The sequence below is a fragment of the Blautia sp. AM29-29 genome (assembly GCF_003480555.1).
Taxonomy (GTDB): domain Bacteria; phylum Bacillota; class Clostridia; order Lachnospirales; family Lachnospiraceae; genus Fusicatenibacter; species Fusicatenibacter saccharivorans.
The window spans coordinates 58292-115962 of sequence record NZ_QUJD01000008.1 but is presented as its reverse complement, the minus strand read 5'-3'; the positions used below and the strand labels follow the sequence as shown (position 1 = coordinate 115962).

41 protein-coding genes and 1 pseudogene (2 of these 42 running past the window's edge) are annotated in these 57671 nt (G+C 46.1%); 11 read left to right on the top strand and 31 right to left on the bottom strand.

Annotation, left to right across the window (positions count from 1 at the left end; all coding sequences use genetic code 11):
* A protein-coding gene (locus tag DW769_RS07630; protein WP_055226200.1) for a UbiD family decarboxylase crosses the window boundary here: on the bottom strand, positions 1-566 show its beginning. It extends 904 nt beyond the left edge of the window; 566 of the gene's 1470 nt are visible here — the first part of the coding sequence; it begins with the start codon at positions 564-566; its stop codon lies off the left edge, out of view.
* Positions 567-795: 229 nt separating this feature from the next.
* Here DW769_RS07630 and DW769_RS07625 point away from each other — a divergent pair, with 229 nt between their 5' ends.
* Together DW769_RS07625 and DW769_RS17275 are read left to right on the top strand one after the other, a co-directional pair.
* Positions 796-1695, top strand: a complete 900-nt coding sequence (locus tag DW769_RS07625; protein ID WP_055226198.1) for a LysR family transcriptional regulator — start codon at positions 796-798, stop codon at positions 1693-1695.
* Between the two features lie 101 nt (positions 1696-1796).
* Positions 1797-2051: pseudogene (locus tag DW769_RS17275) on the top strand (beta-galactosidase); the annotation flags it as partial.
* A 118-nt stretch (positions 2052-2169) separates the two neighbouring features.
* Here DW769_RS17275 and DW769_RS07615 read toward each other — a convergent pair.
* Positions 2170-3477, bottom strand: a complete 1308-nt coding sequence (locus DW769_RS07615) for an O-acetylhomoserine aminocarboxypropyltransferase/cysteine synthase family protein (protein WP_118640853.1) — start codon at positions 3475-3477, stop codon at positions 2170-2172.
* A 358-nt stretch (positions 3478-3835) separates the two neighbouring features.
* Between DW769_RS07615 and DW769_RS17415 the strand changes: the two genes are divergently transcribed.
* Entirely contained in the window at positions 3836-3979 is a 144-nt protein-coding gene (locus tag DW769_RS17415) for a DUF6783 domain-containing protein (protein WP_416388132.1), read from the top strand.
* 141 nt (positions 3980-4120) lie between these two features.
* Here DW769_RS17415 and DW769_RS07610 read toward each other — a convergent pair whose 3' ends face one another.
* From DW769_RS07610 to DW769_RS07590, 5 genes are all read right to left on the bottom strand, one after another.
* Positions 4121-5029 (bottom strand): LysR family transcriptional regulator, encoded by a 909-nt coding sequence (locus tag DW769_RS07610; protein WP_117804465.1) that lies wholly within the window; start codon positions 5027-5029, stop codon positions 4121-4123.
* A gap of 122 nt (positions 5030-5151) precedes the next feature.
* Positions 5152-6084 carry a cysteine synthase A gene (gene cysK / locus DW769_RS07605; RefSeq protein WP_117804466.1) on the bottom strand — a complete coding sequence of 311 codons (933 nt, stop codon included), beginning with the start codon at positions 6082-6084 and terminating at the stop codon, positions 5152-5154.
* A 140-nt stretch (positions 6085-6224) separates the two neighbouring features.
* Positions 6225-6749: a spore maturation protein gene (locus tag DW769_RS07600; RefSeq protein ID WP_117801829.1), complete on the bottom strand. Its 525-nt coding sequence runs from the start codon at positions 6747-6749 to the stop codon at positions 6225-6227.
* A gap of 76 nt (positions 6750-6825) precedes the next feature.
* Positions 6826-9036: a glycoside hydrolase family 36 protein gene (locus DW769_RS07595; protein WP_118750195.1), complete on the bottom strand. Its 2211-nt coding sequence runs from the start codon at positions 9034-9036 to the stop codon at positions 6826-6828.
* Positions 9037-9214: 178 nt separating this feature from the next.
* A complete protein-coding gene (locus tag DW769_RS07590; RefSeq protein WP_118666636.1) occupies positions 9215-11965 on the bottom strand; it encodes an alpha-mannosidase in 2751 nt (916 codons plus the stop codon).
* Positions 11966-12256: 291 nt separating this feature from the next.
* Here DW769_RS07590 and DW769_RS07585 point away from each other — a divergent pair, with 291 nt between their 5' ends.
* The gene (locus tag DW769_RS07585; RefSeq protein WP_055226181.1) at positions 12257-13402 is read left to right on the top strand and encodes a substrate-binding domain-containing protein; all 1146 of its coding nucleotides are present in this window, start codon (positions 12257-12259) and stop codon (positions 13400-13402) included.
* Between the two features lie 7 nt (positions 13403-13409).
* On the opposite strand, the gene DW769_RS07580 is transcribed toward DW769_RS07585, so the two are convergent.
* A complete protein-coding gene (locus DW769_RS07580; RefSeq protein WP_158579808.1) occupies positions 13410-14447 on the bottom strand; it encodes a helix-turn-helix domain-containing protein in 1038 nt (345 codons plus the stop codon).
* Between the two features lie 475 nt (positions 14448-14922).
* On the opposite strand from DW769_RS07580, the gene DW769_RS07570 reads away from it, so the two are divergent.
* Complete coding sequence (locus tag DW769_RS07570; RefSeq protein ID WP_199596439.1) at positions 14923-15669, top strand: SDR family NAD(P)-dependent oxidoreductase; 747 nt, start codon at positions 14923-14925, stop codon at positions 15667-15669.
* A 287-nt stretch (positions 15670-15956) separates the two neighbouring features.
* Here the strand turns inward: DW769_RS07570 and DW769_RS07565 are convergent, their stop codons facing one another.
* Together DW769_RS07565 and DW769_RS07560 are read right to left on the bottom strand one after the other, a co-directional pair.
* Positions 15957-16718: a sulfite exporter TauE/SafE family protein gene (locus tag DW769_RS07565; protein WP_118666633.1), complete on the bottom strand. Its 762-nt coding sequence runs from the start codon at positions 16716-16718 to the stop codon at positions 15957-15959.
* A 140-nt stretch (positions 16719-16858) separates the two neighbouring features.
* Complete coding sequence (locus tag DW769_RS07560) at positions 16859-17281, bottom strand: MarR family winged helix-turn-helix transcriptional regulator (protein WP_117801822.1); 423 nt, start codon at positions 17279-17281, stop codon at positions 16859-16861.
* Positions 17282-17505: 224 nt separating this feature from the next.
* On the opposite strand from DW769_RS07560, the gene DW769_RS07555 reads away from it, so the two are divergent.
* The gene (locus DW769_RS07555; RefSeq protein ID WP_117804471.1) at positions 17506-18846 is read left to right on the top strand and encodes an MATE family efflux transporter; all 1341 of its coding nucleotides are present in this window, start codon (positions 17506-17508) and stop codon (positions 18844-18846) included.
* Between the two features lie 210 nt (positions 18847-19056).
* On the opposite strand, the gene DW769_RS07550 is transcribed toward DW769_RS07555, so the two are convergent.
* The 3 genes from DW769_RS07550 to DW769_RS07540 form a co-directional block, all read right to left on the bottom strand.
* On the bottom strand, positions 19057-19797 hold the full coding sequence (locus tag DW769_RS07550; RefSeq protein WP_118750194.1) for an energy-coupling factor ABC transporter ATP-binding protein: 741 nt from the start codon (positions 19795-19797) through the stop codon (positions 19057-19059).
* Positions 19798-19908: 111 nt separating this feature from the next.
* The gene (cbiQ, locus tag DW769_RS07545; RefSeq protein WP_118666631.1) at positions 19909-20679 is read right to left on the bottom strand and encodes a cobalt ECF transporter T component CbiQ; all 771 of its coding nucleotides are present in this window, start codon (positions 20677-20679) and stop codon (positions 19909-19911) included.
* Positions 20680-20702: 23 nt separating this feature from the next.
* Complete coding sequence (locus DW769_RS07540; protein ID WP_118666630.1) at positions 20703-21695, bottom strand: energy-coupling factor ABC transporter permease; 993 nt, start codon at positions 21693-21695, stop codon at positions 20703-20705.
* 505 nt (positions 21696-22200) lie between these two features.
* Between DW769_RS07540 and DW769_RS07535 the strand changes: the two genes are divergently transcribed.
* On the top strand, positions 22201-23658 hold the full coding sequence (locus DW769_RS07535) for an alpha-L-fucosidase (RefSeq protein ID WP_118666629.1): 1458 nt from the start codon (positions 22201-22203) through the stop codon (positions 23656-23658).
* A gap of 179 nt (positions 23659-23837) precedes the next feature.
* On the opposite strand, the gene DW769_RS07530 is transcribed toward DW769_RS07535, so the two are convergent.
* From DW769_RS07530 to DW769_RS07520, 3 genes are all read right to left on the bottom strand, one after another.
* Positions 23838-25223 (bottom strand): glycosyl hydrolase family 28 protein, encoded by a 1386-nt coding sequence (locus tag DW769_RS07530; RefSeq protein WP_118750193.1) that lies wholly within the window; start codon positions 25221-25223, stop codon positions 23838-23840.
* A gap of 14 nt (positions 25224-25237) precedes the next feature.
* A complete protein-coding gene (locus tag DW769_RS07525; protein WP_118666940.1) occupies positions 25238-27391 on the bottom strand; it encodes a glycoside hydrolase family 3 N-terminal domain-containing protein in 2154 nt (717 codons plus the stop codon).
* A gap of 91 nt (positions 27392-27482) precedes the next feature.
* Positions 27483-29276 carry a family 43 glycosylhydrolase gene (locus tag DW769_RS07520; RefSeq protein WP_118666941.1) on the bottom strand — a complete coding sequence of 598 codons (1794 nt, stop codon included), beginning with the start codon at positions 29274-29276 and terminating at the stop codon, positions 27483-27485.
* A 250-nt stretch (positions 29277-29526) separates the two neighbouring features.
* On the opposite strand from DW769_RS07520, the gene DW769_RS07515 reads away from it, so the two are divergent.
* Positions 29527-30159, top strand: coding sequence for a nucleotide exchange factor GrpE (locus DW769_RS07515; protein ID WP_118750192.1), 633 nt, complete (start codon positions 29527-29529; stop codon positions 30157-30159).
* 395 nt (positions 30160-30554) lie between these two features.
* Entirely contained in the window at positions 30555-31796 is a 1242-nt protein-coding gene (locus tag DW769_RS07510) for an IS256 family transposase (protein ID WP_118750191.1), read from the top strand.
* 233 nt (positions 31797-32029) lie between these two features.
* Here the strand turns inward: DW769_RS07510 and DW769_RS07505 are convergent, their stop codons facing one another.
* The 6 genes from DW769_RS07505 to DW769_RS07480 form a co-directional block, all read right to left on the bottom strand.
* On the bottom strand, positions 32030-33298 hold the full coding sequence (locus DW769_RS07505) for an extracellular solute-binding protein (protein WP_055226137.1): 1269 nt from the start codon (positions 33296-33298) through the stop codon (positions 32030-32032).
* A gap of 90 nt (positions 33299-33388) precedes the next feature.
* Positions 33389-33745 carry a hypothetical protein gene (locus tag DW769_RS07500; protein WP_118750190.1) on the bottom strand — a complete coding sequence of 119 codons (357 nt, stop codon included), beginning with the start codon at positions 33743-33745 and terminating at the stop codon, positions 33389-33391.
* A gap of 109 nt (positions 33746-33854) precedes the next feature.
* Complete coding sequence (locus DW769_RS07495; RefSeq protein WP_118750189.1) at positions 33855-35069, bottom strand: M56 family metallopeptidase; 1215 nt, start codon at positions 35067-35069, stop codon at positions 33855-33857.
* A 29-nt stretch (positions 35070-35098) separates the two neighbouring features.
* Positions 35099-35464 (bottom strand): BlaI/MecI/CopY family transcriptional regulator, encoded by a 366-nt coding sequence (locus DW769_RS07490; RefSeq protein ID WP_055226132.1) that lies wholly within the window; start codon positions 35462-35464, stop codon positions 35099-35101.
* Positions 35465-35675: 211 nt separating this feature from the next.
* Complete coding sequence (locus tag DW769_RS07485) at positions 35676-36605, bottom strand: calcium/sodium antiporter (protein ID WP_117801807.1); 930 nt, start codon at positions 36603-36605, stop codon at positions 35676-35678.
* Positions 36606-37040: 435 nt separating this feature from the next.
* Positions 37041-38879 (bottom strand): six-hairpin glycosidase, encoded by a 1839-nt coding sequence (locus DW769_RS07480; RefSeq protein ID WP_118750188.1) that lies wholly within the window; start codon positions 38877-38879, stop codon positions 37041-37043.
* A gap of 254 nt (positions 38880-39133) precedes the next feature.
* On the opposite strand from DW769_RS07480, the gene DW769_RS07475 reads away from it, so the two are divergent.
* Positions 39134-40330, top strand: coding sequence for a cation:proton antiporter (locus tag DW769_RS07475; protein ID WP_022461245.1), 1197 nt, complete (start codon positions 39134-39136; stop codon positions 40328-40330).
* Between the two features lie 86 nt (positions 40331-40416).
* On the opposite strand, the gene DW769_RS07470 is transcribed toward DW769_RS07475, so the two are convergent.
* Both DW769_RS07470 and DW769_RS07465 read right to left on the bottom strand, forming a co-directional pair.
* Complete coding sequence (locus tag DW769_RS07470; protein WP_117762073.1) at positions 40417-42405, bottom strand: right-handed parallel beta-helix repeat-containing protein; 1989 nt, start codon at positions 42403-42405, stop codon at positions 40417-40419.
* A 125-nt stretch (positions 42406-42530) separates the two neighbouring features.
* Positions 42531-44555, bottom strand: coding sequence for a right-handed parallel beta-helix repeat-containing protein (locus DW769_RS07465; protein ID WP_118750187.1), 2025 nt, complete (start codon positions 44553-44555; stop codon positions 42531-42533).
* 253 nt (positions 44556-44808) lie between these two features.
* Here DW769_RS07465 and DW769_RS07460 point away from each other — a divergent pair, with 253 nt between their 5' ends.
* Positions 44809-45681, top strand: a complete 873-nt coding sequence (locus DW769_RS07460; protein ID WP_117510717.1) for an AraC family transcriptional regulator — start codon at positions 44809-44811, stop codon at positions 45679-45681.
* Positions 45682-45729: 48 nt separating this feature from the next.
* On the opposite strand, the gene DW769_RS07455 is transcribed toward DW769_RS07460, so the two are convergent.
* The 7 genes from DW769_RS07455 to bglX all read right to left on the bottom strand — a co-directional run.
* Entirely contained in the window at positions 45730-47883 is a 2154-nt protein-coding gene (locus DW769_RS07455) for a glycoside hydrolase family 3 N-terminal domain-containing protein (RefSeq protein ID WP_118750186.1), read from the bottom strand.
* Positions 47884-47898: 15 nt separating this feature from the next.
* Positions 47899-49023 (bottom strand): Gfo/Idh/MocA family protein, encoded by a 1125-nt coding sequence (locus DW769_RS07450; RefSeq protein ID WP_118750185.1) that lies wholly within the window; start codon positions 49021-49023, stop codon positions 47899-47901.
* Between the two features lie 183 nt (positions 49024-49206).
* Positions 49207-53472, bottom strand: a complete 4266-nt coding sequence (locus DW769_RS07445; protein WP_118750184.1) for an ABC transporter permease — start codon at positions 53470-53472, stop codon at positions 49207-49209.
* A 7-nt stretch (positions 53473-53479) separates the two neighbouring features.
* Complete coding sequence (locus tag DW769_RS07440; RefSeq protein WP_022461251.1) at positions 53480-54184, bottom strand: ABC transporter ATP-binding protein; 705 nt, start codon at positions 54182-54184, stop codon at positions 53480-53482.
* Positions 54185-54309: 125 nt separating this feature from the next.
* On the bottom strand, positions 54310-54513 hold the full coding sequence (locus DW769_RS07435) for a hypothetical protein (protein ID WP_147345116.1): 204 nt from the start codon (positions 54511-54513) through the stop codon (positions 54310-54312).
* A gap of 192 nt (positions 54514-54705) precedes the next feature.
* The gene (locus DW769_RS07430) at positions 54706-56229 is read right to left on the bottom strand and encodes a glycoside hydrolase family 43 protein (RefSeq protein ID WP_022461252.1); all 1524 of its coding nucleotides are present in this window, start codon (positions 56227-56229) and stop codon (positions 54706-54708) included.
* 13 nt (positions 56230-56242) lie between these two features.
* Positions 56243-57671, bottom strand: the 3' portion of a protein-coding gene (gene bglX / locus DW769_RS07425; RefSeq protein WP_022461253.1) for a beta-glucosidase BglX. The gene runs 788 nt beyond the window's last position; 1429 of the gene's 2217 nt are visible here — the last part of the coding sequence; the start codon falls outside the window, past its right edge; its stop codon occupies positions 56243-56245.

Below are 57671 nucleotides of genomic sequence, written 5' to 3'. Positions count from 1 at the left end.
ATATGGCGTGCACCCGGCGTGAAGAAAATCGAAAGTTCGTCTTTTCCCTGAATACAGAGACGGTGAATCGTCACATCGTGCAGCCCGGTATCCGGGTGAGAAGCGTAACACATGCCAAGCGTGATGTACGGGCCTGCATCATCCGGCGTGTTGGTCGGTGCCGGGACGAGGCGGTTCAGATCAAAATCGGGATCCGTCGCCAGATGCACAACCTCCTGACACGGCGGCGCACCCTGAAATTCCACCGGTGCAACCGGCTTTTCCACGCTGTGATACAGCATTTTCCCAAGATTCTCCGGCTCACAGTCCAAAAGTGCAGCCACACGCTTCCGGCTCGCCAGGACACCGATCGCAACACTTGCGTCCGGGTGCCCTTTGATATTGCGGAAAATCATTGCCGGTCCTTCTTTCGTCGGACGTTTTACCGTTCCGCCCGCGCCGACATAGCGGTAAACTCCGGCAAGCTCCGCCATCGGATCAACTGCAACATCCGTCTCGGCAAGCTGTCCCGGCATATTTTTCAATCGTTCCAGCGCACTGCGCAGATCTCTTACTTTTTCAGCCATAATCATTCTCCTTATTCCCCAGATCAAAACTGTCTCATAGAATGTTCTTTTTTGTACTCCATTCAGCCAGCAAATCCATCGGATCCTCTCCATCCACTTTCCCTGCTGCATGTTTTATCCTTTTTTATTTTAAAAAGAAACCTTTGTGGAATCAATTCGATCTGTGGTACAATTGTTTCCAGAATAGAATGAATGAAATGGAATGATTTTCAAAAGGAGGTTCTCTCTTATGACCATGGAACAGATCGACTTTTTTCTGATGACCGTCCGATGCGACACTTTTTTAGAAGCTGCAGAAAATCTTCATATCGCACAGTCCACGCTCTCGAAGCAGATCCAGAAGCTGGAATCCGAACTGAATCTCACCCTCTTCGACCGCACCCGCCGCCAGGCGGTTCTGACTCCGGCAGGCAAGCTGTTCTGCCAGGAAGCCTCAGAGCTCTCCCGCCAGTATCATCAGATGCTGCAGAAAATGCGCCACTTTAAAGAGTCGGAACGCCAGCCGCTCCGCGTCGGCTCTCTTCCGTTTCTGACGCAGTATCATCTCACCTCCCGCATCCGCGCTTTCGCACATACGCATCCGGAGGTTGAACTGATGCTGGAAGAGTGTGAAGAAAACGAGCTGATGGACGGTCTGCAGTCCGGTCGTTTTGATCTTGTCATTGCACGGGATTCCATGATTTCACCGCAGAAATATCACTTTGTACCTCTCGCAAAGGATCGTCTCTGTGTGATGCTCCCCATCGATCATCCGCTTGCAGAAAAATCTTCCCTGACAATCGCTGACATTGCCAGAGAACCTCTGATTCTTATGCATCCCTATACCTCGATTTATCAGCTCTGTATGCAACTATTTGAAAAGGCAGACCAAAAACCGCACATCCTGCGCACTGCCCGCCTGGAATCCATGATAAGCTCCGTGGAAGTCGGCGAAGCCTTAAGCCTGTTTGCCGGGAGTAACTTTGCATTGTTCCACCACCCAAACGTCACCGCCGTTCCTCTGCGCGACGCACCGCCTCTTGTGATCGGTGCCGCGTATCCGCTCAAAATGAAAGCATCAAAAAAGCCGGGAAATATCTCTGCACAGACGCTGAAATCATTTGTCTTTTTTATTCAAAATCCCGTATAAAAACACGCTTCTGGTGCTTTCAAACATGCCAGCGGCGTAACGCTGACGCAGCATGAGACAGACCTATGGTTAATAGCAGGCAAAAACAAAAATAGCTGGTAAAATGTCTGACGATCGCCGGAACCGATATTTACCATCCGACCCAGGATGATCTGACCGGTGCGGAAATCGCGTTTGGCGGTGATATGATTCGTTCTCTGAAAAACGACAACTATCTTGTTATGGAAACCGAGGCACAGGGATTTCCAGGATGGACGCCATACAAGGGCCAGCTCCGCCAGCAGGCTTACAGCCATCTTGCCTCCGGTGCAAACAGTGTCATGTACTGGCACTGGCATTCGATTCATAATACGCTCTGGCATCATAATTTCCCATGCGGTTTATCTAAGCCCAAAAAAGAAGCATGTTTGTTTTTTCAAACACGCTTCTTTTTTTTGTATGCTTTTTTATATTCTCTTTTGCTTTGTATCCTTTTTACTGAACTGCCTCAAATGCCTCATCCAGATCCTCGATGATATCGTCGATGTTCTCGGTACCGATGGAAAGACGGATGGTGTTTGGTTTGATTCCCTGATCCAGCAGTTCTTCCTCGGTGCACTGGCTGTGTGTAGTGGTTGCCGGATGGATCACCAGAGATTTTACGTCGGCAACGTTAGCCAGCAGGGAGAACAGCTCCAGATTGTCGATGAAATCTTTTGCTTTCTGTGCATCACCTTTGATTTCGAAGGTGAAGATGGAACCGCCGCCGTTCGGGAAGTATTTTGCGTACAGTGCCTGCTGCTTTGGATCTTCGGATACAGACGGATGATGTACTTTTTCTACCTGTGGCTGGCTCTCCAGATATTTTACAACCTTCAGCGCGTTCTCTACATGACGCTCTACACGGAGAGACAGTGTCTCAAGTCCCTGCAGAAGCAGGAAGGAATTGAACGGAGAAAGCGTAGCTCCGGTATCACGAAGAAGGATCGCACGTACTTTTGTAACGAATGCAGCAGGTCCAACTGCTTTTGTAAAGCTGATGCCGTGGTAGCTCGGGTTTGGCTCGGTCAGGGATGCGAATTTGCCGGATCCCTCCCAGTCGAATTTACCGCTGTCTACGATCACACCGCCAAGGGTAGTTCCGTGACCGCCGATAAATTTAGTTGCGGAATGAACAACGATGTCTGCGCCGTACTCGATCGGACGAACGAGGTATGGAGTTGCGAAGGTATTATCGACAACCAGCGGAATTTTGTTCTCATGTGCAATTTTTGCAAGTGCTTCGATATCGACAACATCAGAGTTCGGATTTCCGAGGGTCTCGATATAAATGGCTTTTGTGTTCTCCTGAACAGCTGCGCGAACCTCATCCAGATCGAATACATCAACAAATGTGGTGCTGATGCCGTACTGTGGAAGGGTGTGTGCCAGCAGGTTGTAGGAACCGCCATAGATGTTCTTTGCGGATACGATGTGGTCGCCCTTCTGAGCCAGGTTGATGATGGTGTAGTTGATAGCTGCTGCTCCGGAAGCTACTGCAAGTGCCGCAACGCCGCCCTCCAGTGCTGCCATTCTCTGCTCGAAAACATCCTCTGTCGGGTTGGTCAGACGACCGTAGATGTTTCCTGCATCCTGGAGTCCGAATCTTGCTGCCGCGTGATCGGAGTTGTTGAATACGAAAGAAGAGGTCTGATAGATCGGCACTGCTCTTGCTCCGGTTGCCGGATCCGGATTTTCCTGTCCTACGTGAAGCTGTAAGGTTTCAAATTTAAGATTTCTTTCTGCTCTTGTTTTTTTGCTCATGATTGTATTCTCCTGTTCTGTTTTTCGTTTTTCTATTTCTTTTCATGTTCGATTTTCTATTATTTATCGGAACCGGTTGTCATCTTGTTTTGTCCATGCTGCAATGCGGCTCCGTTTTCTTTCGGTTTTATCTGCTTACACTGCAACACATGACATCATAGATCACAATTCGATTCTCTGCGAAAACTGCTCTCATTCACTTCGCTTCCTCTCGTTTTGGTGATATTTCCTATCTGTTTACAAGGATTATTATAGCGACAGTCTTCTGCTTTGTCCAATATAGAAAATTGATGGCTGGTTATAGGGTTTTCCTATAGCTATTCTTTATCGCCAATATTTTTTCTTCTGAAATTTCTATATCCAATCATGCTACATAAAACAAGATAACAAATGCAATTCATCTCCCACAAGATGGGACTCGCAGCTTGCGAAAAGCCTTTTTCAAACACACTCCAGAGAGTCAAAGCGGATATTCGCAATCCGCTTCGCTACTTGCTCATAACCGAATAGCTGCTTCGCAGCTTATCAGGAGTGGCTTGTACCACTCCTGATACAAGCAAGTCCCCACCCACTGCTTATTGCTTTTCGCAATGGAAGCAGGGGACTTACTTGATTCGGTTAAAGTCTTCTTGTTTCTCCTTTTTTACAGCACAAGCTCCTTATATTTCCGAATTTCTTCCAAATACTGCTGTCCCAGTGCGCTGATCGACATACCCTTCCTGGAAATATAACCGATCATCATGTTTTCCTCCGCGTGAAGCGGCACAGCGCGGTAGTCACTGCCGTTTAATTCCTCACAGATAATGCCGGAGCAAAGCGTATAACCATTCAGTCCGACCATCAGATTCAGCATGGTCGCACGGTCATTTGCCTTAATGATTCTCTTATATTCATACGTCGAAAGCACTTCCTCTGCCAGGAAGAACGAATTGTTGCTTCCCTGATCAAATGACAGGCATGGATATTCCTTCAGCTCCTCCATGGTGATCTCCGCCTGATCCGCAAGCGGATGATCTTTCCATAGATAGACGTACGTTCCGCAGGAAAACAGGTCGTGAAACTCGAGGTTATTATCCTTCAGCAGCTTGTTCAGCACCTTCGCATTAAAGTCATTCCGATACAAAATCCCAAGCTCACTCTTGAAGTTTTTTACATCCATCAGCACATCGTACGTTCTCGTCTCATAAACCGCAAACTCGTACTCATCCATACCAAACTGCTTCACCAGCTCCACAAACGCCTTTACGGCAAAACTGTAATGCTGCATCGACACGCTGAATTTTTTCTTTCCCTTGGTGCGATAAATATAGCGGTTCTCGAGAAGCTGATACTGGTCTGTGACCTGACGTGCGTAACCCAGAAACTCCTCGCCCTCCGGGGTCAGTACTGTTCCGTGGCTGCTGCGCTTGAACAGCTCAATTCCAATCTCTTTTTCCAGCTCCTTGATTGCTCCGGAGAGACTCGGCTGTGAAATATAGAGTGCCTTTGCCGCCTCATTCATGGATCTGGAATCTGCGGCCCGAATTACGTAGCGAAGCTGTTGTAATGTCATAAGTAAAGTTCCCTTTCTGGTATAAATTAATATGCGAAACTGCCATTCGCGGTGGAGAGAAAATGCCGCGGATGGCAGTGTTCGCTGATATCTATTATTTTAAAATCTGAAGCTGTTCCCTTTTATTTGGCAAACAGGGCTGTGGAATAGTATCTGTCTCCGTTATCCGGCAGGAGCACAACGATGGTTTTGCCTTTATTTTCCTCTCGTTTTGCGAGCTGGATCGCCGCATACAGAGCTGCTCCGGAGGAAATTCCTGCGAGAATCGCTTCCTCGGCTGCCAGATATCTTCCGGTCTCGAAAGCGTCCTCATTTTCTACTTTGATGATTTCATCGTAAATGCTGGTGTTCAGTGTATCCGGCACAAAGCCTGCGCCAATTCCCTGGATTTTGTGCGGTCCGGAAACGCCGTCGGACAGTACCGGGGAGGATGCCGGTTCTACTGCTACGATTTTTACTTCCGGTTTTTTCTCTTTTAAATATTCACCCGTTCCGGTGATGGTTCCGCCGGTGCCGACACCTGCAACAAAGATATCAACCTCTCCGTCGGTGTCTTCCCAGATCTCCGGTCCTGTTGTCTTTTTGTGGGTTGCCGGGTTTGCCGGGTTCACAAACTGGCCTGCGATAAAGCTGTTCGGAATCTCTTTGGCAAGCTCATCGGCTTTCTCGATTGCACCCTTCATTCCCTTCGTTCCATCGGTCAGAACAACTTCTGCGCCGTATGCTTTTACGATATTGCGGCGCTCCACACTCATTGTCTCCGGCATGGTAAGGATCATGCGATAGCCTTTTACGGTTGCTGCCGCTGCCAGTCCGATTCCAGTGTTTCCGGAGGTCGGCTCAATGATAACCGAGCCTTCTTTTAAGAGACCTTTTGCCTCAGCGTCCTCGATCATCGCTTTTGCAATACGGTCTTTTACGCTACCTGCCGGGTTAAAGGATTCTACCTTCGCGATCAGTTTCGCCTGCAGTCCTTCTTTTTCTTCAATTCTTTTCAACTCTACCAGCGGTGTCTTTCCCACAAGATCCAGAATGCTGTCATATACCTTTGCCATCGTTGATTTCCTCCTTACTTTTGCGCTCTTTTCTCTATTTCCTTATTTCCTATTGAGTTTGTATGTTTTAAGTTGGTTCCATCTTATTCCAGTTGGATGGAAATGTCAACACATTTCACTGGTATGATTAGAAAAAATCCTTACACTCCCTTTGCCAGGGCAATACTGACCGCCATTCCGACAAGAGAAGAGAACAAGGCGCCCGCCAATGTGTACCGTGTTTTTTTGATCTGCACCGCGCCAAAATAGACTGCCATGGTATAAAAAACCGTCTCCGTGCACGACATCATAATCGATGCCGCCCGTCCGGCAAAGGAGTCACAGCCCGCCTCTTTGTAGAGATCCAGCAGAAGACCCACCGCCGCGCTGTTGGAAAAGAGACGCACAACACCGAGCGGTACCAGCGCAGACGGGATTCCCGCCGGTTCCAGCACGGTTCCAAGCAGTTTTCCAAATTCCTCCAGAAATCCCGATGACCGCAGAACACCGACCGCTGCCATCAGCCCGATCAGAGTCGGCACAATACCGATCACTGTCCGCATGCCGTCCTTCGCCCCGTTCAGAAAATCGCCGAACACATCCTGTTTCATCAAAAGCCCCAGTCCGACCACATAAAAAATCAGCACGGGAACCATCAGATCTGAAAGCGCCGAAAGAAAACGCAAAAAATCCCCTCCCCAGAAAAATCCTATCAGATACACTCCGATACAATTTATTCCGCGGGCGGGGATTTATGTAATTTTATTTCACTTTAATCTGAAACAGACGCGCCATATACGTCTCCGGGAAGTGAATCTGCAGCGTCTTACTGTAGTCATCGTAATGGAACACATCACCGCATGCTTTCGGGTAAATGCAGGAAAACTCCAGCTCTTTCCCTGGGAATGCCCGGTTCAGCGGAACTTCAAAATCAGCCTCTCCGCCGCGTCTCCACACACCAAGATAAATTACATCTCCCGGCACACGGATTCCGGCTGCGAGGTGTTTTTCTTCATTGTCTGCCCATCCCATCGGCCAGAACGGAACGCCGTCCTTGATGCCGCTGCGGATCTCTTTGTAGCAGTCAATTCCCTCTTTTACAAGTTCAAACCGCTCCGGCGAAATTTCTGCGAGATGGCCGCTTTGGTGAATACGAAGCAGCAGCGCATTGACCATATTGAAAATAACTTCCTCTTTTGTGCCGTCCCGCAGCGGATATGACCAGATCGCCGCCTGCTCCGGCGTCACGCCGATGGCTGCATTCGCCGAAATCGTCGCATAATTGCGGTAATCCTCCTGATCGCTCGTCGACTGAATGCTGTTTCGCGCCAGCATCGCATAGTCCATCCGAAGACCGCCGCTCGAGCAGTTCTCAATGACAAGATCCGGATACTTTTTGTAGATACCATCCAGCCATGCCAGATACGCTCTCTCATGCTCCAGAAGACCGTCTCCAAAACTGTCTGCATCCACTTCCGTACCAATACCAGGCTCAATATTGTAGTCCATCTTGATATAGCCGACACCGTAGTCCCGTACCACACGGTCGATGACTTCGGTCACATGCTCAATCACAAGCGGATGACGGAAATCCAGCTGATAACGGCTTCTGTCATACACACGCTTGCCGTGGCGCAGGAAGAAGCACTCATCCGGCAGAATGGAAGCCTTCTTACAGTTGATACCCATAACCTCCAGCTCCAGCCAGACACCAGGAATCATGCCCTTCGAACGAATATAATCCGTCACCTCACGCACTCCATTCGGAAAGCGCTTTTTACTCTCCTGCCACTCACCGACACTGTCCCACCAGTTGCCGTCCGCATACCAGCCGGCATCAATGACAAAATACTCACATCCGGCCTTCTCTGCCGCATCCACCAGCGGGAACTCTTTTTCTGTGGTCGGATCTCCAAACAGACAATTCATATAATCATTGAAAATAACCGGCAGATTTTCATTATCTTTGTTCGGACGGCGGATCTTTCTGCGGTACTTCGTCAAAGTACCAATCGCTTCCTCGAAATCATCATGACCTACGCCGACAGCCACCGGAACCGTTGTAAAGGAATCTCCCGGCTTCAGGTTCTTCGACCAGTGTGACTGAATCTCTGTCGGACCGCTCACCGCCAGATAAAAATGGCAGTTCTGATCTCCGATCTCATAATGCCAGGAACCACTGTGGTCAATTTCAAAAAACAGACTCGAATCTGCCGCACTGTTTCCAATATATCCCATCGGCACATATTCCTTCGCCGACCAGTTGCCCGTATTCGTAATCTCAATCGTCTTCGAAGTTCTCTGATAATTATGCGGCTGCGTCTGCGCCATGCCAAGATCTGCAAACCGGTACTTCTTCACCGTCAGCTCCTTCTGCCATCCATTGTGAACCACAACCATCGACATCTTGTCATCCGAGCTGACAAGCTCTGGAATTCCCTCTTTCTGTTCCTTCTCAATACCCCAGTAACTAAAACTCGAGATGTACTCCAGTGTCTGGTCTTCCTTTCCTTCGTTCGTCACTGTATTGTACATTCTCGCAACCGGAATCCCATCAAAAAACTGCATCACAGACTCCACCTTCGCGCCCGTCACATCGTCCGACTGCACAATCCGAAGCAGATCCCCGTTCTCATTTCTCTCCTCCGAAATCGAATCAAACTTCAGCATAAAGCCCGGAGCCGTCACAATATACTTATTTCCATGCTTCTCATACGGCCGGTTATACCCCGAAAAATTCACCTGCACCAGCTGGAAGCTCTCCTTAATCTGAGCTTCCCGCATTCCTTCCATCATCCACACTCCATCCGGCTTCCGGCAAAGATTCTCCGCGTCAAACGGTGCATGTGAAAAATGAAACAGCTTCAGCTGATTCTCTTCCGTCACCCCAAACACAATATGAATTCCATTCACATCATAACAAATCAGCTCTGCCTTGATCGGGGTCTCAATCCTGCTCGTCCATTTCTGCATCTTAAAAACCCTCCTTTGGAAATTTTTCTCATATTTCCAGCATATAACTTGTCCCCTCTAAAGTCCAGCACATTCTTGCTTTTTCCATCCTATTCTTTTCAACCATCTTGCGCCGATCCGCCCTTCAGGCGGATCCAGACTTTCCTCCCGTTCTCACTCCCAGCTCACGCGCCAGCCGTTATTTCACAACCCCAAACGTCGCAATCTCAAACTCCCGGAGTGTCACATGATACACCCCGTTCTCATCCGGGCAAAGTACCTCACCCTTCTCTTCCACTACATTACTGCGGTAAACCTCTTTCATCCAGCTCTCCTTTCGGAAGGAAAGCACCTCATCCTGCGGCATATTGTTCACAAACCGCACAAACAGATCGTTCTTCTCAAGTCCCTTCTTAAACGCCGTCAGATGAATTCCTTCCCCTTCAAAGCGGAGGAAGCTCATTTCCAGCGGCATCTCGCCCGATACGAGTTCCGGTTTTACCTGACCCGGCTTTCTGAGCCATGCTTTCGAAAGACCGGCCTGTGCTGCTGTCAGATCCTGCTGGAATGCGTAACCCTCGGTAAATGCCTCGCCCGTCTTACCGGCTGCATACGGCACAACTTCAAACTCCAGGGTAAACGTTCCGATCTGCTGCGCCTTTGGCGTCGGGAAATAACCCCAGTCACCCATCTCCGCAACGGAGCGAAGCAGCGTTACCGCAATCGCATTCTCCTCATCCGCCAGAACCTCATATTCATACAATCCGCGGTTTGCCACAAGAAGACCATTTGTCTCATCTTCCATTGCAGCAAAACACTGCTGTCTTTCACATCCGCAGGGATTCGTCCAGGTATCATTATGACGGTTATTTCTCTTTACAACCTCAAAGGCAGAATCTGCCAGATGCGTAGACGTATTCAGACCCGTCGGCATTACAACGCGGACTCTGTGATCCTTTGCCTGATTGCAGATCGTTGTTGCGACACGCAGACCTTTTCCCGATTTTTCCAGTGTCAGAACCGTCTTTACTTCCATCGGAACCAGTTCCTTCGAACGGTTTGCCACACGCGTATATGGGTCAATACACATCTCACGCTGTCTCTGCAGTTCCTCTCCCATACCGGACGGAATCATCATTTCGTGACAGATCTCAACTACCGTGCGGAATGCATTTTTCTCCACACAGCGAATCTCAGCTTTCATGCCTTTCGTTGTGACTGTCTGTTTTCCAGAGTCCTGAATATAAATATATTCATTTCCCATATCTCCGGTATCTTCATAGAATCCCAGATTTTCATACGTTCTTCCGGTTTCCTTATTCAAAATCTGGTAGGAACCGTCCTCATTGACCGTAACTTTCAGGTTTTCATTTTCCAGAACGCGCTCATTCGCAAAATCTGCAGAGGTTTCCTGGTTCTGATCCGGCTCTGCCTGCTCCAGATAATATGTTGCATATCCCATCGCCGGAACTTCTGCCTCAAACGTTACCAGCACCTTCTTTGCCATATATGGCTGACGGAACCGGTCATCCGGCAGATCATATCCGAAGGAAATTCCTGCATTTTCGATTTTTGCCGGAACTGCATTTCCGTTTGCATCGCGAAGCACCAGATTTGGCATTTCTACCGCCTCCGCCGCCTCATAACCATCCCATACAAACAGATTGTAATCGCGGAACAGGTGCAGTTCTTTTGCAATGACCTGTTTTTTCGCGGTACCAGAAGTATTCCATACAACGAACGGAATCTTTTCGCTGTTTCCAGGAAGTGCCGCGGTATTCACCTGATCGGTCAGATATTCTACACTCTCATCGTAAATCGCATCCGCCACCTGTCTGCTCTTCGCAAAGCGGGTTTTCATTTCTTCATTTACTTCATCGACGCTGCAGCCGCAGATGCTGTCATGCGGATGATTCTGCATCAGCTTTTTCCAGCTGTAAATCATCTGGTCTTCCGGGTATGCTTTGCCAAGCACCTCTGCCATGGCTGCCGCCGGTTCTGCTTTCCGCTCCAGCGCTGTTTCGCCGGCACGGTTGTCCACTTTCAGTCCCATCCAGGAAGAAGCGGTGTTTGCCAGGGTCCATCTTCCGTCTGTTTCCTGGCTTGTCAGCTCGCCCTTTACCGTAGAGAAATTCTCGGAAATTTCTTTTTCCATTGCCTTTACATAGGTTTTGAAATCCGAATGAATAAATTCAATGTCCGGGTACAGTTTCCGTGCGACACGGATTGCCTCGGTAATGTCCTTCTGCAATGGCTGATGGTCGCATCCGTTCATCATCAGAAGCTGATGTGTTGCCGCAAATCTTCTCGCATCGGCCAGTTTTTTGTCCCAGTAAACTTTTGCTTCTGCCTCATCCACCGGAATCTCCACTCCGTTGTTATACCAGTTTGCAAACAAAATACCCGGCAGTTTCGTTCCGTCCGGGGATGCCCACATCATTTCGGAATACGTGGACTCATACTGTCCTCCGGTTACCTCATTATTCGGTCCGATCGGTTTTACGCCGCGTCCGAACACAACCGCATCCATGCCCGCCTGCTTCAGCACCTGCGGCATCTGTCCCGCATTTCCGAATGCATCCGGGAAATAACCGACATTTCCGATCGCTCCGTAACGCGCTGCTTCCTGCATGCCGACCTGAAGATTGCGGACACATGCCTCACCGCTGGTCAGAAACTCATCCTGCAGAATGTACCACGGGCCAGTCTGGATTTTTCCTTCACGGACGCATTTTTCCACCTGCTCGCGTTTTTCCGGGCGCACTTCCAGGTAATCGTCCAGGGCAATCGTCTGTCCATCCAGGAAAAATCCGCCAAATTCCGGATCGTTCTCTGCTTTTTCCAAAATATTGTCTACCAGCTCAATCAGTTTCATTCTGTGTTTTTCAAAAGACTGATACCACTCTCTGTCCCAGTGGGAATGGGAAATAATATGAACAGTTGTTTTCATGATGTGTTTCCTCCTGTTATAAAAATGATTTTCAAACTTAAAACTCTTTCTATATTAAGTCTTGTTCCTGTATTGCCGTGTTGATTTGATATATCATATCATAAAAAAACGCAATGCTTCTGTCAAGTATTTCTACGTTTTTCCATGATTTTATATCATTTTCTTTTTATTTGATATATTATTTTTAGTTTGACTTATCTTTTTCCCGAGATTATAATACAAAGCAAGTCGATATCACACTTTTACAAATACAGTTGTCACCAATCATACTATTTGAGGAATTTTACAGACATGGATAGAAATAAAAGAATAACGAAACCCAAATATGAAATCATCAAAGAAGCTCTTTTAGAGCGCATCCGCACCGGACAGTTTTCTTCCGATGCCGTGTTCTGCACGGAAAAAATGCTCTCGGAGCAATATGAGGTAAGCCGCATCACAGCAAAGCGGGCGATTGAAGATCTGGAACAGCAGGGAATCCTGTATCGAAAACGCGGCGTTGGAAGCTTTGTCTCGCAGAAAATCCCACCGGTTTCCTCCTCCGCATCAGAAACCGACAGCAAATCAAAAATGGTTTCCCTGCTGCTTCCCTTTGCCACAACACAGGGAAACATTTCGGAAACGATTGGTTCCTTAAGTGCCGCACTGGCGGAAAAAGGATACTTTTTAAGCATTCATATCACCGGCTCTTCCTCTCCGAAGGAACGTGCCACACTGGAACTGCTCCGTTCTCAGAATATCGCCGGACTTGTCTACTATCCCAAGCGTGACAATATCCACCTGGAACAGTTAAACGATTTCCTGTTTGCAAACCGCCCGGTTGTCATCATCGACAAGCAGACCGACTGTCCGTATTTAAACAATGTTGTCTGCGACAATTACGATGGCGGACGGCAGCTCACCCGCCACCTTCTGGAACAAGGGCATCGCAACATCGCCTTTTTCACAACAGCTCCCCTTTCCGAAACCTCGTCGGTCCGTGATCGTTTCGGCGGATTTTTGCACGAAATAAAAGCCGCCGGAATCATGCCCGATTCCCGGCAGCTTATCACCTGGCCACATGCACTTTCTACAGAAGATGCCCTTTCAACAGAAATCACACCTTTTCAACAGCAGCTCCTTACCCTGCGGCAAAATGGAATTACTGCACTTCTCGCAGAAAATGACCAGGTTGCCGAACTCATCTTTCTCGCCTGCCGTACCATTGGCCTTAGGATTCCGGAAGATCTCTGCCTCTGTGGTTTTGATGACACGAGTCTCAGCCGGAGTCTTGAAATTACCTCTATTCATCAGGACTTTGAAAGCATCGGACGGGAAGCCAGCCGGATTCTCCTTTCCACACTGGAAAACCCTGCGGCGGAACCGGAAAAAATTGTACTGCCGGTGACACTTGTTCCCCGGGCATCCTCGCTTCGAATGATAAAAACAGAATCCTAAAACCAGATCATTTTTCATCTGAATTTTCTTCCAGAAATTTTCGGATCTTCTCTGGCGGCAGCAATGCATAAATACTTTTATGGAATGTTGCCGCCACTTCCAGTTCTCCGTAATATCCTGTACGCACATCACAATTTCCCTGGAACGCCTCCCGCAGTGTCGCATTCAGCGCTGCTCCCTCATCACTGTCCATAAAATCTTTCAGCATCCGGCAGCAGGTGTGCGTGTTTTCATAATAGCGGCGGTATGCCGGATGAAATTTCCGCATCCATCCGCTCACGGATACACAGAACAACGCCGTCGGATGGATCACCGGCTGATAAAGAAGACGCCATTTTTCCTGCTGTACTGGATCTACCGCAAACGCAAGCAAAGAAACTTTCAGCTCTTCCATAAAACCCGGATAATCTTCCTCCGTCAGAGAGATAATTTTCTGATTGCGCAGATACTGGTTGATATTCGTCGCATCAATCTGCTCCGGAGAAATGTACTGTAAATAACGGGACATCATTTTCAAATCCGTACCTGCGTGCTCAATCGTATGCTGTGTGATTTTCTGCCACAAAAACTGCTGATATTCCGTAACCGGCGTATCCAGATATGCCATCCACAAATACTGTGCCAGCAGCCGGGCATCCCGGGATTCCATCTGATTCCGGGTAGGATCCTCCGGGCAAAAATCGGTATCTGCAAGCATCCCCGCAAGCTGTTCAAGCGACTGGCACACAGGAAGCTGTCCGCTCAGACGATCCATTTCGCTGATCGTCTGCTGAATGGTAAGCATCTGCGACTGGAGTGCATTCAGCTGTTTATGCAGATAAAATGGTGTTGTGCGCGGCTTGTGAAGAATCGCGCGGATATCCGCCAGTGAAAGTCCTGCCTCGCGCAGCTTGCGGATGATAAAAAGTTTTTGAATATCTGCTTCTGAAAAATCATGGTAACCGTTATGTTCATCAACAACAGGCGAGATCATCTTCTGATCGATATAATAATAAACTGTCCTCCTGGACAATCCTGTTTTTTTGATTACTTCCTGAATTCTCATTGTTGCACCCCGTTTTTCCTTTTGTCCAGTCATTCCCCCGCATTCTGACTGTTTCTCTTTTTTTCACTCTTTTTCTTTCTGTTTTTCCGCTTTTTTCGTTTTGATTTTATAAAAGCATACACCTGGTGTATACTTTTGTTTCCTATTATATCCTGTTTTCCCTCAAAAAGCCACGTAACAATTCTCTTTTTCCATAGAAATCTTCTGCTTTTGAGAAAAGAATGCTGTTTATTTCTGAAAAAATTTGCATTGACTGTCCACCAACGATATCCCGTATAGTAAAGGAAAGGATTTGCAACAAAATTTAAGAGAAAGGAAATATCCCGTTTTTTGTATTCTCCAAAACGAATCATCATTCAAAGTCAAATGATTTTTCATGCAAAATTCATTTTTCTCCGAATCGTTAAAAAAATAAAAACTACAGCCTGCATAATCAGTTTTCATTGATACGAAAAAACGGGATCGGGTGAATGGTATGATGTTAAAAGATAAAGTTGCAATTGTTACCGGCGGAACCAGAGGCATCGGCTATGCCATTGTGCACAAATTTCTGCAGAACGGCGCGAAAGTCGTCCTGTTCGGATCCCGGGAAGAGACCGTTGCAAAAGCGGTTGCATCTTTAAAAGAAGAAAACCCGGACTGGGAAGTTTCCGGTGCATGGCCAAAGCTGACCGATGCAGCTGCCATGGTAGATGAGATCAACAAAGTCAAAGAAAAATACGGCAAAATCGATATTCTTGTGAACAACGCCGGTGTCTCAGACAGTACGCCAATTGACAAGTATACCGCAGAGCGCTTTGCCAGTGTCATGGATCTAAATGTCAACGCCATGATGAACGGCATCCTTCCAACCGTTGCTATTATGAAAGAACAGGGCGGCGGCTGTATTTTAAATACCAGCTCAATGGTCAGCATCTGCGGCCAGCCGGGCGGCGTTGCCTATCCATCCAGTAAATATGCGGTCAACGGTCTGACCTGGTCCCTCGCACGGGAACTTGGTCCTTTCCATATCCGTGTAAACGCGGTTGCACCTGGCATCACCCGTACCGATATGGTTGCCGCACTTCCAAAAGAAATGATCGATCCACTCATCAACCGCATTCCTCTTCGAAGAATTGGTGAGGCAGAAGACATTGCAAACGCATTCCTCTTCCTGGCAAGCGATATGGCTTCGTATGTAACCGGAGAAATTCTTTCCGTGGATGGTGCGATGAGATCCTGATTTATTTTTCATCCAGTTGTACACCATTTTCTGATTTTGAGGTTATCTGCGTAAAATCTATAGTTTTATGATAGAAAAAATCCTGCAAGACGTTAAACTATCTCTCAATCTTCCGCTTTCCATTTTGAAGATTGGGAGGCAGTTCATGTCCCACAGGATTTTTTCCTATATAGCAGCAGATATTCTCAATCCGATTCGCTGCTTATTGTTTTTCACCATGGAAGCAAGGGACTTCCTTGATTTGGTTAAATCATATTTGAAAACTTCTAAAGTGTCAGTCGACGTAGTTAGAAAAACAGCATCACCACTCCCAGCGCACAGAGCAAAATTCCCGTCATGCGGTTCAGCATTTTCACATTTGCCCCGTTAGCCCATTTCGCTCCAATCTGTGCAAAGACCAGGGTACTGATGACACAGGCAATCAGAATTGGAATGTCCGGCGCGCCGCCGATATAAAAATGAGAGATTGCACCGGTCAGAGCTGTAAAGGTCATAATAAAGACGCTCGTTCCAACTGCTGTTTTCAGCTCATATCCGAGCACGCTGGTCAGCACCAGAAGCAGCATCATGCCACCGCCTGCTCCGACAAATCCACAGATAAATCCAATCACAACACCGCAGAGAATCGACTGCTGGATTTTCTGTTTTTCTGATTTGTTTGCCTGTACTTCTTTCGTCGTCATGATCGGACGGATGATAAATTTCAGTCCGACAAACAGTGTCATCACTTTCGAAAATCCGCCCATGGTTCCATTTGGCACCAGCGAAGATACGAAGCTGCCGACCAGTGTAAAAATCAGAACAGATATCAGCATAATCACGCCATGGCGGATATCAATGTTTTTATTCTTTTTATAAGTCCAGGCACTTACTCCTGATGCCAGCACATCCGATGCCAGCGCAATGCCAATCGCCTGATAAGCCGGCATGTGTAAAAAGGTAATCAGCATCGGTGAAACAACGGCCGCTGCGGAGAGTCCCGCAAGTCCCGTGCCAAGGCCGGCGCCAAGACCAGCCACAATACATACGATAAGTTGTGTTATTGTCATAGTTTTTCTGTCATCCGCTTAGATCCGTTGCACTTTTCCTGTACTTTGCCATTTAGGGGCAGATGACTGTTTTCCTCCTCTTTCTGTTTTTGTTTTGTCTTATTTTTCTATTATGTTCTTCTCTCTGGCTTTCAGCGTTTTTATTTTTCCGTCACGTTCCTCCGAATCAGCTCGCATAATCTGAGAAATTCTTCCCTGTCTTCTCTGGAAATTCCGGAAAACAACGATTCTCCAAACGCTCTCTGGCAATCCTGTCCAAAGCGGATAATTTCTGATGCACTTTCTTCTAGCTTCAAATGCACTTTCTTGCGATCCGCCGCATCTGTTTCTTTTTGAATGTATCCTTTTTCACACAGCTTGTTCACTGCCAGTGAAACATGCGATTTCTGCATTTTCCGCACACGCACAATATCCACTGCAAGATCAAACTGGCTGTTATTCGCAAGAAACAGCAGAACATCCACTTCCGCAGCTGACAGATCATAACGCACCATGACCTTTTTTCGGTACTTGGCGTATTTTCGTTCTACCTCCACTGCAAATTGCCATTGTTCATCAAACATACTTTTTCACCTTCTTTTTTAACTTGATATTCTTATTTGTTCTATTTTGAACTTTTTGTATAATAGTTCTTTTTTGAACATTTGTCAAGGAGTGTACACGGAAAACGTTCGAACTTATAAATCTAAAGTATTTTTATAAAGTGCAGAAAATTATATTCTTGACTCTATAATTATTGTAGGGTTTACTATAATCGTAACATTCTACAACAGGAGGTTTCCCTATCATGGAACGAAACTTAACAACCGGCAGTATCTGGAAAAATATTTTCTATTTTTCGCTGCCTTATCTCTTATCGTATTTTCTGCAGACGCTCTACGGCATGGCAGATCTTTTCATCATCGGTCAGTTTGACGGTGCGGCCGGTACAACAGCCGTTTCCATCGGCAGTCAGGTTATGCATATGATTACCGTTATCATCGTGGGACTTGCCATGGGAACGACTGTCAGCATCGCGCAGGCCGTCGGCGCAAAAGATAAAAAGCAGGCATCACGCTGCACAGGAAATACCATCACTTTATTTCTCGGTGTTTCCGTCGTGCTGATGGTAATCCTGCTTCTTCTGGTAAAGCCGATCGTACTTGTGATGTCCACACCATCCGAAGCCGTTTCCGGCACCGTCGCTTATCTGACGATCTGTTTCATTGGTATTCCATTCATCACCGCGTATAATATCATCAGTTCCATCTTCCGTGGACTTGGTGATTCGAAAAGCCCGATGTACTTCATCGCAGTCGCATGTGCGGCCAATATCGCACTCGACTATCTCTTTATGGGCGCCCTGCATCTTGGTCCATCCGGTGCCGCGCTTGGAACCACGCTTTCCCAGACACTCAGCGTCATTCTGGCACTGATTGCGATCCGCAAACGTGATACCGGCATCCGTCTTACCCGGTCGGATCTCTCCCCTCAGACAGCTGTGATGGGACAGATTCTTAAAATCGGTGTTCCGATCGCCCTGCAGGATGGTTTTATTCAGATCGCCTTTATCATCATTACCATCATCGCTAACCGGCGCGGTCTGGAAGCAGCGGCTGCAGTCGGTATTGTAGAGAAAATCATCAGCTTCCTGTTCCTGATTCCATCTTCCATGCTTTCCACTGTTTCGGCGCTCGGCGCGCAGAACATCGGTGCTGGAAAGCAGAAGCGTGCCGAACAGACCATGTGGTGTGCTGCACTGATTGCTGTCGTTTTCGGACTGATCGTCGCTATTACGATTCAGTTTATTTCCGTTCCTGTGGTCGGTCTTTTCACAACAGATGCGGAGGTTGCACGCCTCGGCGGTCAGTATATCCGCGGTTATATCTGGGACTGCATTTTTGCTGGAGTCCACTTCACCTTCAGCGGCTATTTCTGTGCCTGCGGACGGTCGGAATTTTCCTTCCTGCACAATATCATTGCCATTCTGCTTGTTAGAATCCCCGGTGTGTATCTGACTTCCATCTGGTTCCCGGACACGCTGTTCCCGATGGGCATTACAACGGCATGTGGATCTCTGACCTCTATTATCCTCTGCCTGCTGGTGTTTCGGTACTTAAAGAAGAAACCGATTCGTACTGCTGTATAAATTTTCTTTGGAGATATCTTTATGACAGACGATCGCAGGAAATCACCTTAATTGACAACGGAATGACAAGCGATCCAGAAAAATTTGTAACAGAAATCCGAATCCCGATTCGACCTTCGGATTCTTTTTAAAAACAACAACCGGGAATATCTGATTTTTTGATTTCAGATATCCCCGGGTGTTGTTTTCTTTTGTTTTTTTCGGCCTTTTCTACCACACCGGCTTCTGCAGGCAGAACGGCAGTTCCAGTCCATTTTCCTCGAGAAGTTCCTGGTTCGTCAAAATTTCTTTTGCATCTCCATCGCAGACAATGCACCCGCCGGACATCAGAATCACGCGACTGCACGTTTCCAGAATCATGTCGAGATCGTGCGATGCGATGATTTTCAGATGTTCAAAATCGTTCAGAATGTGGATCAGTGATCTGCGGTTTCTGGGATCGAGTGCAATCGATGGCTCGTCCATCAGGATAATATCCGGTGTCATAGCGAGAATCGTCGCGATCGATACCATCTTTTTTTCTCCGCCCGACATTTTGTAAATTTGTTTGTCCCGCAGATGCTCGATGTGAATCTGTTTCAGTGCATGGTTTACACGTTTTTCCACCTCTTCCTCCGGCAGCCCGTAATTTCGCGGAGCAAATGCAACATCCTCAAATACCGTCGACATGAAAAGCTGGCTGTCGGAATCCTGGAAGACATAGCCGATTTTTTCGCGCACTTTGGGAAGCATCTCTTTTACAACCGGCATTTCCTCCACACGGATGCTGCCTTCGTAGTCCAGATTCAGTCCCACCAGAAGTTTCAGCAGCGTCGATTTTCCAACACCGTTCGCGCCGATCAGTCCGATGCTGTCATTTTCGTGTGCAGTAAACGTGATGTCCTGCAGAATCGGGACTGATTTTTCGTAAGAATAATTAACATGTTCAAAATTGATGTGAATATGGCTCATTTTTGATATCTCCCGACAATTCTTTTCTCTTCCCGCGTGCAGGCAACTGCACCAGGTTGCTTTTCTACTTCTTCCGACTTGTTGCAAATAGATGTCTTCCCACGCAGCGCTTCATCCCGTTACTTTCAGTACGGCAAAAAGTACAAGCCACACACCCATATACAGCCAGTCCTTCGCTTTGCACGGCTCCTTCGCTGTATAGTAAAATTCTCCCTGATAGCCACGCAAAGTCATGCTTTCATACACCTCATTTGCGCGGTCCATGCTGCGCAGAAGCAGCTGGCCGGCCAGTGTTCCCCATACCTTGAAATGAACACCCTTCTGATTCGGCGCGCGCAGACTATACGCCTGGGTCATACGGTTTGCCTCTTCAAGAAGCACCGTGACATAGCGGTACGTCAGCAGCACCTGTGTCACCAGAATGGCAGGGATATGAACCAGACGCAGTGCATAACAGATTTTCTCGATGGATGTTGTCGCAATCAGAAGATACGCCGCCAGTACGCTGTAAATGCCTTTAATCATCAGCGTCACCATGGAAAGCATCCCTGCTGTCAGCGGAACGGTACCAATATACCCGATTACCTGACGGTCAAAAATCGGATTAAACAGCCCCACAAAGCAGACAAGTGGCAGGACAATCCGAAGCCGCCGGATACTGTCGCGGAATGAAATTTCGCCGACGATAAAGAGTACAATCGGATAAATTCCCATGCGCAGCAGGCCGGTCAGATCGTATTTTTGAAAGGACATGGTTACGGTCAGAAAAACAATCGTTAAAACAAGTTTAACCAGTGGATGAAGCCTGTTCACCCACTGGTCCTTCGCCGCAAGCATATCCATATGATGGATTTCATATAGTGCATTGCCAAGTTTATTCATTTCTTTCTCCTGTTCCGTGCAGCTTATGACTTTTTCTTTTTAAAGAAACGGAATGCATAGCATGCACCGACACAGACAATAAGAACGACTGCGGATCCCGCAATTCCGGAAAAGCTGGTTCCAAACGTGGAATCCGAATTTTTAAATCCATAGTCCGGCAGAAGTGCCGTTTTTTCCTGAATTTCTTCCGCCGCTGCATGTGCGCCGGTTCCGTCGTTTTCCAGTTCCGTCGAGCCAGTCAGACGCTCCATGGACCACTCAAGTCCATCCGGATTGGAGGATGCCGCAAGAGAAACAGCTCCGCCGATCACCAGTGCTGCGATGCCTAAAATCGCAATTGTCTTCTTGAAAGAAAAGCGGCTCTTTGCCCTTTCTTCGCTGCACGAAAGCATCTCCGGACGCGCTTCATAGACGAACAGCAGAACGGCCGCTGTAATCAGGCCTTCTACAAGACCAATCGCGAGATGAATCGGCTGCATTGTTGCCACAAATACAGAAAACGGCAGATCCGTAATACCGGATGCAAGTGTTTCCAGCGCCACACTGAAAGCACCAAGCTGCAGCGTCACCACGCACCCAAGGATGGAAGCACCTACAATCTTTCCGCGCGACATTCCCTTTTTCATCATCGGACACCAGAACAGGAAATAGCCGAGAAAGCACCCATAAAACGCCATATTCCAGATGTTGCACCCAAGCGCCAGAAGACCGCCGTCCGCAAACAGCAGACACTGGATCAGCAGCACACCGATCATTGTTAAAAATGCGGCGTACGGTCCGAGTAATGCAGTCAGCATCATCCCTCCGCAGAGATGACCACTCGATCCTGTGCCCGGAATTGTAAAGTTAATCATCTGCGCCGCAAAGACAAACGCACCCATCACTCCCATCACTGGGATCTTTTTCGGGTCGCTCTCCAGGCGTACTTTTTTTACAGAAAAACCAGCTGCTCCGCCGGAACAGACATACATTGTTGCAGCCACTGCAGGCGCAACCAGCGCATCAGCCATATGCATAATGTTCTCCTCCTTTTCGTTTTCTGTTTTTTTCTTTTTTTACTTTACTACGCTAAAATTCGTCCTGCAAGCCCCCGTGGGGGTTATTTTTTCAGATTTTTCCGCGATCCTTTTTGTTCACTTTTACCGATTTTTTATGAACATTTTGTTTAAAATTAAAGGGTGACTTTTTAACATTTATATGGTATTCTATAGACAACACAGACGGATACCCCGGTGTCGGGAGTCCGTACACACACTATCTCGAGGACAGGATTCCTGTCCGATCCGCGGCCGCCTGCACGTCATCGGGTCGCCGCGGTTTTTTCTATAGAAAAAAGCCCTCCGGGCAGGATCGCACTGCGGAAGCGAGGAATTATGTCGCTTTTTCAACCCGCTGCAGCCAAAGAATCCCATAAAGCAGGATTCTTTCTTAATTGTAGTGCCAAAACCGGTTCTTTACGGGTTCTGGCTGTATTTTCGAGTATTGGTGTGAATTTTATCTTGATGAGAAGGAGACTCTCTTATGAGCACAGAGAACTTAGAACACGAAGATCAAAACAGAACACCAGAACCGACCATCGATATCCGGAGCAATGAAGCACCCGCTGATCCGGAACAGGAAATTGTTTCCCAGGGTGTTCACAACTACAGCGCCGCTGAAACGTATGTGCGTCCGACCGATCCGGCCATTCTGCAGCAGCTTGAGTGGTTCCAGGACCAGAAACTGGCACTGATGATGCATTTCGGTCTGTACTGCCAGCCGGGTATGGTTGCTTCCTGGGCATTAAGTGACAAGGATTCTGACTGGTCCCGCCACCAGGTAAACTGGGCAGACGGAGAAACGTTCAAAAAACAGTATTTTAATCTGAACCGTTCGTTCAACCCAGTCCGCTTCCAGCCGGAGGAGTGGGCACAGATGGCAGAGGACTGCGGGTTCCGATATCTGATTCTGACCACAAAGCATCACGACGGATTCTGCCTCTGGGATACGAAATATACCGATTATAAGACAACCGCAGAGGACTGCCCGTTCCATGAGCACAAAAATGCGGATATCGTGAAATCCATGTTTGATGCATTCCGTAAGAAAGGCATCGGCATCGGCGCTTACTTTTCCAAAGCAGACTGGCACTGCCCGGACTACTGGAATGAGGAGCTTAGAAAAGACGGCATGACATCCCGCGGACCATCCTACGATCCGAAGGAGTACCCGGAAGTGTGGAACCGTTTTAAAGAATATACAAAGAATCAGGTGCTGGAGCTCTGCGAGAATTACGGCAAGCTGGATATTCTCTGGTTCGATGCCGGCTGGGTGTGCGAGCATAACGGACAGGATATCGATCTTGGCGGGATCGTTGACGAAGCGCGTAAGATTCAGCCATGGGTTCTCTCCGTTGACCGTACGATCGGCGGCGCTTATGAGAACTACGTTACCCCGGAGCTCTGCATTCCGGAAGAGCCGCTGAACGTTCCGTGGGAGAGCTGCCTGACACTCGGCGTAGACTTTACGTACGAATACGGCGATCACTACAAATCCCCGCGTGAACTCGTCGGCCTGCTGGTTAACATCGTTGCCAAAGGCGGCAACATGGCACTGAACGTCAGCCCGCAGCCAGACGGCCGTATCCCGGTCGACGCCTGGGACAGCCTGAACGGCTTTGGACAGTGGATGAAAACCTACGGCGACGCCATCTACGGAACCCGCGTCTGCGCACCGTACCAGAGCGGAAACCTTTCGTTCACACAGAAGGGTGACTCCGTGTATGTATTCCGGCTGTATCCGACGGTGCAGGAATCGGTAGAGGCTGAGATTTTCGTGCCGTATACAGAAGAGAAGATTTCTGAGATCTGCATGGTGGAGAATGGGGAAACGGTTGCTTTCAGAGAAGTGGAAGGCGGACTTTGCATCACCGTTCCGGCAGGATACCGAAGAGGCTCAGCACCGATTGCGTTGGTGTTTGAGATGAAGAAAGAACGGTAAATCAACAAGTGTAAACGTTTCCTTGATCCATTCAGGTCGGCTGGATTAGTCATTGATACGCCTAACGTCAAAACAGTTCAAGTGCATTTCTGCACCTGAACTGTTTTTCTGCTTTTTCAATATAATTGAAAAAACTATATTCATTTAAGAAGTTGAATCTTCCCTATATGGTAATATTCTCAGAATTTCATCTGTCTGCATGTTCTGACACCGTTGACGTAAATATCATTTGCCAGTTCTGTGACTAGCCGCATATCCTGCCAGGTTTCACACTTGTTCCCCATAAAAGTAATGTTATCAAAATGGACATCATGAACACGTACTTCTTCTGTCGGTGTCTGGTACCCCCGGATCACGGAAACCGGGATATCTCCGTTCAGCACCTGGATATTATCAAAATAGATATCATTAATCTCTCCTTTGGCAAGCTGTTCCGTATATTTGCAAAGCAAAACCTTAATATCGAACAGTTTCTGTTCTGCCTGCTCTACTCTGATATTTTTATAATGTATATCATGAACATGACCGCCATCTGCCTGATGGATGGAAATCGCCGCACCACCCATGTTTCCTTCATACTGGCAGTGTATGATGTCACAGTCTTCAAATACCAGGTCGTGGATTTCGCTCTGAAGGGCATAACCAAGCTCTATGGCATTACCGGGTTCTGCATTCCAGATTACGTTATTGTGAACACGCACTTTTGTTACATCACGTACCGTTGACGGATCTTCAAACAATCTTTGGGATTTGATGCAGATACTGTCGTCTGTGGAACGGATAAAGCAATTTTTCACCTCTACATCCTGGCTGCTCGTAATATCAATACCGTCTCCCGTTACAATCCTCGACATAATATTCATATTATCAATCACAACATGGTCACACGCCGCAGGAACTACATGCCAGGAAGGTCCGTCTACAGCCGTAAAGCCTTTTAAGAGTACATTATTACACCACTTGGTATAGATAAAGAAACGGTGTGCATTACTGTCCGGCAGATGCCAGCAGGCTCCGTTGATAATTCCGTTTCCTACAATGGAAATATTGTCACAATGGTCTGCATATACACACCCTGATACAACAGCACCTTCCTCAATATAAACCGTATCATTGGACTTTAAGGTAAGAACTCCTACATTATATACCTTGTCCTTTTCAAAGCAGATGGTGGTATCTGCCGGTTTCTCAATCCTGTGCGAGCAAAGTACAAACAATGCATCATGAAGACCACCATCTGTCTCTACAGTAAACTTTCTCGGCTCATCAAGATGGATATGGACTGTTTCTCCTTTTACAGAAGGAACTATGCCAAAGCTGGACGGACGGATTTCAAGTTTTTCATATGATGCATGGATTGAAATCTCCAGATCATACGCTTCGTTATCTACTACTACAACATAGTCAAACGAATCTGTATGGTATACCACTCGCTCTGTTCCATTGCAGGTAACACTGTATTTTGCTGATTTTTCCAATTCATCTACAGAATTTAAAATAAATCTCGGTTCCTTGACCGGGTCCGGATTAGGATAATAAATCAAATCATTTTCAAAATCCTTCATGTCTCTTTTCCCTCCTATGCTCGTATAATGTTCTCAGAAACAAGGTGGTCACTACTGTTTCCAATACTGATACGCAGTTTCATTCCGCTGCTGACGGTTTCCATGTTTTTCCCATAATATGAAAATTCTTCCTGGTCAATCAAGAAATCTACATCCTTCTTTTCCCCCGGCTCCAGGAAAACCTTTCGGAAACGGACAAGTTCTTTCTTTGGACGTACTACAGATGCATATAATGTTTCATAATAACACTGGACTACTTCTGCTCCCGCAACATTCCCTGTATTGCACACATTACAATGTATATGTACTTTTTTATCCTGTCCTGTCTGCACATCAATGTCCGAAATATCAAACTCTGTATAGGACAATCCATAGCCAAATGGATATAACGGCGTATTTGGGATATCCATATATCTGCTGGTGAAACGATTTTCTGAATTATCTTCTGTAAGTATATGTCCGGTTTTTACATCCCAGTAGCTTATGGGCACCTGTCCCACACACCATGGGATACTCACAGCTAATTTGCCGGAAGGGTTTATTCTGCCATACACAAGATCTATGATTGCTTCAGCTCCCATAGTGCCGGGTCTCCATGCCATAATGACAGCCTTGGATCTTTCTGATATCCTCCGCAGGTCCAATGGTCTTCCTGTAATTACCACAGTCACAATATTACTTGTACGTTCTGCTATTTTTTCAAATAACACCTGCTGTTCTTCCGGCAAAGTCAGGAATGCCCTGCTGGCAGCCTCTCCTGACTGGGACTCATGTTCCCCAAGTACACATACAACCGTATCTTCATGGGTTATCGTTTCCAGCCACTGCTCATCCCTTGGCTTGTCAGACACTTCCTGTTCCACCTGCCATACCTTACACTCTTCATCAGAAAGAATATTGCATCCTGTAATACATTCTGCTTCTATCTGCTTTTTTTGTAAAATATCTTCTATTGTTTCAACTGCCTCATGTTCTCCAAAAATTGACCAGCGGCTTAAGAATTCTCTTGACGCTGTATAAGGACCTGCCCAGATAACTTTCTTCTTCATGCTTAATGGCAGCAGCTTTTCATTTTTCAAAAGGACACAGCTTTCGCCAGCCAGCTGATATGCTTTTTCCCGGTTATGCAGAGTAAGTTTTCCACTCTTTCCAAGACCGGCAAACGGATTTTCAAAAAGCCCAAGCTGATTTTTCATCATCAGGACCCGGAATGCACTTTCGTCGATAAATGATTCCGGAATCTGTCCGTTCTTCACCAGTTCCTCCAGTCGGAACATATAAGCAGGACTCATCATATCTATATCCACTCCGGCTTCTATGGCCTGAATCGCCGCTTCATCCATATCGGCTGCCACACCCTGTTCTTCCAGCTGTCCGATGGAACCCCAGTCTGAGATCACTGTACCATCAAATCCTTCTTTATCCCGCAGAAGGTCTCTGAGAAGTTCCTTATTCCCACTGATCGGTTTTCGGTCTATGGCATTAAAAGCGGTCATAACCATAGCAGGTTTTGCCTTCAACGCCATGCGGAAAGGTTTTACATACTGTTCCAGAAATGTTCGCTGGGATATTTCAACATCATTATATTCCCGGCCTGCATTCACTGCTCCATAACCCGCAAAATGCTTCAGGCATGCCGCTATTCCGGCATCATCTTTCTGCTGATAGCCATCTACCATTGCTTTTCCCATGATCCCATTTACATATGGATCTTCTCCAAAGGATTCCATCATCCTTCCCCATCTGGGATCTCTTGAAACATCAATCATAGGAGAAAATGTTGCTCTGAGCCCTTCTGAAGATGCCTCCGAGGCAGCTATAGAAGCCGCCTCAGACACCAGTTCCGGATGAAATGAACACGCCTGCCCCAACGGAATCGGAAAAATCGTCCGACATCCATGGATAACATCTGCCATAAAGAGAAGCGGGATATGATGGGGATGCTGTTCCATATATCTGCTCTGGATATCATAAATTTTATCTTTACCGATCACTCCTAGCACTGAACCGGCATATTGAATGATCCATTCCGGTGGTAACTGTTCGCCAACAACACCGGTAAGCACTGCCTCTTTGTCAAAATATACACCGGTAAGCTGTACCATCTGTCCTATTTTTTCCTGCAAAGACATTTCTGAAAGCAATTGCTGCAATTTATCTATTTCCATGATTACTCCTTATGTTTGATCTGTTTATTTCTAATGTTCATTTCTCCAAAGAGCACCTGAGCTGTTTTTCTGCTTTTTCAATATAATTGTATCATACAAGCGGCCTTACGGTTCCTTCCGTAATTCCATTTTCATTAAACGCATCGACTCTCACATATACCGTTTCGCCTTCGACCAGCGCGCCAATATTCTGCTCCGGCATAAAGGTCATGCAGCTGTGATACAGCTTGTCCGGAGCAAAACCCCAGAGGACGTTGTATCCGACGGCGTCTGTCTGCGGCTCAATGGTGATGCGCATATCCATGGTTCCGGTTCGTTCTGCCTGATACTGCGGTGCGAATGGTTTTTCGCCGTTGCCGAGTCCGAAGACACGAAAGCCGGAGATGCATGGATTCTGATTGTACGGTACTTCAAAAACAGTAAGTTTCAGATAGCGGATCTGTACACCCTCTTCTTTTACAACGAAATCGTGTGGCAGATTAGTTTCTGCGTCTGATTTGTCTGCCAGGGCAAAATAGTTTGTTCCATCGGCGGATGCCTCAAGCAGCCATCTTGTTTTATGCTGACTCGGGTCGATATATCGTTCGCCCTGACGCTCGCCCGGCAGGGGTACATCGATTTTATCATCCGCAAAATTGATCTGTACGGCGCGGACATCTTTTACCTCACCAAGATCCATCGAAATCCACTCGCCCGGCTGATTTCCGGTGGCGCGCCACCAGGTCTGGATATTTTCATCTGCCGCAAACGACGGTTCTCTGCCTTCTTCAGAGGACGATGCACTCATTGCTTTCTGATAGCTTAAGAGATACCACTCCGGTTTTGCCCATGGATCTTCTTTTGCCTGCTCCACTGCCATCGGCCAGTCGCCGAACTGCTGATTGCAGAACAGGACACCATCTTCGTCAAAGCCTGCCCGCCAGATGCCAACACGACGCTCCATATCGTGGTTTTTGCTGATCTGCATTGTCGCGGTATGCCACCAGTTTCCATAGCGGTCTTCCATCGTCGAACCGTGGCCTGCACCGCGCAGGAATCCGCCCGGTTTATAGGAATATGGATTGTTCTTTGCCAGATGGAACGGGCCAAGCGGGGAATCGCTCTCGTAAACACCGTCACCGTAAACGTTGTATTCCGTTCCCGGGCCGGCATACTGGAGATAATAGATTCCATTGTGCTTTGTCATCCATGCGCCCTCGATGAACGGTCTCTGGCTGAACATGATTTTGGCAAACCCGATCTGCTCCTCCGTCAGATGATCCGCATCTTTTCCCTGTGCTTTCAGAAATTCTTTGAATTTTTCAACGGCTTCTTCTTCACTCAGCGGCATTTTGGAATGATTTTCTCCGACGCGCTCGTATCCGATTTTTTCCGGCTGACCGTAGATCAGTTCTTTTCTCTCTGCCTTTGGAATCATTGTCTCCGGGTCAAGCTCCACACCCCAGATCGGAGTCACGTTATTGCATCCCCAGTAAAAATAGAGCTTTCCGTCATCATCAAGAAACAGGTTCGGATCCCAGAAATCGAAAGTTCCCGGAATGCGCTCAAACGGACCGTTTAAGATATCTTTCGTACGGTAAAAATCGCAGATCGTGCCACGACGGGATGCGCTGAAATACACGTAATCGCCGACCACGCGCACATCCGGCGCATAGTCATACAGCGGCAGGCTCTCCGGCAGCCGGTGGCTCTCCCAGTGCACCATATCCTCCGAAACCCAGACGCTCAACGTCATGGACGCAAAAATATAATACTTTCCCTGAAATAAAATCATCGACGGATCGGCGGCCTCGCGGGAAATCTTGTCCTCACCGCTTCTCATATCCTGAATAAACTGGTAACGGTAATCCATATTTAACGGATTGCAGAAATACTGTTTTTTCATCAAAATTCCTCTTTCCGGACAGTACGTAAAAACCCCTGTTCGTACATCCTTTTTTCTTATGATAGAAAAAGTTTAGCATATCCCGCAAAGAAAGGAAATGTTCTGATTTGACTTTTTTGTTGCACTTTTTGGACTGTTTTTTTGTCTCAGGTATTGGACAAATTCCTGTGTTGGATTTATAATTCGTGTAATTTCAAATTGCAGAAAACAAGATCTGCAAGCCGAGTTTTCAGCATGGATCGAGGTTGGAATGGAATGCGGCGATTTTACCCTGATACTGCAATCAGGAGAGAAACGTGCAAAGATAGATTTGAGTCAATTCACAGAAGAAAAACCGGAACCTTTCCCGATAAACACCGTTTTCGTGCCGAAACAGCTTCTCGCAAATGTACTTCAGGCCGGAAAAGAGTTTTGCCTGGGTGCAAAAAATCTGAACCCCACAACGAAGGATTCTGCAATTGGAAAGGGAATCCAGATGATCGCCAGACAGACACAAGAAGTATTTGCAGACTGTCATGACGGAGATACAAACATCCGGGTCAGCACATGGATTGAAAAGCTGCTGGCTGTAAAAGACAATCTTGAATATGGAATTGTCAGTTCGGAACGAACGACAAATCGCTGGGCCTATCTGGATGAAAAGCTTCTTATGATGGATTTCCGTACAGCTTTGGCACAGAATTTATACCAGCTGAATGTCTTGCCGATTGAAGCAAATGGTGCAATATTTGATCCTCATATCCATGATGCAGTACACATCGAAGAGACAGACCGGGTGGAAGAAGACAGAGTTGTCGAGGAAATACAGAAAGGCTACTTCTTCGGAGAAAAACTGTATCGACCGACAAAGGTTATTGTTTCTAAAAATTCCTGTCAAAAGTAATGCTCTGAATACACTTCAAAAGCACCGGCCAAATGGTCGGTGCTTAAATAATGGTTTCATCATTCCTGTCAAAAATAATACTCTGTCATGTGTGTCTTGATATATACGAATCAATTTCTCAAACGCACAGATCATTAACCGATATATAAATTAAGGGTGAAGAGGAGCCTGTTTTTAAAGCTCCTCATCACCCTTGACAAACCCTAAAAGAATTTAACCGAATCAACCAAGTCCTGATAAGCTGTGAAGCAGCTATTCAGTTATGAGCAAGTAACGAAGCGGATTGCGAATATCCGCTTTGGCTTTACAGACGAGAGTATGAAACTTTTTCTGTAAAATAATGTTTGGAAGGTTCTTCTATGATACAATAAATATCATTAGGAGGACCTTTTATTATGGCAAGACAAAAGAAACCGGTACATCGAGTACAAATGACCGAAGGAAAACGAAACATCATCCATCAGCTCCTGGAAGAGTATGATATCCAGTCTGCTGAAGACATCCAGGATGCGCTCAAGGATCTTTTAGGCGGTACCATTAAGGAAATGATGGAAGCGGAAATGGACGATCATCTCGGCTATGAAAAATCAGAACGTTCGGATCATGATGATTACCGCAATGGGTATAAGCGCAAACAGGTCAACAGCCGATATGGATCGATGGAAATCGAAGTGCCGCAGGACCGAAAATCAACATTTGAACCACAGGTGGTGAAAAAACGTCAGAAAGATATTTCTGATATTGATCAGAAGATTATTTCTATGTATGCCAAAGGAATGACTACCCGACAGATTTCCGAAACCATCGAAGATATTTATGGCTTTGAAACCTCGGAGAGTTTTATTTCCGATGTAACCGATAAGATCCTGCCACAGATCGAAGACTGGCAGAACCGGCCGTTGGACGAAGTCTATCCCATTCTCTACATTGACGCAATTCACTATTCCGTAAGAGATAATGGTGTGATCCGAAAGCTTGCAGCTTACGTGATTCTTGGAATCAACACGGAAGGAAAGAAAGAGGTTCTGACCATCAGCGTTGGAGACAATGAAAGCGCAAAATACTGGCTTTCCGTTATGAACGAACTGAAAAACCGGGGTGTCAAAGATGTATTAATCATCTGTGCAGATGGTTTAACCGGCATCAAAGAAGCAATCGCTGCTGCTTTTCCAAAAACCGAGTATCAGCGCTGTATCGTACACCAGGTAAGAAACACACTGAAATATGTCCCTGACAAGGACAGAAAAGCATTTGCAGCGGATCTGAAGACCATTTATCAGGCCGCAGATGAAAAGAAAGCGCTGGCAGCCTTAGATCGTGTAACTGAAAAATGGTCTCCCAAATATCCGAATTCCATGAAACGCTGGAAGGATAACTGGGATGCCATCTCTCCAATTTTCAAGTTTTCAACGACGGTCAGAACGATGATTTATACCACCAATGCGATTGAATCCCTGAATTCCACCTATCGGAAGCTGAATCGGCAGAGAAGCGTATTCCCAAGCGATACGGCCCTTTTAAAAGCGCTGTACCTGGCCACTTTTGAGGCTACGAAAAAATGGACCAGTACGATTCGAAACTGGGCGCAGGTATATGGCGAACTGAGTATTATGTACGAAGGTCGTCTTCCAGAATAACGAGTAAACCGACGATCAAGACAGGCGGAAAACCGCCTGCTCTTGACATGCCATTCAACAACTGTTATATATAAAACAAGGGTGAAAAGCTCAAACTGTAAGCTCACCACCTTTGCATATCATAGAAGAATCTTATTTACAGACTTTTTCTCACAGTCTCTTACAGACTGTTCCACAGTACTCCGGAAAATCTGTTTCTTGCAACTCTCACTCCACAGGACTGATTTTTTATGTCATTTCTGTATTTTTTCCTTCCATTTCTGTATTGTTTTTATGAAGACATGCTCTTTTTGCTTTTCATCTTCCTGTGCCTCATACTTAGATAATAAGGAATTAAGTTCCCTGTCCCATACCGAATAAAATCGAACAGTTTTTACTTCTTCCTGTATCGTTTTGATTTGTTTTTGATCTTGTCTCGAAAGACTCCGCATTCGTTTTTCTAGTTCCTTTTTGTAAATAGAAACCCCTTGCGGAAATCTTATATTGCTTGCCTCTCTTTTATCTTCTAACTCTATTCCTTTTCCCGATAAAACTTCTTCACTGTATAGCATTTGTAAAAAGGAGACTGCTTTTAAAGGTTGCTTTGTGTTCTTATTAATTCCTGCATAAAGTGTAACATTTGCAGTGAATCCGCCTTCCTGATTCGGCATTGCAAATACCGTATGAACTGTTTTTTCACCTCCAAGTTCTTCCAAATCATTTAGACTTACTACTCCTGTATCTTTTATTTTCCAGTTTAAAGCTAATGATCTTGTTTTTAATGCTACTGTTTCATCCAAAACTTTTTTTATCTGCTCTTCCGAATATAGAAGTGTTTTTTTCTTATAATCAACCACCTCACTAAATGTATCAAAAAATTGAACCCCACTTCTTTGCCCTACAATCTGTTGAATTGCTTTTTCTTTTTGTCTGGCTAATTCCAGCCAATTTCTTGATATTTCTGTATTTTCCGGTAAATCCTGTGTTGTAAATGCATATAGAAAATAATCGTATGTCATAGGAAGCAGTATTTGTTCCTCATTAGCCATACCTGCAGACAAAATCTTCTCTTCTAAAATATCTATATCAAAATATTTCATGTATGGTTTCAACGAAAGAAAGGTTCCCTGATACATTTCTTTTTTGGGGTCTTCAAAAACAACTACTCTTTGCTCACTCCAAGTCGGATTCGGCCCTTCTGCGAAAAATACATCCGGCCCTTCTCCCGTCGTAATTTCATTCTGGATCTCCTGTACTTTTTCTTCCGAAGCCTGTTGCCCTGATGGGATTACCATTAATTCCACTCCATTATTTTTATATATTTTCTTCCAGGCTGCCACTATTTGAAGTACCGTTTTTTTATTTTCTTCATCAACACAAATTTTTAATGGCATTTCCGTTTTCTCAATTTCAATCTTGGCTTGTGTATCTGCATATACCGTTTCTGCATTTAAGCTTCCACTGACTAATGTGATGTTAATCAGAATCAAACCAAAAATTTCTTTCAACCTTTTTCCCATCATTATGCTACCCCCTATGTTTCTATATAGCACAAGGCTATTGCATGACTTCTGTTTTTTTACATATCATACAACAGCCTTGTGTTTTAACCATTAATTATCATATCCGTGACAAATTGTTTTTGTTTCTTTCACATTAGCAGTATTTCCTGCGTTACAATTTAAACATTTTGTAGTTTTTATTCCTGTTCTATACTGCTTCAAATCAGTTCCCCATGCGTGACCATGAGTACATGTAACTGTACCACTGCTTATCCAGCTTCCCCATACGGTTGACGATGTTATTCTTCCTCCACATCTCGGGCAAACTGCAGCATACGGCATAATTTCTTCATACGCAAAAGTATTCTTACTTTCGATAACATCCGCTTTTGTTACATTGGCAGAAAATGTACTGGCCAACATTAAGGTCATTAGAAAAATGGAAATTTTTTTCTTTACCGCTTTCATACTTTTCTCCTTAAAAATTTATTATACCTGTCAACGTACGTTCTACATTTGTATAACAAAAAATACCATACTTCCTACTTTTTGTCAATCTTTTTCTACATTTGTCTAATTAATCATTATACCCATGGCAGACTATTTTTTCTTGCCTGATCTTTATCTCAAAAAAATTTCCACATTCATTACACCTGATTTTTTCTACTCCATATCTGGCTTTCTGTAAGTCATCTCCCCATGCATATTGATGTGTACATACTACATTTTTTTCATTTTCCCATGCATTCCAAACCACTTCTCCTTGTACCGCAGCTTTGCATTTGGGACAATTTTCTATATGCGATGATGACCATATTTGTCGCGCTATTTGCATTTCCGAAAAACTCAAAATAATTATTCCAAAAAGAAAAACAGTGACGTATATTCGAAATTTTTTTCTTGCTAAAAACACATTGTAAAATCGTTCTTTCAGTATCTCTGTTTCTGATACCATTGAAACAACTCCAGACAATTCTTTTTTCGTTTGTTTTGAAGCCACTTTTAAAATAACATTGCAATAATCTTTCCGTTGCGTCAGATTCATATGTTTTGTAACAGTCTCATCACAGACACATTCGATATCTATATTTGCCATTTTTTGCACCCACAGCATTGGGATACAAAACCAATAAACATCCCTTATAATTTGAAGAAACCTTTTATACCATAAATCGTGTTTTTTCTGATGTGTCAATTCATGTAAAAAAATCAAATACCATTCTTCATAGGAATAATTTTCCGTTTCCAGCATTTCTTGTGGAATCAATACTTTTGTATTTCGTACACCAAACAACATAGGAGAATAAAAATCTTGATTTTCACAGACCCATATTTCTGTTTTTTTTATTTTACAAACTTCGCTTGCTTTTTTTAGAGCTTCTAATACGGAATTTTTTTGCATTCTTTTACATTCTGCAAATATTCTTTTTTTCCATATTCTATATTGTATTGCGTGAAACAAAAGGCATAAAATCATCCCTGCAAGCCATATATACGGCAAAAATTTTTCGCCTGACATCCACTCTCGAATTGAAACGTTTCCAATTTTCGTCATGATCGCAGTCTTTTGATTTTGTTCCCCCATATAATATGCCGGCATAGAAATTATAAAAAAATGTTGCCGGAATTTCTCCGTCACACTCCAAAACGGAAAGCACATTTTAATTGTCAGAAGTATCCAGACTACCTTTCTCCAGTAATGACCGAGTCTTTTCCCCATTATTTTTTGTACAACATATGCCATAAATGCGACTATGCCTATGAAAAGATTCCACTTTATGATAAATGCCATCTGTAACTATGTCCTCTACACCACTTTTTCTATTTTTGTCTGTCAATAAATTCCTGCAATTGCTTAACCTCTTTTGAGCTAAGTTTTTCTCCATCATACAATGACGATGCGAATTTTGCTAATGACCCTTGAAACATTTTATCTAACATGTTTTTTCCAACTGTGCCTATATAGTTTTCTTTTTCTACTAATGGTACATAAAGATTTGATTTCCCATTCCTCACTTTTTGAATAAATCCTTTTTTTTCCAAACGAGTAAGCAATGTTAAAATGGTACTCGGTGCAATGTTTTTCTCTACATTCAATTTCTCTTCAATTTGAAATCGGCTGACAGGTTCCGCATATTCCCATACAATCATCATAATTTCCTGTTCTGATTCTGGTAATTTTTTCATTTCTACTCTCCGCTTTTCTCTACTTTGACCAGATTATAGCATATTTTCCAGAAAATTGTTGCACTTTTTGGGACTGTTTTCCGCCTTCCGAAGCTAGATTCTAGCATGATTCTTGATTTTTTCTTCCGTTTCGCATAGCTTTGAATGCACTTCAAAAGCACCGGCCAAATGGTCGGTGCCTAAATACTGGTTTCATCAAAAATGGTTCATCTTATACCACACATAAATATGCAAAATATCCTGCATAGCATAAAAGCATAACGACACCACACGTTTTCCGTAATTCCCTGTTCTTGTACGTCCCAATCCATAAAACCAGACCTGCCAGAATTGCGATTCCTGTGTCTACAATAAATTTAGTTTCAAATGGCACAGGACAGATCAGTGCGGCTGTTCCAATTACAAATAAAATATTAAAAATATTGCTTCCGACAATATTTCCGATTGCAATCCCTGCATTTCCTCTTTTTGCCGCTGTCACAGATGTTACCAGCTCTGGAAGAGATGTTCCGAGAGCAACTATCGTCAATCCGATAAAACGCTCACTCATTCCAAAGTATCGGGCAATCTCGGTTGCCCCGCTGACGGCAAAATCACTTCCTTTTACAACCAGGACACCGCCTGCCACCATCAAAAGAAGACATTTCCAGACAGGATAATTTTTCGCTTCCTCCTCTTCCGGATTTTCCCCTTTTTTCGACATTACAAACAAATAGCCAAGATATACAAGAAACAGTGCCCATAAGACTATGCCCTCGGCAAACGTTACTTTTCCTCCTGTCATTCCGCATATCATTAAAACTACCGTAACAAACATCATAAACGGTATTTCATAAAACAAGGTAGACCTTTGTATTGCCACATTTGTTATTAATGCCGTAAGTCCGAGAATAATAAAAATATTCAAAATATTGCTTCCAACCACATTTCCTATCGTAATTCCTGCGTTCTGCTGCATCGCTGCGGTAATACTTACAGCAGCCTCCGGCATACTCGTTCCCATTGCAACAATGGTAAGTCCGATAATCAGCTGGGGAATTCCAAACTTTCTTGCTATGCTTGCAGACCCTTCCACAAACCAGTCTGCTCCTTTTACCAGAAAAAGGAAACCCACTATCAAAATTCCTGCCTGTAACATCATACGTATCTTCCTCTCTTTCTTTTGCATTCTTTGCAGCAGGTGTTATAGGCATAAAAAAAGAGACTCCTACTGCATCTACAGTAAAAGTCTCGCTATTTAATCACTTTCCGAGTTATTGAATGTCAATAGCTGTACTGACGAAGAAGTGAACACGGTTGGCTAGCTACTCCCTTTTATTTTTCCAGTTTATCAAATTTCTTTTTTTTCGTCAACGTTTTTTATTTCTCTTTTTAAAAGAAAAAATAGAGTATGGATTGTTTCCATACCCTTTTGATTTTCACAAATCCTTTGTCTGGTTCTGGTTTTATTACATCATCATTGAGGAAAATCATATCATTATTCTTACACCATGCCGGAATCCATCTTCTGCAAATCCAAAAAACCTCCAAACTGAATCACTCTGTATGATTTCAGTTTGAAGGTTCTGGTCATTCTTTATTCCAGGTTCATGCATAATCCCCAATCCTGGTCATTGGCATACGGATCGGCAAAATCGGTTTTCTGTCCGTTGACGGAATACGGATACAGGTACGCACAGGTCGCTGTTCCATCCTCAAAGAACATGGACAGCACGCCGCGCAGGGAATGCTCACCGCGGATATTATATTCTTCGTTTCCGGTCAGGCGAGCGTAACGCTTGAAGGTTCGACCGTTTTCTGCACTCCAGTAGTGCGGGAAAGTGTCTCCGAAGACTCTGCGTTTTCCGAACCAGTAGCCGTCCCAATGGCGGATTGCAATTTCATGCAGATGGTAGTCCGGCTGCTGGCCGTCGAAGAGTTCGAGGACGGCGATCTGCTGCTCGGCTCCGCGCAGGTATTTTTCTTCCCCGGTCACTTCGTAAACCTGAAGAATGACTTCGGCCGCCGGCTGTACGATCGATTGCTCGTAATTTACCTCCGAAGCCGGATAAGCCGTTCCGATCTCAATCAGTTGGTCGGCATGACGTTGGAACAGATCTTTTACTGTTTTCAGATCCTCCTGTTCTCCTGCTTTTTCCAGCTCTTGACAGAGCATCACAATCGGCATTTCAATCGGATAAAAACGGAATCCATCCTGTTCATAAAATTTCTCTGTGATACGAACTGCTGTCTTCAGATCTTCTTTTTCTCCCCACAGCTTCCAGCATTCAAGAAAGAATGTCACTGCCCATGGATAGTTGTAAAGCCGGAAATAGCTGTTGTCTTTTCCTGAGCAGTTGCATACAAGTCCAGTTGATGCATTTACCAGCTCGCGAAGATAGAATGCATGGTACTCACGAAGACTCTGCTCCGCTTTTTCCCGGTCTTTTAAAAGATTCTGCTGCAGTGCCCGTGCAATCAGCACACCCATACCGGTACGCTCCCGTCCGGCATTGAAATCATTTTCCGGCGTGCAGACAAGAAGTTTCTCTTCGTTATCATACGGCAGATAGGCACCCTGCAGTTCTTTGATCTTTCCATGATACTGCTGGTGATCAACAATAAACGCACACCGTTTTGCAGCCAGTGTTTCCGGCCGCTCCTGCACGAGAAGACGGCAGGTGGTTTTCACCTCGTCGGCACAGATCGAAAGTACATACTCCCCTGTTTTTTCATTTTCAAACAGATATTCATAAACACCATTTTCCGTCTTTTCCAGCGATGTTCCGTTTACCGTTACATTTTCTGCCTGAAATACCGGTTCAATGGTTACCTTACCCGTCTCTCCCGGATAAATCACATACTGCTCCGCATCCACCAGAATCACCTGGGAAAATGCTCTTAATTTCTCCCGGAAATCTTCGCGTCCCTGATGCGGAAATACTTTCCACTCCAGCTTCATTGTATCTCCCGGCGCAAATTCCTGTGCGGACGGGTGCAGCCAGAAGCAGCCTCTGTCATTGCTCTGCAGTTTCAGATCGCGCTCAATACTGTAAGCAGAAAGACTGCCTTTTGTGAGCACCATTCCCAGATGCGGAGCCGCACCGCCCATGCGGAGCGCCATAATATAACTGGTATTCTCCCCACAGAAAACATGTGCATGACACCGATAGTCACGGCAGGTCACACTGTCCGTGTAGCGGTCCTGCAACGGAAATGAAACCCCAATACTTCCGGCATTTGTAAAATACGGATGCGCACCGTTGTAAGAAACCACAATCTTCGTTGTCAGCACATCTCCGTCTTTCTCATTCTGCACCTCAGCCGAAAACTCCGGCGGGCATTTCACCTCGGCGTATGGGAAATCCTCCCGCAGCCAGTTCATCTGTTTTGGATCTTTGGAAAATACAATTTCTTTCACGTTCCCAACTCTCATTTTTTATTTCCCCTTTCGTTTTTTTGATCCCGCTTTTTGAACTCCATGTAAAATTTATTTGCTGCTTTGATCATACTATATCTACATGCTCTTTTCTATATCTCTTTTTCCGTTTTACTTTATTTTTTCTTTCTTGCCGATAGTATTTTTTCTCAATTTTTGTTATACTGAAAATGTATGCGTATCAAACTCCGGCATTGCTCTTTCAAGCTGCCGACACATACATAAACTTCATAAAAGGGGGTATCTTTTTCATGGATACGTATGTCATTTTAAAAGACCTGGCAATCATTATCGTATTCGCAAAATTGTTTGGTATTCTTGCCAGAAAATGCAAGGCTCCGCAGGTTGTGGGCGAGCTGATTGCCGGTATTGTCCTTGGACCCAGTGTGCTGGGACTTGTTCAGCAGTCTGACTTTCTCGCACAGATGGCGGAGATCGGTGTCATTTTGCTGATGTTCTCCGCAGGTCTTGGCACCAGCCTGAAGGATCTGCTCCGCACCGGAGTGAAATCCCTGCTGATCGCCTGTGCCGGCGTTTTTGTTCCTCTCGTTCTTGGAGCCATCTTATACATGAGCTTTTATGGCTTCTCTGCTGTCGGAACGGAAGAATTTTACCACGCTGTTTTTATCGGTGTTATTCTGACTGCAACATCGGTCAGCATCACCGTACAGGCCTTGAAAGAACTCGGCAAGCTGAAAACAGAGGTTGGAACAACCATCTTAAATGCGGCCATCATCGACGATGTCATTGGTATCATTGTGCTGACTGTTGTCATCGGTTTTAAAGATCCGACATCCAATCCGCTGAAAGTAGCAGCCTCCACCATTCTGTTTTTTGCCCTTGCGATTGTGCTCGGTTTTCTCTGCTTTAAGCTGTTCAACCGCATGAACTCCGTATTTCCGCACACCCGCCGTCTCCCGATTCTGGGTCTTGCGCTCTGCTTCGGACTGTCCTACATTTCCGAAAAATATTTCGGCATCGCCGATATTACCGGTGCATACGTTGCGGGCGTTATCCTGTGTTCCCTCGATTCTTCCGATTACATCGAAGAAAAAATGGATATCAGCTCCTATATGATTTTCGGACCGATTTTCTTTGCAAGTATCGGACTCAAAACAACGCTCAGCGGCATGAACGAGAAATTCGTACTCTTTGCCATCTGTTTCGTCATCGTCGGCCTTGCCGCAAAAATTATCGGCTGTGGCCTGATGTCAAAGGGATGCGGCTTTACCTGGGGCGACAGCCTGAAAATCGGTGTCGGTATGATGACCCGTGGTGAAGTCTGTCTGATCGTTGCGCAAAAGGGTCTGAATGCAGGCTTTTTATCCGGCGATTTCTTCAGTGCCGTGATTCTGCTGATTCTCTTCTCGAGTATTGCAACACCGATTATGCTGAAAATCTTATACGAGAAAATGCCGACGGCAAAAGATTCTGCAAAGGCATCCTGACTTTCCTTTTACCAAAACAGGGCGCTGTGCCATTTCCTGCACAGCGCCCTGTTTTTTTCATATCAACCGGTAAGTTCTGATTTTTTCTACCACAGAATCTTCTCTGCCTCAGCTCCATCCGCAAACGGTCCCGGCATTGCTGCCACGCCGCGGTGCTCGCCAAGATAGTCCTGATCGAAGATAATCGTGCTTCCGTCCGGATCTTCGAATCTCTGCTCTGGCTCGAAGGCGTATCCTAAAATATCACTGTTAATAATTCCCGTCCGGAAATCCTTCAGGAACTCATACACGTTCGTCTTGATGGAATAGTGGCCGTCTTTTTCCACAAGTTCCACCTTAACCTGGTTCTCGTTATCCATAAGATTCTCTTTTTCATTCACACACGCCTTTGCTCCGTTAAAGTAAGCGTTTCCGTTTACCCAAACCGGCAGATGACATTTATTGTGATACGGCTCCAGCTTGCTCATGTCGGCCGGTTTATCCAGCTCAAAGTGGCTGATCCACTCGTCATAGGTCGGATACTCGTCGAACACATGCGTTCCGACCTCCTGGTTATCCTCCATCTTGAAGCCCATGTCCTCAACCGTTTCTGTTTCCTCAACCGGGTAATTCTGGATAAAGATGTTGTTGTAGAACCGGTCATCGCCATGCAGGAATGTCATGAATCCGGCAACCTCGGTACGGTGACGGATGTGATACGGCGTGTAACGGTCTCCTGTTCCGCCGCCAACTGCAGTTAATGAGCCAAGCATCAGATTGTGTACGCAGGCAATACCATCGGTCGCCATACGAACGCTGACCGGTGAGAGCATAATGTTGTTATCGATCAGTGTCGGACCATGGCCAACCTCGATGAAAATATCCTGACTCATCATTGCGCCCTCTGCCTTTGGTGTTCCCTCCGGCGGGCAGTTGTCGTGCAGCAGGTTCTGGGTCAGGCGTGTTCCCTGTGCCTCCCAGTCGCACCAGATGCCCATCGTACAATGATGAATGTGATTTCTTCTCATCACAACATCGATCGCTGCATGCATCTTGATGCCGGAAATCTCGGCTCCGCCAAGCTGCTGCATATTGTTGATGTTGTGAATGTGGTTGTCCTCAATGATACTGAACACACCGCCCATCCGTCCGACAATACCGGTCTGCTCACAGTGATGGATGTGGCAGCGGCGGATGATATGGCTTCCGATGTTCTCCTTCGTCCAGCCGTGATACTGGCCGCGGCACACAGCATCACGCTCCATCTGGGTCGGGCTTTTTACGTGTTTTCTGGTAAAGTAATGGTCGTTCTCCGGATCGTAATATTTTCCGAGCGAAATACCGCAGCACTTGCTGTTGCTGACCTCACAGTCCTCAATAATCCATCCCTTCGACCAGTGCGGACCGATCATACCGTCCTGATAAGCAGCCGGCGGCGCCCATGTCGTTGCTGCCTTGCTGACATCAAATCCACTGAACGTAATGTAATTTACGCCTGTTTTCGACGGCATAAAGCAGTTCCGGCGCACGTTGATTTCTACTTTTTCCTCCGTCGGGTTTTTACCCTGGAAGTTTGCGTAGATGACCGTCTGATTTTTCTCTTTGTCCTGCTCGGTATACCATTTGTAAACCGACCACTCCGGCTCCCAGGACGGCGCATAAACCTCGCCCTTGATACACTCCTCGAGCGTCTCTGCCTCGTATAACTGGCGGTCATTCAGATAAACCGCGCCGGTATGGCGTACCACCGGTGCAAAATACCAGTCACCGCCGACCATTGTCGTGTATGGGTTATAATTGCCAAACACTCCGTTGTCTACACGGCATACCCACACATTATCTTTGTAATGCTCCCAGTCATTCATCGTTTCCGCACCGGTGATCTTTGCGCCGAGCGGCTTCTCACTCTTATAGACGATTCTTGCATCCTCGGTTCCTCCGTTGACCGGATCAACATATTCATGGTAAATACCAGGTGCAACCAGAACTTCATCTCCTGCCTTTGCAATTTTTGCCGCATCGTTGATGAACTTGAACGGCATCTCTTTTGTTCCGTTTCCATTCTTCGGAGCGGAATTATTGACATAGTAAATCATTTCTCTATACTCCTTTTTGTTATAGTAAAACCCGAAAACACTGCAAAAAAGGCTGTGACGCAATCATTCACTCTCTGCGGCGCTGAATTTTTTACGCTATTTTTTTGCGGGTCTATAGAATTTCTTTACGATAATGCTTCTTCCGCAGCCTCTTTTGATGCAAACGGGCCCGGCAGCGGATGAATGCCCTGACGGTTTCCGAAGTAGTCATATCGGAACACGATCGGCGTTCCATCCGGATTCTCATATTTCTGTTCCGGCTCAAATGCCATGCCAAGCGTCTCCGTTGAGATCACTGCACAGGCATTCTGCGGCAGATAATCGTAAACATTGGTCTCCAGTTTCCATTTTCCGTTCTCTTCTTTTACACCGATGGTGATTTCATGCTCGGTATCCACTACAGCGTCCTGTTCCTGCTCCGCCGGCTTCGCCCCATTGAAGTAAACGTTGCCGCCAAGCCATACCGGCAGCTTCTCGTAATACAGATCCGGTGACTTTCCGGAACCCATTCCGCAGTAGCCCTCAAATCTTGCCACGTACTCCTCCAATGTCGGATATCCGCTGTACGGTGCGGTTCCTGCTGTCAGATTTCCGTCATCCCACTCATTATCTCCGGTCAGTTTACGGATTTCTTCCATTCCCGCACGAACCGGCTTCTGGATGAAGATATTATTGTAGAACCGGCAGTCACCGTGAAGAACCGTCATAAATCCGTTGATCTCTGTGCGATGCGGCACATGGTACGGTGTGTAGCGTGGCGACGGCAGCTTGTCGGAGCCATTGTTGACACCGCGGCCGACAGCAGTAAACGATCCCGCGATCAGGTTATGTACTACCGCAACACCCTGCGTTGCCAGCTTCATCGCGCGGTCCGAAAGCAGTACGTTATTGTCCACCAGTGTCGGTCCGTGGGAAATTTCAATAAAGATATCCTCGCCGATACCGTCCATACCTTCTGGATTTGCATTTTCCTCGTTCGGCAGCGTATTGTCATGGAACAGGTTCTGCGTAACACGTGTGCCCTGTGCCTGCCAGTCAAGCCAAAGGCCTCTCGTACAGTGATGGAAATGGTTTCTTCGAATGATCACATCGATCGCCGCATGCATCTTGATGCCGCCGATCTCCGCACCCGCAAGGTTCTGTTTATTATTGATATGGTGAATGTGGTTATCCTCAATAATCGAGAACACACCGCCTAAATGGCCTACAATACCCGTCTGTCCACAGTCGTGGATGTTGCACCGGCGGATGATGTGGCTTCCGATGTTTTCCTTTGTCCATCCCTCTCGCTGCGCCTGGCAGATACAGTCACGCTCCGTCTGTGTGCCATCTTTGAATTTCCATTTGAGCCATTTATTGTCATTGTTCGGCTGTCTGTATTTTCCAAGTGAAATGCCCGAGCACTTCGAATCTGAAATTTCACAATCCTCGATGATCCATCCCTTTGACCAGTGCGGGCCGACCATTCCTTCCTGATATGCCGTCGGCGGAGCCCACTGGGTTGCCGCCTGTTTTACAACAAAGCCGGACAGCGTGATATAACCGATGCCCTCCTTCGATGGATAAAAGCAATTCTCGCGCACATTAATTTCCACCGTTTCCTCATTCGGGCTTTTCCCCTGGAAATTCACATAGAAAACGGTCTCATTCTTCTCTTCATCCTGCTCCACGTACCAGGTGTAAACCGTGAATGCCTGATCCCAGGATTTTTTATAGATCTCCGGCTTTTTCACCTTGTCCAGGCTCGTCACCTCATACATGGATTTTCCATTCAGATACACTTCTCCGGTGTGCGCCGTGTAGGATGCGATAAACCAGTCGCCGCTGACCAGAGTTGTGTATGGATTGTAATCCCCAAACAGTCCGTTTGAAACGCGCGCTGTCCACACATCACCTTCCAAATGCTCCCAGTTATCCACAATTTCCGCACCGGTAATCACAGCTTTTCCCGGTTCCACAGAACGGTACACAATTCTTGCATCCTCACATCCCGCATTCGCCGGATCTACATATTCCCGATATACGCCAGGCGCTACAAGCACCTCGTCACCGGGCCTTGCAATTTTTGCCGCCTCGGAAATCGTCTGAAATGGATATTCCTTCTGCCCATTTCCGCTTCGCACAGCATTTCCATCTACATAAATCTGCATTTTTCGCTTACCTCCCACTTCTTCACTTTTCATAAACTTTTATTATATTTTTGTGAATTTTCGCCAAAACCACATCACTCTTTTTCCGATTTCTGCCGTTCTTCACAATTTTCATATCTTAACCATAATACAGATCCTCGTAAAACACTACTTATATATTGCCGATCATTGCCCAGATGTTTCGATTTTTTCTATATTTTTTCTCTCTTCTGTTGTATAATACCGTTTATCAGATACGGAGGATTCTTTTGCCATGAAAAACGATTCGACTTCTTTTTTCGAAAACAATCATTTTGCTAACAGCTATGTTTACGATATCTCTATTTCGCATGTCCCCGCCTATTTCGGTCTGCACTGGCATCACTATATCGAAATTGTGCTTGCACAGGATAACGGCATTATCTATGAAGTAAATGGAGAAACCTTTCCGCTAAAGCCCGGTGATCTTCTTTTTATCTGGCCCGGCGAGCTGCACGCTGTTTCCACAACCAACAAAGAACATCGCCTGATCATGCTTCAGCTCGATGCAGATTTTCTGGAAAAACGCGTGGATTTCCAGTCTGTTGCTTATCTTTTTTATCAGATCCGTCTTCTGAATCAGAACAACTTCCCGGAAATCGAAAAGCTTCGCGGATTTCTGACAGAGCTGCGCAGGCTCTCCCTCTCCGGTATCAGTTTTTCCGAACTGCGCGGATGCGTTCTGCTATATCAGTTTTTTATTCTGCTCGGCGAAAATCTCTCCGTGCCGACCGAAACTGCCGCACCGCAAAAAACAGGCCATTCCGCACAGGTACACCGCCAGATGGTTGCTGCATGTACCTGGATCTCAAGTCACTGCACCGAACCGGTTTCCCTGGAAGAAGCATCAAAAGTCGCCGGATTCTCCCGCTGCCATTTTTCCAAGCTGTTCCGCGCATACACCGGCCTCTCCTTCACGGATTTCGTCACCAGGGAACGGCTCCATATCGCCGAAAACCTGTTAAAAAAACCGGATCTCACGATCACCGAAGTGTCGCTCGAATCCGGTTTTAACAGTATTTCTACGTTTAACAGAGTCTTTTTGAAATCAAAAAATGTAAGCCCTACCGACTTCCGTCAGATGTACCTGCAATCCTATCAGAAATAGGCTATGAATTCGGCATGGCCTCCACACATTTCAGCCGTGTCCTCCCCGCTAAACAAATATAACACTATTTCCCCATTCATGATCACTGCTGTTTCCAATGCTAATGCGAAGCTTCATCTGGCTGCAGACGATTTCCATATTTTCATCGTAATAAGAAAATTCTTCCCGATCTATAGAGAAATCTACCGTTTTCTTTTCTCCCGGTTCCAGGAATACCCTCTGAAAGCGAACAAGCTCTTTTCTCGGACGTACTACAGATGAACATAACGTTTCATAATAACATTGCACTACCTCTGCCCCCGCAACCTTACCTGTATTACTTACCTTACAATGTACATGAACTCTTTTATCCGGTCCTGCCTGTACCTCAATATCCGAAATATTAAATTCTGTATAAGACAGTCCAAAGCCAAACGGATATAACGGAGTATTGGGAATGTCCATATATCTGCTGCTGAAACGGTTCTCCGGATGATCGGCATCATAAATATGTCCTGTTTTTATATCCCAGTAGCTCACCGGCACCTGTCCCACACACCATGGAATACTTACAGCCAGTTTTCCGGAAGGATTGGTTCTTCCGTATACAATGTCTACCACTGCTTCCGCTCCCATAGTTCCGGGTCTCCATGCCATAATAACAGCCCTGGATTTCTCGGATATTCTTCGCAGATCCAGCGGTCTTCCTGTGATTACCACAGTTACAATATTTCTGGTGCGCTTTGCTATTCTCTCAAAAAACAACTGCTGTTCTTCCGGCAGGGTCAGAAACGCTCTGCTGGCCGCCTCTCCCGACTGAGACTCATGTTCCCCCAACACACATACAACAGTATCATCCCCGGTTATCGTTTCCAGCCACCGTTCATTCCCTGGCTCATCGAACCGCTCCGGTTCCACCTGCCATATCTTACACTCTTCATCCGAAAGCATTCTGCAGCCCGGAATACATTCCGCCTTTATCTGCTTCTTTTGAAGAATATCCTCTATGGTTTCAACTGCCTCGTGTTCACCAAAAATTGACCAGCGACTCAAAAATTCTTTTGATGTCACATAAGGTCCGGCCCAGATCACCCTCTGTTTCTGGCATAGAGGCAATATTTTTTCATTTTTTAAAAGGACGCAGCTTTCGCTGGTCAGTTCATATGCTTTTGCCCGATGATACGGAGTAAGTTTTTCACTCTTTCCAAGTCCTGCAAACGGATTTTCAAAAAGACCCAGCTGGTTTTTCATCATCAGAACCCGGAATGCACTCTCATCAATAAGCGATTCCGGAATCTTCCCGTTTTCCACCAGCTTTTCCAGCCAAAACATATAAGCAGGACTCATCATATCAATATCCACACCGGCTTCTGCAGCCTGAACCGCAGCTTCTTCCAGATCAGCTGCCACTCCCTGTTCCACCAGCTGTCCGATCGATCCCCAGTCTGAAATAACAGTTCCCTCAAAACCTTCTTTATCCCGCAAAAACTCCCTGAGAAGTTTTTTATTTCCACTGATCGGTTTTCTATCTATTGCATGAAATGCAGTCATAACCATAGCAGGCTTTGCCTTTAATGCCATACAAAAAGGCTTTACGTACTGCTCCAGAAATGTCCGTTGGGATATTTCAACATCATTGTATTCCCGCCCTGCATTCACTGCTCCGTAACCTGCAAAATGCTTCAGGCACGCTGCTACTCCCTGATCGCTTTTCTGCTGATAGCCATCTACCATTGCTTTTCCCATAATTCCGTTCATATACGGGTCTTCTCCAAAAGACTCCATCATTCTTCCCCAACGCGGATCTCTTGAAACATCAATCATAGGAGAAAATGTTGCTTTAAGCCCTTCAGAAGAGGCTTCCGAGGCAGCTATCGACGCAGCCTCGGAAACCAGCTCCGGATGAAAGGAACAGGCCTGTCCCAACGGAATCGGAAAAATTGTCCGGCATCCATGGATCACATCCGCCATAAAGATAAGAGGAATATGATGTGGGTGTTGTTCCATATATTTGCTCTGAATGTCATATATTTTTTCTTTGCCAATCACCCCCAGCACAGAACCCGCATACCGGATTATCCATTCCGGCGGTAATTGTTCTCCGACAACACCGGTCAGTACCGCATCCTTATCAAAATATGCACCGGTCAGCTGCACCATTTGTCCTATTTTTTCCTGTAAAGACATTTCCGACAGCAATTGCTGTAATTTATATATTTCCATAAATACTCCTTATTTTTACTGCTCTTTTTCCGGTACCGGCAGTGCCGCCGGTCTCTCGCAGGTGGACGGAACCTTCTCAAATGCGCCCGATTTTGCGCTCTTCATAATCTGATCAATCACATCCAGTACATGGTATGCCATTTTGGCATTCGCACGGTTTAGTCTGCCCTCTGCAATTGCTTCTGCCATCTCGGACGGACCGAGGCCGCGGCTGTTTTCGCTGTAGGCAAAGCCATAATCCAGCACTTCCGGAACTGCCTGCTGTGTCCAGTCCTTCACGCCCGGAATGTAGACGATATCGCCGCCGAAATTGTTCGGGTCCACCAGCTTTAAAATACCTTTTTTGCCGTAAATTGTGAATACCGCCTGATCGTTGATGGTGCTGTCGCCATTGACACAGAATGTGCCGGTCACGCCGTTTTTCATTTCCAGAATCGTGAAAGCCTGGCTCTCGTTGCTGTAGTCAAATTCCTGGCCGTATTCCGGGCTGTCCGGGACGACATTGACGCGCTTCGGCGCAAGGTTGCGCACGGAGGAAACGACACGGTCCACCGGGCCGAAAAGGCTGACGATGGCGGTCAGATAATAAACACCGAAATCGTAGCAGATACCGCCGCCCGGCATCCGCAGAAAACGGAAGATGCTCGCCAGCAAATCAAGATCGCGGTTTGCGCATGCTTCGAAAGATGTCACCTCGCCGATCAGCCCGTCGTCGATCGCTTTTCTTGCGGTCTGCAGTGCCGATCCAAGGAAGGTGTCCGGTGCGGAACCGAGATAGAGATGTTTCTCCTCTGCCAGCTCGATCAGTTTCGCTGCCGTTTCCGGTGCGAGGGTCATTGTTTTTTCAGTGTAAACGTGTTTTCCGGCTTCCAGTGCCTGACGGATCAGCCCCTCGTGGGTCGGTGCCGGTGTCAGAATGATTACCATTTCAATCGACGGATCTGCCAGAATTTCCTCGTAGGTACAGCCCTTGATGCCATACTGCTCTGCTTTCTTTTTCGCATGTTCAAGATGGCCTGCGCAGCATGCTGCTACCTCAAGATTCTCAAAGTTATGAATCATGTTCGTCAGATAAATATCACTGATCGCTCCGCAGCCGACAACGCCGACTCTCATTTTTTTCGTTTCTGTTGTTCCCATTTGTAAAAATCCCCTTTACTCTTTGTTTTTTGATTCTGTTCTAATAAAAACCCTTATTTTTTTTATACAACGAAATGTCTGAAAAAACAAGCATTCCGGCTCATATTTCACTTTCAAAATGAAAAAACCACCCACGGTTTCTGCAGATTCTCTGCATCACCGCGGACGGCCTTTTTCTGTTGTTTACTCCACGCTTTTCAGCGATTCAATCATATCAATTTTTCTTAACCGGTAGAACATCATAAAATTGACGAACAGAGCAAACGCCAGGGTAATCAGGGCGCTCCAGCCGTAGCTCCGCGGGAACACGTTTCGTCCGAACATCATCATATCGACCTCGACGGTCTGAATTACGCAATGATGTAAAAACGTTCCAATTCCCATGCCCGCGATAACGCCGAACAGTGTCAGCACCATGTTTTCCCGGTACACGTACGATGCCACCTCGCCGTCGAAGAAGCCGAGCACTTTCAGCGTTGCCAGCTCTCTCTGTCGTTCGGTGATGTTGATGTTGTTCAGGTTGTACAGCACCACAAACGCCAACAGGCCCGCCGATACGATCAGCACCACGATGACGATGTCGAGGGAACGAAGCATGTTGTCAATCTGATCAATCAGGTCGGATGTGAACGAGATTGCCGCTACACCGTCGTACGTCATGATTTTTTCTCCGAGTGCTGTCTCATAATTGCCCGACATGTCCTGATATTTCATCAGAAGCTGGTTGTAGTCCGGCGCTCCGCCGAACAGCTCCTCGTAGAGATCCGGGGCCAAATACAGGTAATGGCGCACGTAGTTTTCGACGATGATCGAAATCTTTACGTCCACAATATCATCGCCTTTTTTCAGCTGAACCGTGTCGCCTGCTTTTACGCCGAGCATCGTTGCTGTCTTTTCGCTGATGGCTGCGCCGCCGTCGGTCGGGAATTCGTAAACTTCTCCGCTTTTCCGGTCTCGGAAGGCATAGAAGTCATTGAAATTCGTCAGTTCTTTCGGCACTTCAAGCACTGCATCCACGGTCTTTTTGTCGGTCTGCAGTTCGATGTTCTGGCAGTACATTTCCAGCAGCTCATCGATGCCGCTGTAGTTTTCCAGATCGGTCTGCAATGCTTCTTTTTCGGATTCATCCACATCTGAATTCAGCACAGCATTCGCCTGATAGGTGAAGAGGCTGACGAACTGGTTTTTCGCAATCGCGGTGATGGAATCCTGAAGGCCGAAACCGACGAGGATCAGACCCATGCATCCGCCGATTCCGATAACGGTCATGAAGAATCGTTTTTTATACCGCACCAGATTCCGCACGGTTGATTTCTGCGTAAAGTTCAGATGTTTCCAGAGTACGCCGATGCGTTCCAGGAAAATCCGTTTGCCGTTTTTCGGTGCTTCCGGCCGCATCAGCTCTGCCGGACCTGCGGCGAGTTCTTTGTAGCATGCCGCGATCGTCGCCACGCCGGTGCAGGCTGCACTCGCCAGAATCGCAAGGCCTCCCTGCTCCCAGTTCAGCGGGGTCATGTAATACGGGAGTCCGGTATACAGCATGCCGTAGGCATTCATAATAACCCAGGGCAGGATTTTTTCTCCAACCACCACGCCCGCGAGAGCGCCGGATACGGTGGAGAGCATCGCGTATGCGAAATATTTAAAGGCGATCACGCCGTCGGAATAGCCGAGGGCTTTTAACGTTCCGATCTGCTGACGCTGTTCCTCGATCATTCGTGTCATCGTCGTCAGGCTGACGAGAGCAGCCACGAGGAAGAAGATAACCGGGAAGAATTTTCCGATATTCGAGATACGGCCGGCATCCTGACCGAAGCTCTCAGTTGACGTTACCTTATTCCGTCCCCAGACGTACCACGTTGGTTTTTTCAGGTCTGCGAGTGTTTTCTCACCGTCCGCAATTTCCTGCTTCGCATCCGCGATTTCTGGTTCGGCGTCGGCTTTTGCTTTTTCATATTCGGCTTTGCCGTCCTCAAGTTCCTTTTCTTTATCGGCAATTTCCTGTTTCGCATCCGCAAGGGAGATTTTTCCGTCGGCGATTTCCTGTTTCGCGTCGGCAAGCTGGGTTTCTCCGTCGGCAATCGTCTGCTTGGCTTCGGCGAGCTGACTTTCTCCATCGGCGATCGTCTGCTTTGCTTCTGCTAACTGGGTTTCGCCATCGGCGATCGTCTGTTTCGCGTCGGCGAGCTGACTTTCTCCACTGGAAATTGTCTGCTTTGCAGCGGCAAGCTGGGCCTCACCCGACTGAATCGTCTGTCGGTACGATGCAATCTGCTGTTCCCCATCAGCAAGCTGGGCTCTGGCAGCCGCAAGCTGAGTTTCTCCGTCTTTTAATTTACTGCGGTTCGTCTCAATCTGAGCTTCTCCGTCGGCAATCGCTGCTTTGGCGGATGCAAGCTGGGCTTCGCCATTCTCAATCTGTTTCTGATAAGCTTCTGCTTGTGCTTCTCCATCCTGAAGCTGGGCAAGAGCCTCTGTAATCTGAGCTTCGCCGCTTTCCAGTTCTTCTTTTGCAGAAGCAATCTGTGCCTCGCCTGCGGCGCATTCCTGCTCTTTTTCTGTTAATTGTGCATCTGCAGCGGCAAGCTGACTTTCTGCGTCGGTAATCTGAGCTTCTGCAGCCGCAAGCCGGGCTTCCGCATCAGCGCTTGCTGCTTCAAACGCTGCGATGTTTTGTTCCAGAAATGTTTTCTGCTCCTGCATCGTGAAAAGCTGCTGTGCTAACTCTGTCTGCTTTGCTTCCAGCGCAGTTTTCTGTTCCAACAGGGATACATATGCTTCATCTTCCTCCGTCAGTCCGTCAAGCTGAGCCTCAATCACCTCGATCTGACCAGTCACTTCTGTCTGCGCAGCCTCCACCATCGGAAGCTGCCTGGAAATCTGGGCTAACTGATCCTTGGCTGTCTCATACTGACTCTTCTGTTCTTCATACGCTGCCTTCTGCGCTTCATACTGTGTGCGTCCTGCAGCGGTTTCTGCTTTCTTGTTGTCCAGTTCCTCGCGTGCAGCGGAAAGCTGCTCCTTTGCAATATTCAATTCCGTTTCTTTTTCGGAAAGCTGCTCTTTTGCAGTATTCAGCTCCGTCTGCTTCCGAGTCAGTTCGGTTTTTGCCGCCGAAAGCTGCGTCATTTTTTCCTCTAACTCTTTTTTGCCGGATGCCAGTTCTGTTTCTTTCCCTGCAAGCTGTGCTTTTCCGTCGGAAAGTTCTTTCGCTTTTGCCTCAAGTGTGGTTTTTCCACTTGCAAGTTCATCGGCTTTCTGATTCAGCTCCGCTTTTCCGCTTTCCAGCTCTGCCGCCTTTGCTTCCAGCGTCGCTTTTCCGCTCGCAAGTTCCGCCTCTTTGTCTTTCAGCGTTGCCTTGCCGGATGCCAGCTCCTGCTCTTTATCGGCGATGGTTGCTTTCGCACTGAGAAGTTCCTGCTCTTTGTCTGCAATGGTCTGTTTTCCGTCAAGGAGTTCCTGTTCTTTCTCAGCAATCGTCTGCTTTCCGTCAAGAAGCTCCTGTTCTTTGTCCTTTAACGTCTGTTCGCCGTCGAGAAGTTCCTGCTCTTTGTCCGCAATCGTCACTTTCGCGTCGGCAAGCTGCTGTGCGCCGTCATCCAGTTCTGTTTTGGCATCGGCTAATTTCTGCTCTGCATCAACGACCTGCTGTTTTGCATCGTCGATCTTCTCCTGGCCTTCGGTTTTGACTGCCGTATACCGCCGATCGCACGCCGCGTCCTCGAGTGCTTCGATCTTTGTCTGTACAGCCTTCACCGTCTCATCATACGCATCGCTGTAGCTCGCCTCTTCCTGCGCGCCGTCCGCCTGAACATAAATCTCTGTATAGAGATCCGAGGTAAATGCTTCCGGAAGCAGCAGTGCAAAACTGTTGATGCTTCCGTTTCCAATCGAGCCCGTTCCGCGGTTCAGATCCATATAATAAGGGAGCGTCGCCGAACCAACAATCGTAAACGTGTCCCCGGTCAGCGAATCTGAGAGCGGATCCTCCGTTCCGGAAGTGAACGTTACCTGATCCCCGATCTCACAGCCGGAACTTTTCAGAAACTGCGTATCAACAAGAATTTCATCCTCTTTCTCTGGCATCCGTCCCTTGACCACGCGCGGTTCATTCACACTGTCCGTCAGCGCGATCAGTTTCACAACCTGCTCGCTCTCACCGATGTCATGCAGCACTTCCACCGTCTTTCCGCCGTAGACCGCTTTCACGCCGTCTGTCTTCGCGATATCCGCCAGATCATCGTCTGTCAGCCCCAGCGTTCCAAGGACTTTCAAATCCATATAATTTACTTCATCATAATACCGGTCCGCTGAGACTTTCATATCTCCTTCCGCCGACCGGATGCCCGAGAAAAACGCCGCGCCAAGAAGCACGATGAAAAAGACTGACAGAAACCGCCCCTTGTTCTTTGTGATTTCCCGGATAAAGTCTTTTCGAAATGCTCTCATCGTCCACCTACCATTCTATCTCTTCCACCGGCGTCGGGTTCTCATTTGTTTTCATGCCCGCCACTTTTCCGTTTCGAATTTTAATCACGCGGTCCGCCATCGGTGTCAGCGCCGAGTTGTGGGTGATGACAATGACCGTCATCCCCTTCTCCCGGCAGGTATCCTGCAGCAGCTTTAAGATCGCTTTTCCCGTCACATAATCGAGCGCGCCGGTCGGCTCATCGCAGAGCAGCAGTTTCGGATTTTTCGCCAGCGCACGCGCAATCGCCACACGCTGCTGCTCCCCGCCCGAAAGCTGCGCCGGGAAGTTATTCATCCGTTCTTCCAGTCCAACCTCCGCAAGTACCTCCGACGCATCCAGCGGATGCTTACAGATCTGCATCGCCAGCTCCACATTCTCGAGCGCCGTCAGGTTCTGCATCAGATTATAAAACTGAAAAACAAACCCAATATCCTCCCGCCGGTACTGGATCAGATTCTTGCCGCGGTACTTGCTGATCTCCGCTCCGTCCACCAGCACCTTCCCCGAAGTCGCCGTATCCATTCCACCGAGGATATTCAACACCGTCGTCTTCCCCGCACCGCTCGGTCCGACCACAATCACAAACTCACCCTTTTCCACATCAAAGCTGATCCCATCCGCAGCCTTGATCGTAACCTCACCCATTTGATAGGTCTTGGTTACATCCTGAAGACTCACATATCCCGCCATGTCGCCGTGTTCCTCCCATGTAAAAAATCGATATTTCCTATTTCTTTTATTGTATCAATCTACAGCCGCGGCGGCTAGTCCTAAGTGGGCGAATTTACTGTTTTTTTATAAATGGCATCCCCCCTTTATTTCAATACTGCCCTGATCATATATCTTATCCCAACCAGAATAATCACCACAGGCATCAGTGCATTGATCCATGCCCAGGTATTATTTAAAAATGCCGTAATGATAAATTCTCTGTACTTCACACAACTGACAATTACCAGCAGACCTCCGGCCGCAATCCATCCGAATAAAAATCTTTTGATCACTGTCCATACTGTCACCGTACCAAAATCCATGACGCTCTATAGCAGAATTACAGAGAAGGAAGGCGATCTTCTTCTGAAAGAGATGATACGAAATACACTTACTTATCTGCCAGGGAAATGGAAAGACTCTTAAACAAGTAATCTTCTATAAACTAAAACACAGCATCGACTGTTTCTTAACAATCGACGCTGTGTTTTTATTTTTAATTATTCATCCAATACCTTCACATTAAATTCCTGGAAGGTACCACGTCCATTCTCTGCAAACAGACCAATATATGTTCCCGTAAACGTCATGGTTTTCGTGCTCTCTGTACAGAGTCCTACCGTTAATCCTGTTCCTAGCATCTGGAAATTTTCTCCATCCAGACTATATGAAAATGTATAATAAGTTTTATCTGTTTCAAGCCTAAGCGTAATATTTTCTCCTCTTGGAATTTCCGCACTTGCTGTAACCACAAAAATGTCATGAATATGCTTTGCAAGACAGACTTTATACTTTTCCTGTTCCCTTGTCAGATATATTTCATAATGATAAGAATCATTATAAAATGCTGTCAATCCAGCTCTCATTCCTTGCACATCTTCTGCTGAAACTTTTACTACAGTTTCAGTATAAAACCCCTTTTGTCGAATTCCAATCCATGTAGGGCTCTTAGTTTCATTTAAAGTTACCTTTGTACCTTCCAGGCATAACATCTTCTCTTCCGGATACAATTTATAATTCTTCATTTCGGGATTTCTCAGAAAATTATATTGCAGTTTAAATTTACCATCCGAAAAATTATCATGGAAATTTCTATTTACCGGTTGCACTTCTCCACCCGGAAGCGGACCATCCATAACAGTTGAAATCAAACCATGATTTCCTACAACCGGCCAGCCAGCCTCTGTCCAAACGACAGGTGTAAGAAATGTTTCTCTTCCAAGATTATGAAGCAATACCCTCCTATTTTCATCTGAACAGGTTCTCACTGCCAGACACACCAACCACCAATTTCCATTGTGATCTTCCATTATGTCTGCATGGCCTGTACAATAAATCTCCTCTCGCATGTCTTCCTTGTGAGATAAAATCGGATTATGTGGACATGGTTCATAAGGACCATAAGGACTATCTGCTCTTTGCATTGTCTCCATATGTCCATATTCCGTGCCGCCTTCCGCCAACATAAGGTAATATTTTCCAAACCATTTATATAAATGCGGTCCTTCTGGATATCTTCCACCGCATCCACGGTTAATACACACACTCTCCGTCAATTTTTCTCCTGTAAAAGGATTTACCTCACATAAAAATATACCAGCCCCCTGTTCATCTGAAGTTGTAGATACAAAATATACTTTATCACCATCAAACAATAACGACGGATCTATTCCTCCCTGATCTACCCATGCCGGTTTTGACCATCCTGACTTCATATCTTTTGTATGTACGATGAAGTTTCCCTTTGATGTAACATTTGTTGTTATCATAAAAAATGTTCCGTCATGATAACGAATCGTTGGTGCAAAAATTCCCCCTGAAGGTCTGCTCTCTTCCAACGGAAGCTGTTCTTCATCCGTCAGACAATATCCTTCCAATTCCCAATTCACTAAATTTTTGCTGTGATAAACCGGCACTCCCGGAAAATACTCAAAAGATGAGTTCACAATATAATAATCTTCTCCAACTCTGCATATAGATGGATCCGGATTATAACCGGAAATAATAGGATTTCTGTATTGCATAATACACCTCTTTTTAACCTTTCAATAATTCAAATACTTTACATTCTTCCACTTCACTGCTATTTCCGATAAACACCTCAAATTTTCCCGGTTCACTTCCAAATGTATTGTCCGCTCTTAGGAAGCGAAGCATTTTTTCGTCCACTGTAAAGCACACTTCTTTTTCTTCTCCGGCATTTAATATTACTCTTTCAAAACCCTTCAGCTGTTTTACAGGGCGCACTACACTTCCTGCAATGTCATGAATATAAAGCTGCAAAGTTTCTGTACCTTCTCTGTCACCGGTATTTTTTACTTTTACAGATACCGTAACAGATTCACCCGGCTTCATAACCGTTTTACTTAGCTCTAAATCTGATATTTCAAATTGGGTATATGTAAGGCCATATCCAAAAGAATACAGTGGTTTATTCGGCATATCCAGATATTTCGAGACATAGCGATCCTTATCTTTTCCAGGATGATGTCTACGTCCGGTAGGAAACTCATCATAATGGACAGGAACCTGTGACACGCAATATGGAAAGCTCATTGGCAGCTTTCCTGCAGGCGAAACTGCACCTCTTAATACTTCCACAATAGCAGCTCCTCCCATAGTTCCGGGCATCCAGACTTCCAATATTGCCTTCGCTCTTTCTTCCAATATGCGAATATCTAATGGTCTTCCATTAAATAATACTACGGCAATTTCAGAATTCACCTCCGAAAGTGCCTCAAATAATTCCTGCTGAATCTTAGGAATTTCTATAATTCCTTTACTGGTAGCTTCGCCCGACTGCAGAAAATGTTCTCCTATAGCCAATACAACCACATCTGCTTCTTTAGCCGCCCGCAGTGCTTCTTCCTTCATTTTTTCACAATCTTCCTGTGAGAATTTTTCTTCTGTATAATTTGCAAACCCTTCTAATTTTACATCTTCGGAAAGAATTGGGCATCCCTGAGCATAAACAATTTCATAATCTGCAAGTTTCTCTTCCGCCGCATTTTTTATTGTTATTACATCCTCCGGATTTCCTGTAAAAGACCATCCTCCCAACATATATCTTCTGTCTATATACGGTCCAATCATTGCAATTTTCTTCTTTTTATCCAATGGCAGAATATTATCTTTATTCTTTAATAGAACAAAAGAATTTTCTGCTGTTTTTTGAGCCAATTCTCTGTGTGCTTCACTAAGTATGCAAGCTTTAGCCTTAATTTCATCAGCACCCTTATATGGATTTTCAAAAAGCCCAAGGTCATTTTTCAACTTCATAATACGCCACGCACATTCTTCAATTAGTTCCACACTAATACTTTTGTCTTTTAAAAGTGCAGGTATATTTTCCGGATAAGTACCTGACATCATATCAATGTCTACTCCTGCCTCAAGAGCCTTTTTTGTTGCATCTGCCCTGTCTTCTGCTGCCCCATGGTTTACACACTCCCCAATGGCACCAAAA

Bases quoted from the DNA above. Each gene is read 5' to 3' on its own strand.
- DW769_RS07625 (WP_055226198.1), top strand. From the start codon at position 796: ATGACCATGGAACAGATCGACTTTTTTCTGATGACCGTCCGATGCGAC.
- DW769_RS07615 (WP_118640853.1), bottom strand. From the start codon at position 3,477: ATGAGCAAAAAAACAAGAGCAGAAAGAAATCTTAAATTTGAAACCTTA.
- DW769_RS07610 (WP_117804465.1), bottom strand. From the start codon at position 5,029: ATGACATTACAACAGCTTCGCTACGTAATTCGGGCCGCAGATTCCAGA.
- cysK (WP_117804466.1), bottom strand. From the start codon at position 6,084: ATGGCAAAGGTATATGACAGCATTCTGGATCTTGTGGGAAAGACACCG.
- DW769_RS07595 (WP_118750195.1), bottom strand. From the start codon at position 9,036: ATGCAGAAATGGACGAGCAGGATTGAGACCCCGATCAAGGCAGAGCTG.
- DW769_RS07590 (WP_118666636.1), bottom strand. From the start codon at position 11,965: ATGAAAACAACTGTTCATATTATTTCCCATTCCCACTGGGACAGAGAG.
- DW769_RS07585 (WP_055226181.1), top strand. From the start codon at position 12,257: ATGGATAGAAATAAAAGAATAACGAAACCCAAATATGAAATCATCAAA.
- DW769_RS07580 (WP_158579808.1), bottom strand. From the start codon at position 14,447: ATGAGAATTCAGGAAGTAATCAAAAAAACAGGATTGTCCAGGAGGACA.
- DW769_RS07570 (WP_199596439.1), top strand. From the start codon at position 14,923: ATGATGTTAAAAGATAAAGTTGCAATTGTTACCGGCGGAACCAGAGGC.
- DW769_RS07565 (WP_118666633.1), bottom strand. From the start codon at position 16,718: ATGACAATAACACAACTTATCGTATGTATTGTGGCTGGTCTTGGCGCC.
- DW769_RS07560 (WP_117801822.1), bottom strand. From the start codon at position 17,281: ATGTTTGATGAACAATGGCAATTTGCAGTGGAGGTAGAACGAAAATAC.
- DW769_RS07555 (WP_117804471.1), top strand. From the start codon at position 17,506: ATGGAACGAAACTTAACAACCGGCAGTATCTGGAAAAATATTTTCTAT.
- DW769_RS07550 (WP_118750194.1), bottom strand. From the start codon at position 19,797: ATGAGCCATATTCACATCAATTTTGAACATGTTAATTATTCTTACGAA.
- cbiQ (WP_118666631.1), bottom strand. From the start codon at position 20,679: ATGAATAAACTTGGCAATGCACTATATGAAATCCATCATATGGATATG.
- DW769_RS07540 (WP_118666630.1), bottom strand. From the start codon at position 21,695: ATGCATATGGCTGATGCGCTGGTTGCGCCTGCAGTGGCTGCAACAATG.
- DW769_RS07535 (WP_118666629.1), top strand. From the start codon at position 22,201: ATGAGCACAGAGAACTTAGAACACGAAGATCAAAACAGAACACCAGAA.
- DW769_RS07530 (WP_118750193.1), bottom strand. From the start codon at position 25,223: ATGAAGGATTTTGAAAATGATTTGATTTATTATCCTAATCCGGACCCG.
- DW769_RS07525 (WP_118666940.1), bottom strand. From the start codon at position 27,391: ATGGAAATAGATAAATTGCAGCAATTGCTTTCAGAAATGTCTTTGCAG.
- DW769_RS07520 (WP_118666941.1), bottom strand. From the start codon at position 29,276: ATGAAAAAACAGTATTTCTGCAATCCGTTAAATATGGATTACCGTTAC.
- DW769_RS07515 (WP_118750192.1), top strand. From the start codon at position 29,527: ATGGAATGCGGCGATTTTACCCTGATACTGCAATCAGGAGAGAAACGT.
- DW769_RS07510 (WP_118750191.1), top strand. From the start codon at position 30,555: ATGGCAAGACAAAAGAAACCGGTACATCGAGTACAAATGACCGAAGGA.
- DW769_RS07505 (WP_055226137.1), bottom strand. From the start codon at position 33,298: ATGATGGGAAAAAGGTTGAAAGAAATTTTTGGTTTGATTCTGATTAAC.
- DW769_RS07500 (WP_118750190.1), bottom strand. From the start codon at position 33,745: ATGAAAGCGGTAAAGAAAAAAATTTCCATTTTTCTAATGACCTTAATG.
- DW769_RS07495 (WP_118750189.1), bottom strand. From the start codon at position 35,069: ATGGCATTTATCATAAAGTGGAATCTTTTCATAGGCATAGTCGCATTT.
- DW769_RS07490 (WP_055226132.1), bottom strand. From the start codon at position 35,464: ATGAAAAAATTACCAGAATCAGAACAGGAAATTATGATGATTGTATGG.
- DW769_RS07485 (WP_117801807.1), bottom strand. From the start codon at position 36,605: ATGATGTTACAGGCAGGAATTTTGATAGTGGGTTTCCTTTTTCTGGTA.
- DW769_RS07480 (WP_118750188.1), bottom strand. From the start codon at position 38,879: ATGAGAGTTGGGAACGTGAAAGAAATTGTATTTTCCAAAGATCCAAAA.
- DW769_RS07475 (WP_022461245.1), top strand. From the start codon at position 39,134: ATGGATACGTATGTCATTTTAAAAGACCTGGCAATCATTATCGTATTC.
- DW769_RS07470 (WP_117762073.1), bottom strand. From the start codon at position 42,405: ATGATTTACTATGTCAATAATTCCGCTCCGAAGAATGGAAACGGAACA.
- DW769_RS07465 (WP_118750187.1), bottom strand. From the start codon at position 44,555: ATGCAGATTTATGTAGATGGAAATGCTGTGCGAAGCGGAAATGGGCAG.
- DW769_RS07460 (WP_117510717.1), top strand. From the start codon at position 44,809: ATGAAAAACGATTCGACTTCTTTTTTCGAAAACAATCATTTTGCTAAC.
- DW769_RS07455 (WP_118750186.1), bottom strand. From the start codon at position 47,883: ATGGAAATATATAAATTACAGCAATTGCTGTCGGAAATGTCTTTACAG.
- DW769_RS07450 (WP_118750185.1), bottom strand. From the start codon at position 49,023: ATGGGAACAACAGAAACGAAAAAAATGAGAGTCGGCGTTGTCGGCTGC.
- DW769_RS07445 (WP_118750184.1), bottom strand. From the start codon at position 53,472: ATGAGAGCATTTCGAAAAGACTTTATCCGGGAAATCACAAAGAACAAG.
- DW769_RS07440 (WP_022461251.1), bottom strand. From the start codon at position 54,184: ATGGCGGGATATGTGAGTCTTCAGGATGTAACCAAGACCTATCAAATG.
- DW769_RS07430 (WP_022461252.1), bottom strand. From the start codon at position 56,229: ATGCAATACAGAAATCCTATTATTTCCGGTTATAATCCGGATCCATCT.